The organism is Acidobacteriota bacterium (assembly GCA_040752915.1).
Lineage (GTDB): Bacteria > Acidobacteriota > UBA4820 > UBA4820 > DSQY01 > JBFLVU01.
The window spans coordinates 1-51,268 of record JBFMHB010000014.1; the positions used below are offsets into that span (position 1 = coordinate 1).

40 protein-coding genes and 1 tRNA gene are annotated in these 51,268 nt (G+C 67.1%); 13 read left to right on the plus strand and 28 right to left on the minus strand.

Annotated elements, in window-relative coordinates:
- Positions 1-122: 122 nt before the first annotated feature.
- Together AB1824_04280 and AB1824_04285 are read right to left on the minus strand one after the other, a co-directional pair.
- Positions 123-1,976 (minus strand): DUF6600 domain-containing protein, encoded by a 1,854-nt coding sequence (locus AB1824_04280; GenBank protein MEW5764173.1) that lies wholly within the window; start codon positions 1,974-1,976, stop codon positions 123-125.
- 198 nt (positions 1,977-2,174) lie between these two features.
- A complete protein-coding gene (locus AB1824_04285) occupies positions 2,175-2,918 on the minus strand; it encodes a hypothetical protein (GenBank protein ID MEW5764174.1) in 744 nt (247 codons plus the stop codon).
- Positions 2,919-3,143: 225 nt separating this feature from the next.
- Here AB1824_04285 and AB1824_04290 point away from each other — a divergent pair, with 225 nt between their 5' ends.
- Genes AB1824_04290 through AB1824_04315 form a run of 6 tightly spaced genes read left to right on the plus strand, consistent with a single transcriptional unit; the run spans position 3,144 to position 12,744 of the window.
- Positions 3,144-6,053 (plus strand): protein kinase, encoded by a 2,910-nt coding sequence (locus AB1824_04290; protein MEW5764175.1) that lies wholly within the window; start codon positions 3,144-3,146, stop codon positions 6,051-6,053.
- Positions 6,050-7,351: a PhoH family protein gene (locus tag AB1824_04295; protein MEW5764176.1), complete on the plus strand. Its 1,302-nt coding sequence runs from the start codon at positions 6,050-6,052 to the stop codon at positions 7,349-7,351. The genes AB1824_04290 and AB1824_04295 overlap by 4 nt, the downstream gene beginning before the upstream one ends.
- 41 nt (positions 7,352-7,392) lie before the next feature.
- Positions 7,393-7,992, plus strand: coding sequence for a DUF4390 domain-containing protein (locus AB1824_04300; protein ID MEW5764177.1), 600 nt, complete (start codon positions 7,393-7,395; stop codon positions 7,990-7,992).
- The gene (locus AB1824_04305) at positions 7,989-10,094 is read left to right on the plus strand and encodes an ATP-binding protein (GenBank protein ID MEW5764178.1); all 2,106 of its coding nucleotides are present in this window, start codon (positions 7,989-7,991) and stop codon (positions 10,092-10,094) included. Before AB1824_04300 ends, AB1824_04305 begins: the two co-directional genes overlap by 4 nt.
- Before the next feature lie 54 nt (positions 10,095-10,148).
- Complete coding sequence (locus AB1824_04310) at positions 10,149-11,525, plus strand: sigma-54 dependent transcriptional regulator (GenBank protein MEW5764179.1); 1,377 nt, start codon at positions 10,149-10,151, stop codon at positions 11,523-11,525.
- The gene (locus AB1824_04315) at positions 11,509-12,744 is read left to right on the plus strand and encodes an ADP-ribosylation factor-like protein (protein MEW5764180.1); all 1,236 of its coding nucleotides are present in this window, start codon (positions 11,509-11,511) and stop codon (positions 12,742-12,744) included. Before AB1824_04310 ends, AB1824_04315 begins: the two co-directional genes overlap by 17 nt.
- Before the next feature lie 96 nt (positions 12,745-12,840).
- On the opposite strand, the gene AB1824_04320 is transcribed toward AB1824_04315, so the two are convergent.
- Positions 12,841-12,928: transfer RNA gene (locus AB1824_04320), tRNA-Ser, on the minus strand.
- 74 nt (positions 12,929-13,002) lie between these two features.
- Entirely contained in the window at positions 13,003-13,446 is a 444-nt protein-coding gene (locus AB1824_04325; GenBank protein ID MEW5764181.1) for a cyclic nucleotide-binding domain-containing protein, read from the minus strand.
- A 223-nt stretch (positions 13,447-13,669) separates the two neighbouring features.
- Here AB1824_04325 and AB1824_04330 point away from each other — a divergent pair, with 223 nt between their 5' ends.
- Positions 13,670-14,323 (plus strand): OmpW family outer membrane protein, encoded by a 654-nt coding sequence (locus AB1824_04330; GenBank protein MEW5764182.1) that lies wholly within the window; start codon positions 13,670-13,672, stop codon positions 14,321-14,323.
- A 104-nt stretch (positions 14,324-14,427) separates the two neighbouring features.
- Here AB1824_04330 and lepA read toward each other — a convergent pair whose 3' ends face one another.
- The 5 genes from lepA to AB1824_04355 form a co-directional block, all read right to left on the minus strand.
- Complete coding sequence (gene lepA, locus AB1824_04335; GenBank protein ID MEW5764183.1) at positions 14,428-16,236, minus strand: translation elongation factor 4; 1,809 nt, start codon at positions 16,234-16,236, stop codon at positions 14,428-14,430.
- A 96-nt stretch (positions 16,237-16,332) separates the two neighbouring features.
- The gene (locus AB1824_04340) at positions 16,333-16,716 is read right to left on the minus strand and encodes a RidA family protein (GenBank protein ID MEW5764184.1); all 384 of its coding nucleotides are present in this window, start codon (positions 16,714-16,716) and stop codon (positions 16,333-16,335) included.
- Between the two features lie 44 nt (positions 16,717-16,760).
- Complete coding sequence (locus AB1824_04345; GenBank protein ID MEW5764185.1) at positions 16,761-17,471, minus strand: hypothetical protein; 711 nt, start codon at positions 17,469-17,471, stop codon at positions 16,761-16,763.
- Positions 17,472-17,476: 5 nt separating this feature from the next.
- A complete protein-coding gene (locus AB1824_04350; protein MEW5764186.1) occupies positions 17,477-18,838 on the minus strand; it encodes a PFL family protein in 1,362 nt (453 codons plus the stop codon).
- A gap of 28 nt (positions 18,839-18,866) precedes the next feature.
- A complete protein-coding gene (locus tag AB1824_04355; protein ID MEW5764187.1) occupies positions 18,867-19,289 on the minus strand; it encodes an ACT domain-containing protein in 423 nt (140 codons plus the stop codon).
- Between the two features lie 115 nt (positions 19,290-19,404).
- On the opposite strand from AB1824_04355, the gene AB1824_04360 reads away from it, so the two are divergent.
- Positions 19,405-19,788 (plus strand): hypothetical protein, encoded by a 384-nt coding sequence (locus tag AB1824_04360; GenBank protein ID MEW5764188.1) that lies wholly within the window; start codon positions 19,405-19,407, stop codon positions 19,786-19,788.
- Here AB1824_04360 and AB1824_04365 read toward each other — a convergent pair.
- Positions 19,766-22,948, minus strand: coding sequence for an ABC transporter substrate-binding protein (locus tag AB1824_04365; protein ID MEW5764189.1), 3,183 nt, complete (start codon positions 22,946-22,948; stop codon positions 19,766-19,768). The genes AB1824_04360 and AB1824_04365 overlap by 23 nt on opposite strands.
- 210 nt (positions 22,949-23,158) lie before the next feature.
- Here AB1824_04365 and AB1824_04370 point away from each other — a divergent pair, with 210 nt between their 5' ends.
- The 3 genes from AB1824_04370 (at position 23,159) to AB1824_04380 (ending at position 26,981) form a co-directional block, all read left to right on the plus strand.
- Positions 23,159-25,309, plus strand: coding sequence for a bifunctional (p)ppGpp synthetase/guanosine-3',5'-bis(diphosphate) 3'-pyrophosphohydrolase (locus tag AB1824_04370; GenBank protein MEW5764190.1), 2,151 nt, complete (start codon positions 23,159-23,161; stop codon positions 25,307-25,309).
- Between the two features lie 6 nt (positions 25,310-25,315).
- Complete coding sequence (locus AB1824_04375; protein ID MEW5764191.1) at positions 25,316-26,254, plus strand: diacylglycerol kinase family protein; 939 nt, start codon at positions 25,316-25,318, stop codon at positions 26,252-26,254.
- A gap of 88 nt (positions 26,255-26,342) precedes the next feature.
- The gene (locus AB1824_04380; GenBank protein MEW5764192.1) at positions 26,343-26,981 is read left to right on the plus strand and encodes a hypothetical protein; all 639 of its coding nucleotides are present in this window, start codon (positions 26,343-26,345) and stop codon (positions 26,979-26,981) included.
- On the opposite strand, the gene AB1824_04385 is transcribed toward AB1824_04380, so the two are convergent.
- Positions 26,961-29,018 (minus strand): thioredoxin domain-containing protein, encoded by a 2,058-nt coding sequence (locus AB1824_04385; protein MEW5764193.1) that lies wholly within the window; start codon positions 29,016-29,018, stop codon positions 26,961-26,963. The two genes, AB1824_04380 and AB1824_04385, sit on opposite strands and share 21 nt — an antisense overlap.
- Before the next feature lie 85 nt (positions 29,019-29,103).
- A complete protein-coding gene (locus AB1824_04390; protein ID MEW5764194.1) occupies positions 29,104-30,135 on the minus strand; it encodes a hypothetical protein in 1,032 nt (343 codons plus the stop codon).
- Between the two features lie 581 nt (positions 30,136-30,716).
- On the opposite strand from AB1824_04390, the gene AB1824_04395 reads away from it, so the two are divergent.
- Together AB1824_04395 and AB1824_04400 are read left to right on the plus strand one after the other, a co-directional pair.
- On the plus strand, positions 30,717-31,250 hold the full coding sequence (locus tag AB1824_04395) for a hypothetical protein (protein ID MEW5764195.1): 534 nt from the start codon (positions 30,717-30,719) through the stop codon (positions 31,248-31,250).
- Positions 31,250-32,287, plus strand: coding sequence for an ankyrin repeat domain-containing protein (locus AB1824_04400; GenBank protein ID MEW5764196.1), 1,038 nt, complete (start codon positions 31,250-31,252; stop codon positions 32,285-32,287). The genes AB1824_04395 and AB1824_04400 overlap by 1 nt, the downstream gene beginning before the upstream one ends.
- A gap of 19 nt (positions 32,288-32,306) precedes the next feature.
- On the opposite strand, the gene AB1824_04405 is transcribed toward AB1824_04400, so the two are convergent.
- The 16 genes from AB1824_04405 to AB1824_04480 all read right to left on the minus strand — a co-directional run bounded on the left by AB1824_04405 (position 32,307) and on the right by AB1824_04480 (position 51,179).
- Complete coding sequence (locus AB1824_04405) at positions 32,307-32,933, minus strand: hypothetical protein (protein MEW5764197.1); 627 nt, start codon at positions 32,931-32,933, stop codon at positions 32,307-32,309.
- A 100-nt stretch (positions 32,934-33,033) separates the two neighbouring features.
- A complete protein-coding gene (locus AB1824_04410) occupies positions 33,034-34,611 on the minus strand; it encodes an FAD-dependent oxidoreductase (GenBank protein ID MEW5764198.1) in 1,578 nt (525 codons plus the stop codon).
- Between the two features lie 75 nt (positions 34,612-34,686).
- Positions 34,687-36,108, minus strand: coding sequence for a phosphoglucomutase/phosphomannomutase family protein (locus tag AB1824_04415; protein ID MEW5764199.1), 1,422 nt, complete (start codon positions 36,106-36,108; stop codon positions 34,687-34,689).
- A 95-nt stretch (positions 36,109-36,203) separates the two neighbouring features.
- Positions 36,204-37,397 (minus strand): hypothetical protein, encoded by a 1,194-nt coding sequence (locus AB1824_04420; GenBank protein ID MEW5764200.1) that lies wholly within the window; start codon positions 37,395-37,397, stop codon positions 36,204-36,206.
- A gap of 67 nt (positions 37,398-37,464) precedes the next feature.
- Entirely contained in the window at positions 37,465-38,313 is an 849-nt protein-coding gene (locus AB1824_04425; GenBank protein ID MEW5764201.1) for a 3-hydroxybutyryl-CoA dehydrogenase, read from the minus strand.
- Positions 38,314-38,372: 59 nt separating this feature from the next.
- Positions 38,373-39,917, minus strand: a complete 1,545-nt coding sequence (gene hutH, locus AB1824_04430; protein ID MEW5764202.1) for a histidine ammonia-lyase — start codon at positions 39,915-39,917, stop codon at positions 38,373-38,375.
- Positions 39,914-40,285, minus strand: coding sequence for a type II secretion system protein GspG (locus AB1824_04435; GenBank protein ID MEW5764203.1), 372 nt, complete (start codon positions 40,283-40,285; stop codon positions 39,914-39,916). Before AB1824_04435 ends, hutH begins: the two co-directional genes overlap by 4 nt.
- Positions 40,286-40,306: 21 nt before the next feature.
- On the minus strand, positions 40,307-41,503 hold the full coding sequence (locus AB1824_04440) for an acyl-CoA dehydrogenase family protein (protein ID MEW5764204.1): 1,197 nt from the start codon (positions 41,501-41,503) through the stop codon (positions 40,307-40,309).
- Positions 41,504-41,603: 100 nt separating this feature from the next.
- Positions 41,604-42,305 (minus strand): hypothetical protein, encoded by a 702-nt coding sequence (locus AB1824_04445; protein MEW5764205.1) that lies wholly within the window; start codon positions 42,303-42,305, stop codon positions 41,604-41,606.
- Between the two features lie 143 nt (positions 42,306-42,448).
- Entirely contained in the window at positions 42,449-43,003 is a 555-nt protein-coding gene (locus AB1824_04450; protein ID MEW5764206.1) for a biotin transporter BioY, read from the minus strand.
- A 99-nt stretch (positions 43,004-43,102) separates the two neighbouring features.
- Positions 43,103-45,142 (minus strand): ABC transporter ATP-binding protein, encoded by a 2,040-nt coding sequence (locus tag AB1824_04455; GenBank protein ID MEW5764207.1) that lies wholly within the window; start codon positions 45,140-45,142, stop codon positions 43,103-43,105.
- A gap of 28 nt (positions 45,143-45,170) precedes the next feature.
- Positions 45,171-46,907: an ABC transporter ATP-binding protein gene (locus AB1824_04460; GenBank protein MEW5764208.1), complete on the minus strand. Its 1,737-nt coding sequence runs from the start codon at positions 46,905-46,907 to the stop codon at positions 45,171-45,173.
- An 84-nt stretch (positions 46,908-46,991) separates the two neighbouring features.
- Entirely contained in the window at positions 46,992-47,711 is a 720-nt protein-coding gene (locus AB1824_04465) for a hypothetical protein (protein MEW5764209.1), read from the minus strand.
- Positions 47,712-47,737: 26 nt separating this feature from the next.
- A complete protein-coding gene (locus AB1824_04470; protein ID MEW5764210.1) occupies positions 47,738-48,217 on the minus strand; it encodes a type II secretion system protein in 480 nt (159 codons plus the stop codon).
- 42 nt (positions 48,218-48,259) lie between these two features.
- Complete coding sequence (locus AB1824_04475; protein ID MEW5764211.1) at positions 48,260-48,814, minus strand: type II secretion system protein; 555 nt, start codon at positions 48,812-48,814, stop codon at positions 48,260-48,262.
- 40 nt (positions 48,815-48,854) lie between these two features.
- Positions 48,855-51,179 (minus strand): hypothetical protein, encoded by a 2,325-nt coding sequence (locus tag AB1824_04480; protein MEW5764212.1) that lies wholly within the window; start codon positions 51,177-51,179, stop codon positions 48,855-48,857.
- Positions 51,180-51,268: the final 89 nt, after the last annotated feature.

Genomic DNA, 51,268 nt, shown 5'->3' on the forward strand with positions numbered 1-51,268 from the left:
CCGCCCTCCCCCTCCCGGCCTCCCCCGCCGAGCCCTGCCGGTGCCGGCGGTCGGGCTGGACCCAAAAAAAATGGCGGGACCTGGGTCCCGCCGAAAAGGAAGAAGGAGAGGGAGGTATGGCTTCAACGCCGCCGCCGCCCCCCGCCCGAGGACTTGGGCGGTGGGGAGGGCTGGTCCATTCCGCTGGAAGGCCGGCTCGGAATGTAACGGGGCTGGCCGGAGGAGCGCCCCGTGTTCGGAGACGCGGACTCGCGCGAAGATTCGGGCCGCCCGGAGGATCGCGAGGTTCCCACCCTCCCGGAAGAGCCCCGGGGGGGCGAAACGGGAGCGCGGACCCTCTCCCGGGACGACGGCGCAGCATCCCCTTCGCGGTCCGGAACACCGGAGGGCTCGGTCCACCGGGACGAACGGGATCCGCTGGGTGTTTCCCGCCCTCCACCCGTGGAGGGACCCCCCACGGGCTCCCTCGATCTGGGCGGCCCCGTGACGGCACCGCCGGTCCCGGGGTTGCCCACGGGCTGTCGGGTGCGTGGGGACACGGCCCCACCCGCTCCGTCACGCGGCGTCCGGCCCGGGTCCGAGACGCGGGATCGGCCCCCGCCGGTGGGGTCCGAGACGGGGTCGGGAGGCGAGGACGTCCAACGGGATCGGCCGTCCACCGTCCCGGGATCGGGGTCGCGCCGAGAATCCCGAGCGCGCAGAGGCTCCTCCGCGTCCCGCTTGAGGTCGCTCCAGGAGGTTCGGCCCCGGTCGAAGTCCCGCACGCGGTCCGGCGGGAGGTGGAGAGGGGAGATCACGGCGCCGCTCCCGCGGGGACCGGACCCCCGCAGCGAGACGCCTCCCACGCCCTGAGCCCTGGGATAAATGGGCCTCGGCGGGGGGGCGGTCCGGTGGTGGACGATGACCCGATGGACGTGCGGGTCGTACAGATGTCCCACGTGAACGCTGTACCAACCGCAGTGGGACCAATAGGGGTAGCCGTCCCAGCCGAGGGGACACCAGCCCAGCCATCCGTCATCCCCCCAGTACCACGCTACCCAGGCCGGAGAGAAAATGGACAGGGGGATCCATCCCCATCCGATCCCGGCCACGAAGGTCCAACGGCCGTAATGGAAGGGGACCCACCCCCACGTTTCGACCGGGATCCACGTCATCCCCCAGGGCCCCCACCACCATCGCCCGGTCATGTAGGGGCTCCACTCGGCCTCCAGGACGGAAGGTCTCCAGACGTACCCGTAGTCCTGGGTGTGGACCCAGGTCCCGTACGTGTCGAAGTCGCCCGCGTAGGTCCTCAGGTTGTCGGGCAGATACCGCTGGGAAACGCCGCGCGTGCGGCGCGGAAGGGCGTCGTTGCTGAAGGCCAGCAGGGGCTCGTAGGAGGCCCTCTGGGCCGCCAGCGGGCGCAGAGGCGGGTAACCGTAGTCCGCATAGGTCATCTGGCCCGCCTCCAGCGTGATCCCCCCCCCTGCCGTCGTAACGGTGCAGGCCCCTTCGAGGCAGGTGACCCGGGTCCTGTCCACGGTTTCCACCTCGATGATGACGGCGCAGGCCCGGAGGGGAGAGACCGCCGCGGACGGCGTGGAGAGGACGGAGGAGGCCAGGGGGGGACTCCAGTTCCTCATTTCCACGAGCGCCGTTCCCTTCCACAGCCGGAGACCGATCGAACCGCCGACGTCCTCGATCCCCGAGGGGAGCCGGTCGATTTCCACGCGGGTCCCCCCGTCCAGCCAGAGGGAATTGCCGTCCGGAAGGACCGCTCCCAGGCGTCCCGCCGCTTCGGTCCAAGCCGTGTCTCCTTCGAACAGCGGGAGATTCACGGTAAGGCTCTGGGGGTCCCGATCGGCTGAAGGGTTCTGGGCAAAGGCGCCTCCCTGGACGGCCCGCACGACGCCGTAGCGTTCGGCGGGAGCCTGGGCCCAGAGCGGAATACCGCACAGGATGACGACCGTGGCTGCGAGACATGTCCTGGCGTTCATCGTTCGCCTCCTGAGGGAGCTTCGAGCAAGGAGAATGCCAGAGCGCCGGAGGGGCGGCATCGAAGGAAGCGCTTCACCGTCAATGCCTTAGGAGGGTCCCCCTTCCGATCCGAGCGTCCGCTCCGCCGGACGGTGGCCTTGAAAAGCGTCCGGCCTCCCCAGGGGGAGGCCGGAAAGGGGTGCGCGTGCCGGGAGGATTCAGGTTCCGGGACCCTCCTCCGGGGCGGCGGTCTGCTGGATGACGACGGGGGTGGCGTTGATCTCCCTCTGAACCGAGTCGATCTGCCCCCCCAGGTCCGCGATCTGCGACTGCACCTGGCCCAGGCGGTCCTGGACCGTGTCCATGGACCGCTGGAGGGACTCCTGCTCGCCCTGCAGGACGCTGAAATTGTACTTGTCCCGAAGGCTGGAGAGTTGCGACTGAAGGTCGCTCTGCTGCTGGTAGAGGAGAGTGCGTTGATCGATGAGCCCGCCCAGCCGATTCTGGAGATCGCCCAAATTCTGGCCCGACGGGGCCTGCGGGGGCGGCATGGCGCCGGGCGCGGGGGCTTCGGCGGACCCTCCGCCCACCAGCTCGCCCTCGTTCGCCAGGCGCGCCCTCCGGCGGATGATCTCCAATTGCTCCTCGTTGATGAAGACCGCCGGCGCCTTCGCCGGAGACGCTTCCGTTGAGGGAACCGCCTCGCTGTCGATTTCGAGCTTCATGCCCGTCACGGGCGCCGCGGCCAAGGCATTGACGCGCTCGGACTTCTCGAAATCGATATCCGTCGCCGGAAGAAACAAGTACAGACCGTTCTTGAAGAAATAGGCCAGGCCTTCCTGCACGACGGGCTTGTCGTCGGCCTTGATGATCCGGCCGTCCTGAAGCTGGATGGTGTAAGACGCCGCGGAGGCCACGGTCGTCAACAGAAGAATCGCGATCACCGGAAGAGCGCGCCTCATGGATCGACCCCCTTTCTTCACTGAATAGTTTAAGTTTTTCAAGACTTGTCGTCAAGAAGAAACGAAATCCGCGTCGGAAACGGCGCCCTGCAGGCCAAAGGTCTGGCCTGCGGCGAAGTCCCTGAGACCCGTTTGACACACCTTCGGCGGGATTGTTAGCCTAGAGGCAGGTCACCGGGCGCGTGTCCCCCCACTTCCGGCCCGCCCGGGGCCCCTGGAGGCATCGTGTCCGAGCTCACACGGCGGGCCTGGAAGGCGTACTTCCGCGGCAACTACCTGCAGGCCGGCGATCTGTACAAATCCGCCGGGGAGCTGGAAAAGGCCTCCAAGATGTACTGCAAGGGGGGGGACCTCCGCGCCGCCGCCGAAGTGGAAGAGGCATTGGGCCGCGTCACGCGAGCCGTGGATTACCTCTTGCGGGCGGGCGACCCGAACTCGGCGGCCTTGATGCTCGGCCGGCACGGCCACTTCACCCGCGCGGCGCAGATTTACGCCGAGGCCGGCAACAAGGTCCAGGCCGCCGCCATGGCCCTCAAGGGAGGGAACACGGCCCTGGCCTCCCAGCTGTACGAGCAGGCGGGGCGGTACATGGAGGCGGGGCGGCTGGCCTTCAAGTCCGACAACGTGGGCCGGGCCCTGCTCCTCTTCGAGCGCGTTCTCAAGCAGCTCCCCGCGGCCGAAGCATTGACGCCGTCCGAACAGCTCCAGCAGCGGGAGCAACTGACGGAGGTGGCCCGCTACTTGGAGGAGGGCGAGGCCTACGACCGCGCCGCGGAGCTTCACGAGAGGATGAACAACCTCCCACAGGCCGCCCAGTGTTACGAAGCTGCCAAGCAGTTCGAAAAGGCGGCGGAGCTCTATCGCCGGGTGGGTGCCCTGGACCGGCTGAGCGCCCTCACGGACCGGGCCGCCAAGACACCTCTCGTGGTCCAGGCGGAGGGGCTCGCCGCCAAAGGAGACCTGGAAGAGGCCGCGCGGCTCTTCGCCGAAGCCGGCCTGAAGGACAGGGCCGCGGGCCTTTACGAAGAATCCGGGCACCTCGAGGCGGCCGCCGAACTGAGGAGGGAGCTGGGCGACCACGAAATGGCGGGGAACCTCTTCTACAGGGTTCAGGCCTACCTTCCCGCGGCCCAGTCCTACGAGGAAGCCCACCTCTTCGCCATGGCCGAGCAGTGCTACCTCAAGGCGGGGGACAACCTCCGCGCCGCTCGGTCGGCCTTCGAGGCGGGCCATTGGGAGCGCGCGGTGGATCTGGCCCCCGACGCGGAGGAACGCCGGGCCTTTCTCGCCCGGATTCAGGCTTTTCCCGACAACCCCGCCGAGCGCGGACGCCTGGCCATTCTCAAGGCGCGACTCCTCCTGGACCTCGGCCAGCACTCCGTGGCCGGGGCGTGTCTGGAGGGGCTGAGCCCCGCCAGCGCGGAGGAGGAGACCTGGGCCCATTACCTTCAAGCGAGGGTTCTGGAGGCGCAGGGCGACGCCGAATCCGCCACCGAGTTTTACCGAAAGGCCCTCGCCGCCAACATGGGCTTCCAGGACGCGCGCCAGCGCCTCGAGGCTCTCCAGCACTGGGCGGCGGCTCCGCATTCGCAGAAGGGCCGCTACGCGGAGGCGGAAGTCCTGTGGAGCGACGACGCCGGACCCTGGATCCGGGGTGAGGACTCCCTCCTTCACACGCCCGTCCTGATCCACCGCCTGGAGCCCCCGCTCCACACCGCCGCGGGTCTCATCGAACCGGAGCACCTGCAGCGGCTCCTCGCGCTTCGCCACCCCGGCCTTCTGGGGCTGAGGGACGCCGTACCTCGCCGGGGGGGAGCCGACCTGGTCTACGAGATGTTTCCGGGTCGTCCCCTGTCCCGCTGGCTCGAAGAGGGATATTGCCCCTCCCAGTACGCCGCCTTGGAGAAAATGCAGCCCATCCTCGAGGCCCTGGCCGAGGGCCACCGCCGGGGCCTACCCCACAACCGCCTGGGTCCCGACTGGGTCCTGATGGACAACGACGGTCGCGTCAAGATCCATGGCATGGGCCTTTTCGAGCCCCAGCCTCGGCCCCAGCCCTCGGACACGGGGGGACTGGCGGGGTCGGACCCGGAGTTTCGGACCGACCCTTCGCCGGACCTCAGGGCTTCAGGGGAACTCTTCTTGAGGCTTCTGGCCGGGCGCGGAGAAGGGGCGGGCACCCCTCCTCTCCTGAACGAACTCGACGTCCCCGAGTCCATGAGGGACCTGCTGGCGCGAATGCTGGGAGAGGTCCCCGCGCGCCCGTACACCTCCTTCGAGGAGGTCCTGACGGACCTCTCGGCCCTTGAACTCCACGTCGGCTCCATCATCGCGGGCCGGTACGAAATCCTGGAGGAACTGGGCCGGGGCGGCATGGGTCAGGTCTTCCGCGTTCGCGACCGGGAACTCAACGAGGAGGTGGCCCTCAAGACCCTGCGCCGCCGGCCCGAAATGACCGAAGAGGCCAAATCGAGGTTCATGAGGGAGATCAAGCTCAGCCGGCGCATCACGCATCCGAACGTGGTGCGCGTGTACGATTTCGGAATCTGGCGCGAGACCCTCTTCCTCACGATGGAGTACATCCCCGGGAAGACCCTGAGCCAGTGGGTGAAGGAAGGGGCCCACGGGAGGGCCAACCTCCGTCAGAAGGTGGAGATTCTGAGAGGCGTGGCGGCTGGCCTCTCGGAGGCGCACAAGATGGGCGTCATCCACCGGGATCTGAAACCGCAGAACGTGATTCTCACGCCGGCGGGCATCCCGAAAGTCCTGGACTTCGGCATCGCTTACGCCGACGTGGAGGAGAGCGGGGACCTGACCCAGGAGGGCCACTTCGTGGGCTCGCCCAAGTACGTGTCGCCGGAGCAGATCCAGGGACTTCCCCTGGATCCGAGGTCCGACGTGTATTCGCTCGGGCTTCTCGCCTACTTCTTGCTAACGGGCCAGGACGCGTTTTCGGGCGACAAATCCGGGCTCATCCTCCTCAAGCAGCTGAAGGAGATGCCTCCGCCGCCGTCCCGGTTCGCGCGCCTGCCTCCCACTCTGGACCGACTCGTCATGAACTGCCTCAACAAGAAGCCCGAAGAGCGACCGGCGAGCCTCGATGAGGTCTCGCGGCACCTGAAGGAGATCGTATGAGCCGCACTTACGTGCTGGACACCAACGTGCTCCTCCACGACCCGCACAGCATCTACCGCTTTCAGGAAAACACGGTGGTCATTCCGATCTGGGTCATCGAGGAGGTGGACCGGTTCAAGCGGGACGTCACGGAAATCGGCCGCAGCGCGCGGGAGGTCTCCAGGGAACTGGACAACCTGAGGCAGCTGGGCCCCCTCTCCGGGGGGGTTCCCCTCCCCGAAGGGGGCACTCTTCACGTGGCCATCGAGCGGGTGGAGAAGGAGAACCTACCGCCCACCATTCGGGAAGGAAGCGCCGACAACCTGATCCTCGGCGTGGCCCTGGCCCTGCAGAGGAAGTCCGGCGACGTGGTGCTCGTCACGAAGGACACCAACCTGCGCATCAAGGCGGACGCGTTCGGTCTGCCCGCTGAGGATTACGAGACCGACAAGGTGCAAATCGACGAACTCTACGCGGGGTGGAGGACCCTCACGGTCCCCAAGCGAACCCTGGACTCCCTCTTCCAGAAGCGGTCCGTCCCCTGCGAAGCGAACCTCCATCCCAACGAGATGGCGCTCCTCCTCGACGAGGAGAACCCGAACCACACGGCCCTCGCGCGCCAGAATCCTCAAGACCGGACGCTCCATCCCCTGGACGACATCAAGCCCCTGTGGGGCATCAGCCCAAGGAACAAGGAGCAACGATTCGCCCTGGACCTCCTGTTGAACGACGGGATCCCTCTGGTGACCCTCGTGGGCAAGGCGGGAACGGGCAAGACCCTCCTCGCCCTGGCCGCCGGCCTCCACAAGGTGGCCGACCAGCAGCAGTACCAGAGGCTCCTCGTGACCCGCCCCATCTTTCCCATGGGGCGGGACATCGGCTATCTGCCCGGCGAACTCGAGGAGAAGCTGAAGCCCTGGATGCAGCCCATCTTCGACAACCTGGAACTCCTCCTGAACCTGTCCTACAGCAACCGCGGCCACGACGCCTACCGGGAGCTCGTGGACCAGAGGATCCTGCAGATCGAGGCCCTCACGTACATCCGGGGCCGCTCCATCCCGAACCAGTTCCTCATCGTGGACGAGGCCCAGAACCTCACTCCCCACGAGGTGAAGACCATCGTCACCCGGGCCGGGGAACACACCAAGATCGTCCTGACCGGAGATCCGTACCAGATCGACAACCCCTATATCGACTCCTCGTCGAACGGTCTCACGTACGTGGTGGAGCGCTTCAAGGCGCAGAAGGAAGCGGGCCACATCACGCTCAGCCGGGGCGAGCGCTCGGACCTGGCGGAAATCGCGGCCAACGTTCTCTGAACGCACGATGGACGGACCGGACGATCGGGGGAGGAGGAAGGATGGGGATCGGACCAGGGGGCGCGTCGGGACGGAATGGCAGGCGCCGGACGGGAGCCCGGTGCCTCCTCTTCGCCGCCGCCCTCGCCGCGCTGGTCTCCGCCCCACCGACCCGAGCCGAAGGCCCCCTCGTCAAGGACCTCCGCTGGGCCTTCGAGAACAACGCCGTGGTGGTTTCCTTCGGCGTGGCCGATGCTTTGGAACGAAAGGATCTTCGGGAGGCCATCCTCTCCACGGCGCCCGTGACCTTGACCTTCACGGCCGAGGTGGTGAAGAGCCGTAGCCTCTGGAAAAACAAGACCGTCGGGCGCAAGGTCGTCCGGCACACGGTCCGTTACGACAACCTCACCCGCCAGTTTTCCGTGGAGACGGGCGTGGACGGCCTCCTCACTGATCAGAGGGTCCTCGCCACGTGGGAGGAGATGGCCGCGTACATGGGTCGCGTGGAGGGGCTGGCGGTCACGTCGGTGGCGAACCTCGAACCGTCCGAGGGCGGATATCTCCTGAGAGTCAACGTGCACGTCCTGTCCGATTTCGTCCTCTGGATCATCCCCTGGAGCGTGGAGACGCCCTGGGTCTCCACGGCCCTTCCCACGCCATGAGACTCCGCCTGACTCCCCGCTCCTTCACCGTGGTGGTGGCCTTCCTGGGGCTTTCCCTGGTGGGCGGGTTCCTGTACTCCCTGCTGAAGCAGCAGGATGCCGCCGACCTCACCTCCGCCGGCGGGTTCCTCCTGACGGGGCTCGCTCTTTTGAACCTCCTCCTCATGACGGTGCTCCTCTTCGTTCTCTTTCGGGAGCTCGTCAAGGGATTCCTGGCATGGAGAAGGCAGCGCGAGGGCGCGCGCTTCCGGACGCGGCTCCTGGGCGCCTTCGTGCTCCTCGGCCTCCTCCCATCGCTTTTCCTGTTCATCAGCGGGATCCTGCTCATCCAATCCTCCGTGGACCGGTGGTTCCGGTCGCCGGTGCACGGGCTGACCACCGCGAGCCAGGAACTGGTGGACCGCGCCCTGGACCTGGCCCGGGAAGAGAGCCACCGGAAGGCCAAGGCGCTCGCCTGGCAGTTGAAGCAGGTTCCAGCAGGGCTGCGGCCGGCCCTCGCTGCCCACCTATTCTCCGCGGGCGACGTGGACGCCTACTGCCTCGTGGCCCGCGACGGCAGGATCCTGGCCAAGGCCCCCGCCAACTTCCCCGCTCCGGACGCCTACAAGATTTCCAAGGTCTTTCAGAAGGAGGGCCTCGTGGGGTGGATGGACCTCGCCCCCTCGCCCACCGTGACGAGCGGGGTGGCCCTGGACGAGGAGACCGGGATTCTGGTCGGGCGTCGTCTTCCCTCCCAGCTGTACGCCCAGGCCAAGTACATCTCCGAGAACAACCGGGCCTACCTCCAGATCCGGAGCCGGCAGGAGACCTTGCGGACCTCCATGATCTCCTCCTTCCTGGCCCTCACGCTCCTCGTGATCTTCGCGGCGGTGTGGATCGGGACCCATCTCTCCAAGGAGATCAGCGTTCCGCTCCAGCTCCTGATGGAGGGCACCCAGGCCCTGTCCCAGGGCAACCTGGCCCACCGCATCGATTATGAGGCGAAGGACGAGATCGGGATGGTGGTGGAGTCCTTTAATCGGATGGCCCGCGAAGTGGAGGCGGGCAAGGTGGAACTCGAGAGGAGCAATGTCGAGCTGCGTGCCGCCACCCAGGCATCCGAGGGCCGCCGCAGGTACATCGAGACCCTCCTGGAAACCCTCAACATCGGCGTCATCTCCACGGATCCGGAAGGGCAGATCCGGACCCTCAACACCAAGGCCCGGGAAATCCTGGGCATGGACCCCGGCGAACCCGGAAGAAACGCGCTCACCCGGCCCGAGTGGCCCCCCATCCAAGCTCTCCTGTCCCCTCTTCCCCGCCGGCCCGTGCTCAACCGTGAGATCGCCCTCTCGGGCAAGCGCGGGCAATTCATCCTGTCCGTTTCCGCGAGCCCCCTGCAGGATCCATCCGGGACCACCACGGGCGTCCTTCTGATTCTGGAGGACATCACCGACCTCATGCGCGCCCAGCGCATCGCCGCCTGGCAGGAGGCGGCCCAGCGAATGGCGCACGAGATCAAGAACCCGCTCACTCCCATCCGGCTCTCGGCCCAACGCATCCGAAAGAAGGCCCAGGAAAGGAGCGCGGACCTGCTGGACGTGGTTCTTGAGGGCTGCACGGCCATCGAACGCGAGGTCCACACCATGATGACCATGGTGAACGAGTTCTCGCGCTTCGCCCGACTGCCGGAAATCCGGCCCAAGCCCGCCTCCCTCCTGGCGCTCATCCAGGGGACCCTGACGCCGTACCGATCCGCCGCCGATTTCGTCCTGGACCTTCCCGCATCCTTTCCCCCCGTGCGTCTGGACGTGGAGCAGATGGGAAGGGTGCTCAAGAACCTCCTCGAGAACGCCATCCAGGCCATGGACGGGCCGGGAACCATCACGCTGACCTTGAAGGAGGAATCGGGGCAGGCCGTCCTCACGCTTCGAGACACGGGTCCGGGCATTCCGCCCGAGGCCAGATCGAAGCTCTTCGCCCCGTACTTTTCCACCAAGAGGAAGGGCACGGGCCTGGGCCTCGCCATCGTGGCGAGGATCCTGGAGGAACACGGAGGAACGATCCGCGTGGACGAAACGTATTCGCAGGGGGCCGGTTTCATCCTGACCCTTCCCCTGTAAGGGCCGGCGCGGCGGGGCGCGGGGCGCGCCCGGGGAGCCCGGCGGGAGCGAGGCATGGCGAGAGGGCGCATTCTGATCGTGGACGACGAGCAGGGCATTCGGAACACCCTGCGGCAGATCCTCGAGGACGAAGGCTACTCCGTCGAGGAGGCGGAGACGGGGGAGGCCGGCCTGGCCCTCGGCCAGTCGCGGGATTTCGATCTGATCCTCCTGGACGTCTGGCTACCGGGCATGGACGGCGTGCAGGTCCTTGAGGCCCTGAAGGCATCGGGGCGCGAGGCGGAGGTCCTCATCATCTCCGGCCACGGGAACATCGAGACGGCGGTGAGGGCCCTCAAACTGGGCGCCTTCGACTTCATCGAGAAACCCCTCTCCATGGACCGCATCCTGATCACCGTGGCCAACGCCCTGAAGAAGCGCCGGCTCGAGGAGCGGAACGTCCTTCTCCTGGACCAGATCAAGAGGGAGGTGACCCTCATCGGAGAGAGTCCGGCCATCCGCGCCCTCAAGGAGCAGATCCGCCGCGCGGCGCCGACGACCGGTCGGGTCCTGATCTTCGGAGAGAACGGAACGGGGAAGGAGCTTGTGGCGCGCCTGATCCACCTCAACAGCGACCGAAGGGACGAGGCTTTCGTGGAAGTGAACTGCGCGGCCATCCCCACCGAACTCATCGAGAGCGAGTTGTTCGGCCACCGGAAGGGGTCCTTCACGGGCGCCATCGAGCACAAGAAAGGTAAGTTCCTCATGGCCGACGGGGGAACGATCTTTCTGGACGAGGTGGGGGACATGAGCCTGGCCACCCAGGCCAAGGTCCTCCGCGTCCTCCAGGAGCAGGTGTTCGAGCCCGTGGGCGGAACGGAGGCCCTGCAGGTGGACGTGAGGGTCATCGCGGCCACGAACAAGGACCTCAGCGCGGAGATCGGCCGTGGGACCTTTCGGGAAGACCTGTACTACCGCCTGGCCGTGATCCCGGTTCAGGTCCCCCCTCTCCGCAGCCGGAGGGAGGACATCCCCCTCCTCTGCGCCCACTACCTGGATCTTTTCTGCAGGCAGTACGGCCGTCCCCCGAAAACCCTGGGGCGGGACGCGCTCCAGTCCCTCGCCCAGTACTCCTGGCCCGGGAACGTGCGAGAACTCCGAAACCTCATGGAGCGGGTGGCCATCATGGTATCCTCGAACGAGGTGGCGGCTTCGGACCTTCCGCTCTTCGCGGACCGCCCCGCTCCAAGGCGGGACGAACTCCCCTGGACGGGACCCCTGAAGGAGGCGCGGGAGGCTTTCGAGCGGGAGTTCATCCGGAAGGCGCTGGTCCGGCACGGCGGGAACATCTCCCGAACGGCCGAGGAACTGGAAATCGAGCGCCGCCACCTGTACCGCCGCATGGCGAGCGTGGGTCTGCAGAAGGAGAGCGACCATGGTCATGATCAATAGGGCGACCAAGGAGATCACGCTCAAGATCGTCTACTACGGTCCAGGCCTCTGCGGCAAGACGACGAACCTCGAGCGGATCTTTTCCGCGGCCAACCCGGAGCGGAGGGGCAAACTGCTCACCGTCGCCACCGAGACCGACCGCACGCTCTTCTTTGATTTCCTCCCCATGGAGCTCGGAACCATCCGGGGAATGAAGGTGCGGGTCCAGCTTTATACCGTTCCCGGCCAGGTCTTCTACGACGCGACGCGGAGGATCGTCCTCCGCGGGAGCGACGGAGTCGTCTTCGTCGCGGACAGCCAGGCCGCCATGATGGACGCAAACCACGAGAGCGTGGAGAACCTGAAGCAGAATCTCCGGTTGAACAACCTCGACCCGGAGACCATCCCTCTCGTCTTCCAGTACAACAAGCAGGACCTGCAGGATCTCTCTCCCGCGGAGGACCTGGAGGAAAACCTGAACTGGCGGAGGGTTCCCAGCTTCCTGTCCGTGGCCACCACGGGACAGGGGGTGAACGAGACCCTCAAGAAGATCATCGAGGAGGTCATTCGGGATCTGCACCGGAAGGAGGAGGCTCTCCGCATCGCGGGCGGATCGCAGATGCCCGCCAGGCCCGCACCGGAGATCTTCGTCGCGCCCAAACCCGAAGCCAAACATTCCTCCTCGGAGCCTTCGGCCCCGGTGGAACCGGAGGAGGACCTCGCGCCTCCCGCCGAGCGCACCGCAGTGGCCGATCCCCGAGCGGAGGAACCCGTCGCGGCGGACTCGGCCGGAGATTCCGACTCGGGATCGGGGGAGATCGTCACCGTTCCCGTGGAGCACGAGGACGAGATCTCCGGGGAGGATCTGGAGATCCTCGACCTGGAAGCCGTGGACGGCGATCTGGAGGCCTCCGGGCCGGTTTCGGCGCCCGTTCTCGATGCTTCGCCCGCTCCCCAGGCTTCTGCGGCGGAGACCCTGCTGCCGCCCGTCGAGAGGGAGGCCATCGCGATGGAGCCCATCGAACCCGCGGTGAGCCCCCTCTCTGGCGTGCCCCGGCCCGAACCCACCCAGGCAACGGTCGCCGAGCCTCCCATCGGCTCTCGGGGCGGCGCGTCCGAAGAGGACCTTGGGGCGATCCGCGCCGAACTGCAATCCCTGGCCCTGGCCCTCGCCTCCTTGACCCGCCGCGCGGAAGCCCTCGCCGAGCAGATCGACGACCTCCTCGGCCGGCAAGCCTGAAGGCAAGGGGAACGAGGGACTAGCCTCCCTCCATTCCCCAACGGCGGAGATCCGAGAAACCTCGGCCGGCGCTTCACATTGCGGCCCGAGCCAACATGGCGGTGGGGGAGGGATTCGAACCCCCGGGCGGTTTCCCGCCGTCCGCTTTCAAGGCGGATGCCTTCGACCTCTCGGCCACCCCACCCCGCACCCACCCTAGCGAGGGAGAGGGCGTTCGTCAACCTCGAACCGCCCCGTGCCGAGCCGCCAGGATCGTGCTTACAGTAGTTTCGCGAGCTGGTCGTTGGTCCGCCGGAGCTTCTGGGCCAGGTCCCTGACCAGGTTCTTCAGGAGCTTCATTTGAAGCGCCTCGCTATGGGCCATCAGGGTTTCGTAGGCCTCGCGGTCGAATTCCAGCAGTTCTCCCTCGGAAAGGGCTTCCACGGTGGCGGACCTCGGTCCCTGGTCGATGAGGGCCAGTTCCCCGAAGCCGTCGGCCTCCTCGAAGCGTCCCAATTCGAGCTCGCCTCCTCCGTGGTACGTGAAGGCCCGGAACCGGCCCGCCTTGACGATGTACAGGGAATGTCCGGGCTCCCCTTCCGAAAGCACCCTCTCCCCCGCCTTCACTTTTCGGTGCTTCACGAGCTTTGACACCTGGATGAGTTCGAGGCTGTCCAGGTCCCGGAAGAGCTCCATCCGCTTCAGGATCGCCGCGTGTTCCATCTCCAACTCCCTCCGGTTCCAGCCCAGGCTACCCCAGGGGAAGCGAAAAGGTCAAAGGGGCGGCCCCCCGCCGGACGCCATCAGCCCGGAGACGGGTGCGAGCCAACCAGTTGACTTGAAAGGGCTTGCTCGCGAAGGGACCGATTCCGCTTGACCGGGCTTGAAGTTGGGCCTAAGTTACTTGGCATAGAGCGGGATTGTCAGAAGTCAGAAGGAGGGACACATGCGGAAGAACGGTGTAGTGTGGATCGTGGCGACGCTGTTGCTCCTGGCCCTTCCCCTCGCGGCGGCGGCCCAGGACACGGGATGGATGGTTCGGGTGAGGGCCATCAACATCGCCCCCAACGACAGCAGCGACAAGATCATCGGGACGGGCACGGAAGTGGCGGTGGACTCCAAGACCGTGCCGGAACTGGACATCGTGTACAAATGGCACGAGAACTGGGGGCTCGAGCTCGTGCTGGCGGACGCCAAACATGACCTGTCCACCACCGGCGGCCTGATCGGAGGGGCCAACGTGGGGAGCGTGAAGGTGCTCCCGCCCACGCTGGTCTGCAACTACTTCTTCACCACCCAGAGTCAGTTTGACCCCTATCTGGGCCTCGGCCTCAACTACACCCGCTTTCACGGCTTCAGCCTGGCGAGCGACCTGAGGGCCCTCGGCGTGACGGGCGTGGACTTCGACAATTCCCTCGGGCTCGCCGCCCAGATGGGTTTCGACGTGGACTTTGGAAACCACTGGGTCTTCAACATGGACGTCAAGTACGCCTGGATCGACACGGAAGCCTCCATCAAGGCGGGTGCGGTCACGCTGGACACCATCGGCGTGGACGTCAATCCCTGGATCTTCGGGATCGGCTTCGGCTACAAGTGGTAAGGACCGGGTCCGTTGAGAACGCCGGGGGGGCGGCTTCGGCCGCCCCCCTTTGCGTGCATCCCTCAGGCGAGATCCGCCGCGGCCCCCCGCCGGACGGCCCGAGATCACTCCTGTTCGCCCTGGATCCTCAGCACCGACAGGAAGGCCTCCTGAGGAAGCTGGACGTCTCCCACGGACTTCATCCGGCGCTTGCCTTCCTTCTGCTTTTCCAATAGCTTCCGCTTCCGCGTGATGTCCCCCCCGTAGCACTTGGCCAGCACGTCCTTTCGGAGGGCTTTCACGACCGTCCGGCAGATGATCCGGCTTCCCAGGGCCGCCTGGATGACGACTTCGAAGAGCTGCCTCGGGATGGCCTCCTTCAGCCGTTGGGCCATGGCCCGGCCGCGCGCCTCGGCCTGGGAGCGGTGGACGATGAAGGAGAGCGCGTCCACAGCCTTCCCGTTCACGAGGATGTCCAGCTTCACGAGGTCTCCCGGGCGGTACTCCTCGATCTGGTAGTCCATGGAGGCGTACCCGCGCGAGAGCGACTTGAGGCGGTCGTGGAAGTCCACGATGATCTCGCTCAGGGGCAGTTCGTACTTCAGCACGATGGTGTCCTTCGAGGCGTACTGAAACCCCTTCTGGGTGCCCCGGCGCTCCTCCATGAGCTTCAGGAGGTTTCCCACGTATTCGCCACGGGTGAGCACGGTGACGAGGGCGTAGGGCTCTCGGATGGACTCCACGTCCTGGGGCGGCGGGAGGCTCGCGGGGTTTTCCACATCCACCGTCTCCCCCGTGACCTTGAGCACCTGATACCGCACGTTGGGCGCGGTGGTGATCAGGTCGAGGTCGAATTCCCGCTCCAGTCGTTCCTGGATGATCTCCATGTGGAGGAAGCCCAGGAAGCCGCACCGGAAGCCGAATCCGAGGGCGTCGCTTGTCTCCGGCTCGAAGAAGAAGGAGGAGTCGTTGAGACGCAGCTTGTCCAGGGCCTCGCGCAGGTCCGGGTAGGCCGCCGGATCCACCGGGTAGAGCCCGGCGAAGACCATGGGCTTCACCTGTCGGAATCCGCCGAAGGGCGCCTCGGCGGGCCGCAGGGGATTGGTGAGAGTGTCCCCGATGGACACTTCGCGCACGTCCTTGATGCCCGCGATGACGAACCCCACTTCCCCCGCCTCCAGGACCGTCACCGGAACGGGCTTCGGCGTGAACACGCCCAGGGCCTCCACCGCGAACACCCGTCCCGTGGCCATGAATTTCACCGGCTCCTTGACCGCGAGCCGCCCGTCCATGATCCGGACGAGCATGACGACCCCCCGGTAGCTGTCGTACCAGGAGTCGAAGACCATGGCCTTGAGCGGGGCCTCCCGGTCTCCCCGAGGCGGAGGGAGCTTTTCCACGACGGCTTCGAGAATATCAACGATGCCCAGCCTCTCCTTGGCGGACGCGAGGATGGCTCCGGAGGCGTCCAATCCGATCACTTCCTCGATCTCCTCCATGGCTTTCTCGGGCTGGGCCGAGGGGAGGTCGATCTTGTTGATGACGGGCACGATCTCCAGCCCCCCGTCCACCGCCAGATAGGCGTTGGCCAGGGTCTGGGCCTCCACCCCCTGGCTCGCGTCCACCACGAGCAGGGCGCCCTCGCAGGCCGCCAGGGCCCGGCTCACCTCGTAGTTGAAGTCCACGTGGCCCGGAGTGTCGATGAGGTTGAGGCAGTATTCCCGCCCGTCCCTCGCCGAGTAGACCAGGCGCACGGCGTGGGCCTTGATGGTGATTCCCCGCTCCCGCTCCAGGTCCATTCCGTCCAGGAACTGCTCGACCATCTCTCTCTCCGACACGGCGTGGGTCGCCTCCAGGAGGCGGTCCGAGAGGGTGGTCTTCCCGTGGTCGATGTGGGCGATGATGCAGAAGTTCCGGATGCGGGAAAGTTCCATGGGTCCATTTAACCACAGAGGTCGCGGGGAGCCCAGCCGCCCCGAGGCGAGCGGCCCCGGGGCTCCCTCTCCCGCGTTCCCTCGGGTCGGGGGCCGCTAGGCGACCGCCGCGACGGCCTCGATTTCCACCAGTACGTCCTTGGGCAGCCGCGCCACCTCCACGGTGGCCCGGGCCGGGGCGCCTTCGGCGAAGAACTCCGCATACATGGCGTTCATGGCGGCGAAGTCCTCCATCCGCTTCAGGTACACCGTGGTCTTCACGACTCCGCCCAGGGAGGACCCGCCCGCCTCGAGAACGGCCCGGAGGTTTTCGAGGACCCGACGCGTCTGGGCCGCGACGTCCGCCCCCTCCACCTGTCCCGTGGCGGGGTTCAGGGCGATCTGTCCCGAGCAGAAGAGAAACCCACCGGCACGGATCGCCTGGGAGTACGGGCCCAGGGCGGCGGGGGCACGGTCCGTGGAGACGATTTCCTTCTTCATTTCGATTCTCCCTGGCGCGCGGACGGCACGGAACGCCTCCACCGTCACGGCACCTCAAACCGGAGGAAGGGGCCCGCGAGCGAGGGCTTTGCGCCCTTGCCGAAGTCCGTGAGCGTGACCTCCTCCTCCCCGCTCGAGAGGCGGACCAGCCCGAAGGGCGACACCTCGTCCGAGAGCCAGACCTCCGCGGACCTCCCCTCCTCCGCCACGATGCGCAAACGGCGGCACAGGAGGGTCTTGCGGCCCACCTTCACCTTTTCTTCGGGAAGAGCCTCCAGACGCCCGAAGGTCGGTCCGATGGCCGCCGCCTCCCGACCGAACCGGTCTCCGCCCTGCTGCCTCAGACGCTCCAGGGCGGCGCGGTCGATTTCAACGGCCGGCCCATCTCCGTCCTTCGCGCGCACCGAGACGATGTTGGCGTCCTCCGTCGGATCCCCCTTGAGGAGGTAAGCCGCCACCGAGGGCACTCCGCCGGAGGAGGTCCGGATCTCCATCCAGAGACCTTCGGGGACTTCCTCGACCACGGCGAAAGTCAGGTCGGCTTCCTCTCCTCGGGCGTCCCTTACGTGGTAGGAGCTCCACGCCCCCGGCCTGGGCGACCACTGGTGGTAAAACTCCGGAAAGTAGGAAGAGGCCTCCGGGGCCCGTCCAGCGAGCCACAGCGCGGCCGGAAGGAGGAGGACCGCCGCGGCCCTCAAGGCCCGAAGGGCCGGGGGGCGGGTCGGCCGGGGTATTGCGTCGGGGCGCAGGTTCATATGGATCAGTTCCTCAGGGACGTGATGGGTGCCGGGATCACGCCGCCCCGGCCCACGAATCCGGAGCAGGAGAGCGTTCGGATCTCCTGGATGGGGGCGTCGCCGAGGAGGCCTCCGAAGGAGACCGTCTCCCCCACCCGCTTCCCGTGGGCGGGAATGACGCGGACGGCCGTCGTCTTGTGGTTGACGATTCCGATGGCGAGTTCGTCGGCGATGAATCCGGCCAGGACGTCTTCCTCCACGTCCCCCGGCACGGCCACCATGTCGAGGCCCACGGAGCACACGCTCGTCATGGCCTCGAGCTTCTCCAGGGAGAGGTGCCCCTCGCGGGCCGCGGAGATCATGGTGGCATCCTCGCTGACGGGGATGAAGGCCCCCGAAAGCCCGCCCACGGCGGATGTGGCCATGGCCCCGCCCTTCTTCACCGCGTCCGTGAGAAGCGCCAGCGCCGCCGTCGTCCCGCACGCCCCCACGCGCTCCAGGCCCATGGCCTCCAGGACCTCGCCCACCGAGTCGCCGAGTTCGGGCGTCGGGGCCAGGGAGAGGTCCACGATCCCGAAGGGGACGCCCAGGCGGCCCGCCACCTGGCGGCCGATCAGTTCGCCCACGCGGGTGATCTTGAAGGCCGCGCGCTTGATGACCTCCTCGAGGGTCCGCAAGTCGCAGGGGCCCGCCCGCTTGATGGCCTCGCACACGACCCCCGGGCCGCTCACGCCCGTGTGGACAACGATCTCCGGAAGCCCCACCCCGTGGAAGGCCCCCGCCATGAAGGGGTTGTCCTCCACGGCGTTGGCGAAGACGACGAACTTGGCGCAGCCGATACTCCCCGACTCCCTCGTCCGGTAGGCCGTTTCCTTGAGGAGCCGGGCCACGATCCGAACGGCGTCCACGTTGAGCCCCGTCCGGCTGGAACCGGCGTTGACGGAGGAGCACAGTCGCGAAGTGGAGGAGAGGGCCTCGGGGATCGAGGCCAGGAGGGCCCGGTCGGCGTCCGTGAAACCCGCATGGACGAGAGCCGAGTACCCGCCCACGAAGTCGAACCCCATCTCCGAGGCGGCCCGGTCGATGGCCCGGGCGATTTCCAGGTAGGCCGACGGCTCGCACCGGGTGCTGATCAGGGACACGGGCGAGATGGACAACCGCCGGTTCGCTACCCGGATCCCCAGGTCGTCAGCCGTGGCGTTGACCGCGGCGGGAAGGGGGGAGGCGATCCGCCTCAGCTTTTCGTACACCCGCCGGGCGGCCTCGCTCGGATCGGGATGGGCGCAGTCCAGCAGGCTGATTCCAAGCGTAACGGTCCGGACATCGAAGTGCTCCAGCTCGGTCATCCGGAGAGTCTCGAGGATCTCGCGCTTCGTGTAGGTCATCGCAGTCCCTCTCCGTGCCCGGCCCGATTCACACCCGGTTCACGGCGCGCATCATGTCCTCGTATTGCACGAAGACCAGGACGCCCACCTCTTCCCCTCGCCGCTTCAGGGAGGCCCTCAACTCTTCAAAGGAGACCGAGGCGCCCGAGGGATCCAGGATCATCATCATGGCGAAGTTCCCGTGGACCAAGGTCTGGTTGATGTCCACGATGTCCACCGAAAGCTCCGCCAGGACCTCCGAGAACGCGTGGACGATGCCCGTGCGGTTCCGCCCGAGGGCCGTAAAGACCACGTGGCGGGTGCCCGGACCCTCTCGTTCCTGAAGGGGCTGGGATTCGAGAAGGCGGACCAGGTCCGCGACGACCCCTTCCAGGGCTCCCCGGGGTGCTTCCCGGGGGAGGTGCCTGAGGACGATTTCCGATACGGCCACGGCCAGGGCTTCGCGGTCCATTGGACCCTCCCGCCTGAGAATACCCGAAGGGGCGCTTCGAAAGATAGGCCCCCGTGGCCCCTTGCACCCGACGGGGCCAACGCGTTACGCTTCTCGTGAGATGTTCGAAAACAAAATGGTGGTTCGGTTCAAGGACGGCAGCACCCTCTCCGGGTTCGGGGACAATTTCATGCCCGGCGAATCGGAAATTCTGATGCAGGACCTGGAAGAGAATCTGCACCGGCTCCCGCTTTCGAGCGTGAAAATGGTCTGCTTCGTGAGGACTTTCACTTCGGACTCCGGGGAAACGCACCGACTTCCAGGGAAAGTCCTCTATCAGCCCGTCCCCGGGTCCCGTGTCCGCATCGCCTTCCGGGACGGGGAGGTGCTGGAGGGCGTCTCGGCCATTCGATCCCGCCCCAGGACCGGCTTCTTCCTGACCCCCTTGAATCCGAACAGCAACAACCTTCACGTCTATGTGAACATGGACGAGGTCGTCAATTTCCGCTTTCTTGATTGAGCCAGATTCTCTCCGGCCGGACCATGGGCGGGGTGAGGAACAGCTTCATGCCCATGACGTCCGGCTGATGGGGCACGATGCCCCGCGTGTGGTACAGGAAGATGCAGGGCGCGTCCTCGATGAGCATGTCCTCCGCCCTCCTGTACAGGTCCACCCGCTCCTCCGGGTTCAATGAGCGTCGGGCCCGGTCCACGACCTCGTCGAACTGAGGGTTCCGATAGTGGACCTCGAGCACGTCGCCTCCCTTCGAGTGGAAGAGGAAGTGCATGAAGGAATCGGGATCCGGGTAGTCCGCGTACCAACCCGTCGCGTACAAGGCGGGCTTTCCGCGGGTCTTCCTCAGGGCCTCGAAGGCCTCGTGGCTCATCGGCTCCGCATCCACCCTCACGTTGACGGCCCTCAGCATCTCGACGAGGACGGAGAACTCCTTGGACTGCCTTACGCGGCTCGTGTCCACGGGGACTTTCAGATCCAACCCCGCTCCGAATCCGGCCTTCTGGAGAAGCCATTTGGCGCGCTCCGGATCGTAGTGGAAGCCCCTCAGGTCCTGGCGGTATCCAAGGATGCCGGGGGGCAGGATCCCGCGGGCCGGCGTCGAGCGGGCGTGAACGTACTGGCCCACCAGGGAATCCCGGTCCACCGCGTAGTTCATGGCCTGCCGGACCTCCTTGATATCCAAGGGGGGAAGGTCGTTGCGGATGCTGACGAAGATCGTGTTGAGGAGGACCGTGCTCTGGGTGTGGTTCTGCCAGAAGGGATCCTGGAGGAGCTTCTCGACGGCGTCGTTGGAGAAGTTGGAGACGAGGTGGACCTGCCCCCGTTTGAGCGCCGCCTCCAGGCAGTCCTCGTCGCGGCACGAGAAGTCGAAGACCACCCGGTCCAGGTAGGGAACTCCGCTCTCCCAGTACCCTGCGAAGCGCTCCATCCTCACCCGGTCCGGTGAAGCCTCGACGATCGAGAAGGGCCCGCATCCCAGGGGTCTGACCAGGCGGAGGGTCTGCTCGTCAAAGGCCTCCCGGGGCATGATGGAGGCCTCCGGGTACGCCAGGAAGTACAGGAAGAAGGCCAGGGGTTCCTTGAGGCACACCTCCACCGTCCGGTCGTCCGGCGCCCTCAGGCCCGACACCGTCTTGGCCTTCCCCTCCACGTAGGCCTCGATTCCCTCCACCGGCCCCAGGAAGGACTTTCCCTCGGACAGGAGTTTGGGCGAGGCCGCCCGGTGCCAGGAGTACAGTACGTCGGCGGAAGTCACGGGGCGCCCGTTGTGGAAGACCACGCCGTGGCGCAGGCGGAAGGTGTAGATCTTTCCGTCCGTGCTCAGACGCCACGATTCCGCGACGCCCGGGAGGACCTGGGTGCCCTGCCCGAGACGCACGAGGCCCTCGCAGTAGGGGTGGACCACCTCGTGGTCCCGGATGTTGTTGGCGAAGGCCGGGTCCAGGTGGTATTCGTAGGCCACCCCGCCCAGGCGGAGCTCGCCTCCCCGGCGGGCCTTCGGCAATTGAAAGGCCGTGAGTTCCTCCACGAGGATGAGGGACTCCTGTTTGAGGGCGGCCGACGTGGCCGACATCTCCCTGGCTCCGTGGAGGTTCTGCTCGGCCGATCCCGAGATGGCGTCCATGGCGCCCACGATCTGCTGGCCCGCCTGAGACATGCGGATCAGGGCCTTTTGGATGGCCTCCACGGAACTGCGGACCTGGTCCATGCCCTCGGCGATGGTGTTGCTCCCGGCGGCTTCCTCCTCCATGGCCCGGTCCACGCTGCGGGTCAGGTCCTTCATGACCTCGGAGCGCTTGCTGATGTGGCGAGAGGTCTGCGCCTGCTCGCGGGTGGCCGTGGAGATGCGCTCGATGCGCTTGGTCATCTCCTCGATGGCCGCCGTCACCTGCCGGCTGCCCTTGGCCTGCTCCGAGGCAGCTCGGGCGATGTGGCTGATGCTCGTGCCGGCGCCTTCGATGGCCTTTCCGATCTTCTGCAGGGTGGCCTCGGCGCTCTGTCCCAGCCGGAGCCCCTCGTCCACCTTGACCATCCCCTCTCGGGCCACCCGGCTGGCCTCCTCCACCTCTCGCTGGATGGTCTGGATGATGGTGGCCACCTCGCCCGTGGAGGCCGTCGTCCGCTCGCTGAGGTCCCGGATCTCCTCCGCCACCACTCCGAAGGAGCGCCCGTGCTCTCCCGCCTGCGCGGCGATGATGGCGGCGTTGAGGGCAAGCAGATTCGTCTGGTCGGCGATGTCCCGGATCACCTTCAGGATTTTTCCGATGTCACGGGACCTGTCCACCAGGGAGTTCATGGCCTCCTGGTTCGTGGTCATGACGTTGTGGATGGTCGAGAGGGCCACCACCGTGTGCTTGACGGCCTCCTCCCCGGAGCGGGCCGTATCGAGAACCTGCCGGGAAATCCCCTCCGTATCCCGGATGTTCTCTTCGATCTGGCTGATGGTGGCGTCCATTTCGACCATGGCCGAGGAGTTCTCGATGGCGAAGGAGGAAAGGCTCTCCCCGTGGCCGGCCACTTCGTCGATGGAACGGGACATCTCCTCGATGGAGGCGCTGATTTCGTCCACGAGCGACGAGAGGCTGTGGGTGGCCCCGAGGACCTCCTCGATGGAGGCCCGCATCTCCAAGATCGCGCTGGACGTTTTCTCCGTGAACCCGGAGAGGCTGTCCACGCTCTCCACGACCTTTTCGATCTCCCCTTCGAGGGAGGAGAGGGAGTGCCGGACGCCGGACACGGATCTCGCCTGGTCCTCCGCTTCCGAGAAGAGCTGCTGGGCCTTCTCCGAGATGCGGCCCGAGGCTTCCGACACCCCGGCCCCCGTGTCCTGGAGGTGCCCGATGATTCCCTGGAGGGAGGAGAGGACCCGTTTCAGTCCCGGGAACGCCTCCAGGACCCCCCGCGTGGTCGAGTCCTGACCGACGTCCAGGCTCCCCGACGCGATCCTTCGGAGGAGGTCGTCCAGGTGCTCCTTGGAGTAGGACTTCTGCTGGAAAAGGAGGACGGCCGTCCCGAGGGCTCCCATGGCGCCCGAGACGAGGATGAAGGCCCAGAACCGGCCGCCGAAGGTGCCGGCTGGCAGGATGAGGCGGGCCAGAACGGCCAGCAGGGCCGTGGAGGCCACACCCCCCAGGATCACACTGCTCCAAGCGCGCCTCGCCACGAGCCCCTCCTACGACATCCTTCCCCATCCTAGGCAAGAGCCCCGGGGGTGTCAAATGAGCAGGGGCGTCTCCAACCCGGGTGGGACCGCGGGCCGGCCCACGGAATCCTAGCGGGCAATCGTCGGGAACTGACCCGGCGCTCGTCCCATGGGGGACGGGCGACCGCCGATCCGGGGGCGGGAGCGCGGTTTTTGCTACAATGGTCTGCCATGTTGCCGCGAATAGACCGCGTCCTCGAGAAGGTGAAGACTTACAACCCCTCGTCGGACGAACGCCTGCTCCAGAAAGCCTACCTCTTCTCGGCCCTGGCCCACGAGGGCCAGTTGCGATACACGGGGGAGCCTTACCTCGTCCATCCGGTGGCCGTCACCGACATCCTGGCGGACTTGAAAGCCGACGACACGGCCCTCGTGGCGGGGCTCCTGCACGACGTGGTGGAGGACAACCACTCGGTCAGCCTGGAGGACATCCAGAAGCGCTTCGGGCGCGACGTGGCCCACATCGTGGACGGGGTGACGAAAATCGAGGACCAGGTCCCCCTCGCAAGCCGCCAGGAAAGGGAGTGGGCCTCCCTCCGCAAGGTCATCCTCGCCATGGTGGACGACATCCGCGTGATCCTCGTGAAGCTCGCGGACCGCCTCCACAATTTGAGGACCCTCGACGGCCTTCCGCCCGACCGGCGACCGGTCAAGGCCCTGGAGACTTTGCAGATCTACGCGCCCATCGCCTATCGCCTGGGCCTCGGGCGGATGAAGACCGAACTGGAGGACCTCTCCTTCCGGCACGCCTACCCCGAGGAGTACGCTGCCCTCTCGGAGGCCCTCCAGAACCGGCGGTCCTACAGCCAGGACTTCATTCAGGAGACCTCCGCCGAGATCCAGGCCATCCTGGACGCGAACAAGGTTCGCGGCGAGGTCTTCGGCCGGGTCAAGCACCTCTACAGCATCTTCCTCAAGCTGAGGCGGCAGGAGATCTCCCTGGAGCAGGTTTACGACTACATGGCCTTCCGGGTCCTCGTCCCGTCGGTGAAGGACTGCTACGCGGTTCTTGGAGGCATCCACGGCAAGTGGATCCCGGTGCCGGGTCGGTTCAAGGACTTCGTGGCCCTGCCGAAGGAGAACCACTACAGGTCTCTCCACACGTCCGTCGTGGGACCCCACGGCCAGCCGTTCGAGATTCAGATCCGGACCTTCCAGATGCACGAGGAGGCCGAGAACGGCATCGCCGCGCACTGGCAGTACAAGGAGGGAAAGCTTTCCCAGGAGGACGAGGCCGCCACGACCCACTGGCTGAGGCAGCTCCTCGAATGGCGACAGGACGGCGGCACCGACAAGGACTTCCTCCAGGATCTGAGGGTGGACCTCTTCCCCAAGGAAGTGTACGTGTTCACCCCCCGCGGGGAGGTGCTGTCCTTCCCGAGGGGAGCGACGCCCATCGACTTCGCCTTCGCCATCCATTCGGAGGTGGGACACCGGTGCGTGGGGGCCAAGATCAACGGAAAGCTCGTTCCCCTCAAGACCCCCATGAAGAGCGGCGACCGCGTGGAAATCGTGACGAGCCCTCAGGGAAGACCCTCTCGTGACTGGCTCAAGGCGGCCGTCACCGGCCGCGCCCTCTCCAAGATCAAGGCCTGGCTCAACGCCCAGGAAAAGGCCCGCGCCCTCGAAATCGGAAAGGCCGCCCTGGACCGGGAGCTGAAGCGGCTGAAGGTGGGAATCAAGGAGTCCCAGGAGTCGGGGCTCCTCCAGGAGGCCCTGAAGAAGGTCTCCGTATCGGACCTGGACGCCCTGTACGCGGAGATCGGCTACGGGAAGATCTCCGCCCGGGTGTTCGCCCGCCGCCTGGTTCCCCCCTCTCCGGAGCCGGCGGCTCCATCGGCCCCGGCCGCACAGCCCGAGACCCCGCGAGAGCCCACCCTGATGGTCCGCGGCGCCGCGGACCTCCTCACGACCCTGGCCCGGTGCTGCAAGCCCATCCGCGGGGACGACGTGGTCGGCTTCATCTCGCGGGGCCGCGGACTCGTCATCCACCGGGCGGATTGCCCGAACGTCTCGCGGCTCAAGTACAATCCCGACCGCTTCATGGAAGTCCGTTGGAGCGAGAAGGAGACCGGGGCCGCGGGCCACGAGGTCCACCTGGCCATCCAGACCGAGGACAAGACCGGCATGGTGGCCGCCATCACCCAGATCGTGGCCGACGCGAAGGCGCCCCTGAGGCACCTCGAGGCTTCGGTCAATGACAAGGGGGAGGGCGTGATCCGCCTCGCCGTCCTCATCCGTGACAAGTCGCACCTGTCGGCCATCCAGACGCGAATCGCCCGCATCCCCGGCGTTCTCGGGCTCCGCCGGGTCAATCGGTAGCCCGCCGTGACCGAGGCTCCCGCCCGCCTCTCCAAGGCGAAGAACCGGCCGACCGCATGGCTCCTGCACAATCCGGCGGCCCGGGGCGCGCCCGACCCGACCCAGCTCTCCCGCATCGCCCGCGAATTGGCCCTGGCCGGGTTCCGCGTGGAAACCGCCGCATCGGATCGCCCGGGGGCGGTGACGGGGCTGGCGAGGCATGCGGCCTCCGAAGGCGCGGAGCGGGTCGTGGTCTGCGGCGGAGACGGAACGGTGCGGGAGGCGGCCCAGGGCTTGACCCACACCGGCGTCCCCCTCGGGATTGTTCCCCTGGGAACGGCCAATGTTCTCGCACGGGAGTTGGGCCTCCCGCTGGCCCCCGGCCCGGCGGCGGTGGTGGCCTCCAGGGGCGCCGCGAGGAGGGTGGGCGTGGGCCTCCTGAATTCGGGTCCCGTCTTCACCTTCTGCGCCTCCGCGGGGCTGGACGCCCTCGCCGTGGATCGGATCGACCTCCGGATGAAGACCCAGACGGGGGGGTGGGCCTACGTCCACGCCGCCCTTCTCGCCCTCCTGGAGGAGGCCGTCCCCAGCCTCCTGCTGGAATCGGAGGAGGGGGTAAGGGCGGAGGCCTCGCAGGTTTTCGTCCTGCGGGCGAGCCGCTACGGGGGCGACTTCCGCCTTTGCCCTGAGGCTTCCGTCTTTTCGGACACGATGCGGGTGCTGGCCGTGGCCCCGCCTCTTGGTGCGCGCCTGATCCCTCTTCTGATCCAGGCCATGCTGGGGGGGATCGGGACGTCTCCCGGCGTGCGGTCCATCGAGACCCGGGCCCTGCGGATCACGACCCCGCATGGATTCCCCATCCAGGCCGATGGGGACGTGGTGGGACGTATTCCGGCTGAAATCCGCACCGATCCCGGTTCCCTCGCCCTCGTCGTCCCGGACCCGAACGGGGGCTCGTTCCCATGAGCCCCGCCGTTCTCCCCTCCCGACCCGGCTCCAGTGCCCGTTTCCCACCCCCCTCCAGGTCGTTCATACTGGTCCTCGGGGAGGCGCCGTGTTCCGCCCGCCGCTGAAGGAGCCCTGGAAGTATCCCGCCCGTCTGACCTGGTGGCTGGGGTGGCTGGCCCTGGTGCCCCTTGCGGCCCCCGTCGCCGCATCGGTGGCCGCCTGCACGGCCCTGGTCAGTCACTTCCTATGCACCCGGTGGCCCGAGCGCTATACGGGAAAGAACTGGATCTGGGCCGGTCTGGGGCTGTGCATTCTGGCGCTGGCCCTCTTCTTCGCCGAGGGCTTCCTGTTCCTCTCGTGGAAGCAAGACCAGCTGTACGCCCAGAACCTGGCCGTCAGCCGGTTCCGCCTGACCCGGATAGCCGAGGCCCTGGAGAGGCATCGGGAAGAGGTGGGCCACTATCCTGAGGTTTCGGGTATTCACAGGCTCAAGGCGCTGCTCGAACCGAAGTATGTGGCCGACTGCCCGACCCGCGACGGTTTCGAGGGATCGATCTCGGCATGGAGCCGTTTCGACGGGTATCGCCTGGAAGCCCACCCGTCTCCTCGAAGGGACGGGACCCGGCCGGCCCCTTTGGTGGCCGAGGGCCACTTCCAACCCGGCCCTTCGCCTCCGCCGCCTCCCCCGCCTCCGCTCGAAGAAGCTCCGGCGGAACCCTCGACCTCACCGGCCCCCCGAGAGTAAACGGGCCACCTCCTCCGGCGACTCCACGGGCAAGTGGCAGGTCCCTCCCCGGCAGACAAAGGCCCTGGCGCTCTGAGAGGGTTGCCTGCCGGTGAAGAGGGCCAGGGAGGCCGCTTCCTCGGGCGAAAACTCCCCCCCCACGATGGGGACGACGAGGGCCCCCGGAGGGGAGGCGCCCCAGGCCGCAGCCAGGAGCGCCCTCGCTTCCCCATCCAGCGACGGTGCGGAAACGACCACCTCGACGGGCTCCGACGCCAGGTCGGAGGCAAGGCCGGCCAGAAGGGGCGCGGCCCCGGCCCGGGCGGCAAGGGTCCCGCCTTCGGATGCGACCAAGGCATCCAGAAGCGTGCGGGCTTCCCGGCTCCCGGTGAGCCGTTGCCAGAGCCAGAGCACCCTTCCGTATACGGAGACGGCGGAGGGAAGCACCCCGTCGTCCGGATCGCGGACCGGCATCAGGAGGGCGGGGTCGCCGCCTTTCAGAGGCACGTCGTAGACTCGGCCGGTCTCGGGATGGTGAAAGTCTCGCTCCACCCGAGACAACAGGGCCTCTACCCTACGGAACCGGCGGGAGGTTCCCGTGAGCGCGAAGGCCTTCCATTCGGCGGCGGCCAGGTAGGCGTGATCGGCGAGAAGTCCCGGGACCCTGGCCCGCTCTCCATCCCACACGTGATGGAGCCGCTCACCGTCCCAAGCCCGGGCCCAGATCGAATCCAGGAGGCGAAGACCCCGGGCCAGGAGATCGGGGCCCCCGGTGGCCGCGTAGCCGTCCAGAAAGGCCTCCGCGGCCAGGGCGTTCCAGTCCGTGAGTACCTTGGTGTCGGCGCCCGGAGGAACCCGGCCCTCCCTGGCCCTTCGGAGGGCCTCCAGCGAAGCGCCGATCCGGCGCCGGAACGCCGCGGGCGCCTCCCCCGTCCAGCCGCACGCCTGATCCCAGGCCAATCGGCGGTGGAGGGTTCTCTCCTCCAAGGCGGGTCCCTCGCCCAGACCGAACAGGTCCGCCACCAGGCGCCCCTCCTCCGGACCGACCACACGAATCACCTCGTCCCGGGTCCAGAGGTAGTAGCGCCCCTCTTCCCCATCCGAATCCGCGTCCAGGGCCGCGATGAAGCCCCCGCCGGGCTCCGAGAAGGTCCTCTCCAGGTCCGCCAGCACCTCTTGCGCCACCGCGGCGAAGCCCGTTTCCCCCGTGAGGGCGAAGGCCTTGAAATACAAGGACGCGAGCTGGGCGTTGTCGTAGAGCATCTTCTCGTAGTGCGGCACGTGCCAGTCGCCGTCCACGCTGTACCGGTGGAAGCCCCCGCCCACCTGGTCCCGGATCCCCCCCGCCTCCATCCGGCGGAGGGTGGTCATCACGCGCTCGATGGGCAGGGCCTCCCGCCTTCTCGCCGCGGCGTCCAACAGAAAGGAAAGGAGGGGCGGCTGGGGAAACTTGGGACCCTCCCCGAATCCGCCCCGTTCGGGGTCCATGCGGGACAGGATCGCGTCCAGGGCCATTTCCTCGGCCCGAGACCCAGGCGGGACCGGTTCTTCCGAAGGATTGAAGGAACTCTCCACCGCCTCCGCCACAGAGCCGGCGGAGGCATCCACTTCGCTCCTCCGGGTCTTGAAGGCCTCCAGCACTCCCCGGAGCACCTGCCCGAACGAGGGGCGGCCCCATCCGGGCTCCGGCGGGAAGTACGTCCCCCCGTAGAAGGGTCGAAGGCCTGGCGTCAGGAAGGCCGTCAGCGGCCACCCACCCTGTCCGGAGAGGATCTGAACCGCCCGCATGTAGAGGGCGTCCAGGTCGGGTCTCTCCTCCCGGTCCACCTTGATGGAAACGAAGTGGTCGTTGAGGTATCGGGCGACGCGGGGGTTTTCGAAGGACTCGTGGGCCATCACGTGGCACCAGTGGCAGGCGGAGTATCCGATGGACAGGAAGATGGGCTTGTCCTCCGCCCGGGCCTTCCGGAGCGCCTCCTCACCCCATGGGTACCAGTCCACGGGGTTCTCCGCGTGTTGTCGAAGATAGGGGCTGGATTCGAGGCCCAATCTGTTCACGACCGCCTCCAGAATCCCTATCCAAGGCGAGGGGCCCCTCGAAAATTCCTGAACCGGTGGATTCGTGCGGCTCTTCCGATACCCTTCAGCGGGACAGCCCGTGCGCCACGATTTCCTCCATTCGCCGGATGGAGCGCTGCCCTTCCCCGTAGTAGTACCGGTTCATGGCGTTTTGAAGAAAGACCTCGCGGCTGACGAACTTCTCGGCCTCCGCAGCCCTTTCAACGAATTGGGCCTCCAGGAAGGGATTGCTGAACTTCAATCTGACCGATACAAGGAGGTCTATGGCCGGCACGCCGTAAGCCCTGGGCACCCGGGACTGAGGCTGGAACTGGGGATCCAGCACGTAGGCCTCCGGGTTGTACTGAAGAAGGCTCATGGTGTCGTCGATGTGCGCGGCCGCTGCGATGTGGTTCTCGAAGTACGACTCGGTCAGATCCTGCACCGTCTCCCGGAAGGTCTCGAATTCCCGGACGAGGGGCCCCTGGACCTCCGGTGGATACGGAAGGGACTCCAATCGGGCGCTGTACAGCTCGAGGCGGGACAGGATGTACGCCCTATGCCGGACCGAACAATCCCGGAGGTCCCCCACCGCCTTTCGAATGTCCACGATGTACCCCTGCCGGAGTTTACCTTCCAGGCCGGCGGGCTCGGGGGGACGGATGGAGGCCTCCTCCGCGTGAAAGTCCGCCACCTCCTTTTCGTAATCGAAGGCCATTGTGTGAAGGAAGTTCAGAAATGGGGCATAGTCCCCGTAGCGCCACCGGGCGTAGGAAGGGGGGGCCACCTTTCCCTCCCCGACCGATTTCTCCAGGCGTTTCAAGGCCATCTGATAGGATCGTGCCCTGCCTGAGCGGAGCAGCGAAGGCGCCCCCAAGAGGAAGAAGAAACCCTGGAGCAGGGCGAAGATGAGCGCGGCCTGGGCGAGGGACCTTTTTCTCCGGGCCGAGTCGTACCGGCTCGACCTTCCCAAGAAAAGCCCCAAGAGACCGTAGGCGGCCAACGTGGCGAAGGATCCCGCTCCCCAGGACAGGAGCCTGCGCCAGCCCGGATTCCAGGCGACGTGAGCCGCCGCGGCGGTTCCCAACACGAAGAGAAACAGCAGGAGGGAGGGCACCAGAGCACGGCTCCACGGGTCCCCCGGTGGGGATGCCCTGTCCGGAACGAAAGGCCGTCCCCCCTTTAAAGGAAAGCGGTCTTTGAGCTGGGGGTGACTCCCCGCAGGAGTCCATGCCTCTCCGTCCCCGGCTCGGACGGGCGTGTCCCTGCGTATGCTGCCTTCCGAAATGAGCCGCGGCACTTCTTCCGCGCCAACCTCCCTCGGCCCGGGATCTTCCTCCCGCCAGATCCACATTCCGCCCCCCTGTCCGACAGCTTTCTTCCGCCTCCCGCGGCTCCTGCCCGCGAGCCTTCCGGAGAAGGGGAAGGCAACAGGAGTTAGTATCCACCGCATCCCCGGTCCGGGGCAATCGCGTCCCCTGCGCGCACCCGGCTTGCCGCGAGAGACGTCCGAGGCTAGAATGGCTTCAACATCCGTCGGGCCTTATCCGGCGGGGAGGGATCTCCTTGGAGGCGGGGCCGCTTTCCATCACGGAAAAGGACGCATCGCTTTCGGTCCGGAACGAGGCCCGAAGCCAAGCCCCCGCCTCCCGCGGCCGAGGCGCAGGCTTTCGCTGGTTCCATGCGGGAGCGCTCCTGATGGCTCTCCTCCCGGGCATCTCCTGCGGACCGCCCCCCCCGCCGGAACCGGCCCCCCTCGCCTCCGTGAGCCTCCGGGCCCCCTTCGAGAATTTCCAGGCGGCCTATCCCAACGAGCCCCTCGGCTTCCGCGGATTCCGGTGGGAAACACCCCAAGACGAAATGGGGGCCTTGGCGGTCTTCCACGTGGATCCACAAGAGGGAATCGCATGGTACGCAAAGCCAGGGGAGCCTCTCCGGTTAGGGGCCATCGAAGCGGACCGCTTGTTTTACGGCGTTGCCCGGGGCGGACGGCTCGTGGCGGGGCTCATCGGATTCTCCGAGGATCGGTACGATGAGGTCTCCTCGTACTTGAGAGAGACCCTTGGACCGCCGCTTTGCCAGTTGAGGGGATCCCGGATCGCTACCTGGGACGGTGACGTGGCCCTTGTCAAGTTGTTTCCGGACAAGGTGGTCGTGGTCTACACGCCGTACTTGGAGGAACTGCGTCAAAGGGGAATCCACAATCCAAGTTACCTGCAGGAGATTTACTGATGCGAGGCGGTTCGGCTTCCCGTTCCGGTTTCCGACCCTGGCCAAGGCCAGGGGCCTCCCTCCTCCTGGCCCTGTCCCTATTGTGCTGGGCTTTGCGGCCGTCGGCCCAGACCTCAGACGCTGCCGGACCTTCCGACCTCTTTGCGGCGGTGCGGGCGGGAGATGTCCCCACGATCCGGGCCTTCCTCACGAAGCCGGGTGCCGCGCAGGCAAGGGACAAGGAGGGCATGACGCCGCTCCATTATGCAGCCTTTCAGGGAAAGCCCGCCGTGATCGAGGTTCTGCTCGCGGGGGGTTGTGACCCGCAGGCATCCGACTCCATCGGAATGACCCCCTTGCACGCCTCATCGTTCAACGGGCACGCTGCCGCGGCCGCACTCCTCCTTAACGCCCAGGCTCCTCGAGACGCCCAGGACGTGTTCGGCATGACACCACTCCACTACGCTACGGCAAACGGGCACCCCGATGTGGTCGTCCTTCTGCTTTCCAAGGGCGCAGACCGAAGCCTGAAAGACCGGAAAGGGCGGACGGCGGAGGACTTTGCCCGTTCCTCGGGGAAAGCCGAACTCCTCGCGGCGTTCCAGACGCGACCCCCATCTTCCGAAAAGGCCGCGCCAAAGCCGGCCCTCGTCGTCACGGACGAAAATCTCGCGCGCGCCCCCGCGCCCGGCTACGCCCAGCCAACGGCGCCGGACCCGTGTTGCCCTCCCTACGCCTCCAACCCTTATTCCAACTCCAGCGTGGCATACCTGGAACGGGAACTGGCCCGCGTGGCGGCCCAATGGAGGGACATCCAAAGCCGCCTGGACGAGGCGGAAATCCAATGTAATCAGGCGAGGTCTGAGGCCAACTCCCAGGCAGGCTTCGGTCAGGACGGATCCTACTCGCGAGAAGCCGAACTGAGGAATCGTCAGAACGCGGAGAGGATTTGCAGCGAGTACTATCAGCTCCAGAGCCAGGCAGAATACCTGAGCCGATCGCTGGATTCCATCCAGGATTCGCTGGAAGAGGCGCGCGCCAGGGCGGCAATCCCCTGAACACGGCCGGGGAAGAGGATCAATCGAAAGGTCCCCTTTTCCCCTTCCCCCCACACTCCGGACAGGGCTCGACCTGAGTCAAGCGCATGGCCCCCTTGCACCGGGGACAGGTTTGAAGGACTTCACCCGACCCGGCGCAATCCGCGCAGACCACTTCGCCCGACAGTTTGCCGGAGCCCTCGCAAAACGTGCAGGCGTGTTCCGCCGTCCCTAGGCACTGGGGGCACAGGCGGCTCTTTTTCGTCCGCCCAAAGGCCTCGTCGACGGCGGCGTCCCGACCCTGAAGTCTCCCGTTGACGCATGTCACCAGCTCACGCGGCGCGTACTTGGAGAGGCCGTCCGCGGGAACGCTGCACACCCCGTAGGGGACGAAGGGGAAGGTTTCCTGGTATGTGCACTTGACCCTCCCCTTTCCCTGACAGTAGGGGCATCTCCGGTCCCCTTTGGTCCGGTCCCTTCCTGCGCAGGAGGGACAGGGTCTTCGCACGGATCCCGTCCCCACGCATTCAGGACAAGGGACGGTCTGAAGGACCTTCCCGGATGCCGCACACCGCTTGCAGGGTTTGGAACAGGCCAGGAGGGGGAACAGGAGGGCGCACAGGAACATCGCCGCCACCAGGGCGCCCGCACCGCGCTTTTCGCCCATGACCGCCCTCCTCGGAGTCGGGGGGAACCCGATCCGCGCGCCATTCTTTCACCCGGAGCCCGCGACGGTCAACCCAACGGGGAGGAGCCGAAGCATCGGCTCAGCGGGACCGGGCCCACGCCTCCACGACCCTGAGGGCGTCCACGGCGGAGGAGACGATCCCGCCGGACCAGCCCGCCCCCTCGCCCACGAGGAGGAGGCCAGGGAATCCCGGAGGCTCCCCCGATTCGCTGCGAAGGACCTGCATGGGGCTGGAGGTGCGGGTTTCGGGCGCAAGCAGGACGCCCCGTTCCACGAAGCCCGGCATCGTCCTGTCGAAGCGCGCCAAGGCGCGCACCAGAGGCCCCTCCACCCAATCGGGAAAGAAGCCGCGCAGGTTGACGTTCCGCGTTCCGGGACGAAAGGAAGTCCGCAAGGGATGCGGATCCGTCCGGTTTTCAAGGAAAGCGGCCGCCGACTGGGCGGGTGCCTTATACCCACCGCCCCCCAGGGCGTACCCGCGAGCCTCCATGTCCTCCTGGAACGAGAGGCCATTGAGGGGATCGGCTCCAAAGTCCTCCGGTCGCACGGTCACCACGATTCCCGCGTTGGCGAAGCCGGATGCCCGATGGGACATGCTCATCCCGTTGGTGACCAGGTGCCCCTCCTCGGAGGCCGAATTGACGACGAGCCCTCCGGGGCACATGCAGAAGGAGTAGACCCCCCGCCCCGTCTCCTCGTCGCTAAATGTGAGAAAGTACTCCGCTGGCGCGAGGTCCGGATGGCCCGCGAACTTGCCGTACTGGCGACCATCCACCCAGTTCTGGGGGTGCTCCGCCCGGACCCCCACGGCGAATCCCTTGGCCCGGAAGGGCACTCCCAGGGCCACAAGGCGGCGGGCGAGGTCCCGGGAGGAATGACCCACGGCGAGAACCACGACGTCCGCGTCCAACGGCCCATCGGGGGTCGAGAGCCTCCATCCCCGCCCCTGTGGGGAGAGGTCCAGGAGCGGGCGGCGAAAGTGGAAGCACGCGCCGAGTCCTTCGATTTGGCCTCGCATGGACCGGACCACCCGCCTCACCCCATCGGTTCCCAGGTGCGGATGGGCCTCCTCCAGAATGGACTCCGGTGCTCCGGCCCGAGCGAACCGCCGCAGGACCTCCCGGGAAAGCGGGTCCTTGATGCGGGTCGTGAGCTTGCCGTCGGAAAACGTCCCCGCCCCCCCCTCTCCGAACTGGACGTTCGCATCCGGATGGAGCTCCCCCGCCCGCCACAATCCGGCCACCGCGGAGACCCTGCCCTCCAGGGGCGGACCCTGTTCCAGGACCGTCACCGAAGCCCCGCGCAGAGCGAAGGCTTCGGCGGCAAAGAGCCCCGAAGGGCCCGTTCCCACAACGACGGCCCGGACCCCTCCCAGGGTCCGGGAAGGCGCCGCGGAGGCGGTCGGAGGATCGGGGATGGGCCCCAGCCGGAGACCACCGGCGATTCGGGTGGGGCGGTCACGCATCTCCAGGTCGACGGTGAACACCCACGCCGGTACCCGGCGCCCCCTCCGTGCGTCCAGGGATTTGCGCACGACCCGAAGGACCGAGAGGGCCTCGATGCGGATTCCGAGACCCCTGGCCGCGAGGCGCCGAAGGGCCTCTTCGTCGGAGGAACCCCCGAGAGGGATCTCCAGTCCCCACAGCCGGTTCTTCATGGGCTCCTCATCCTCTCTTCCCCGGGGCGCGGAGAAGGAACGGAGGGCCACGTCGCCGATCCGAGGGTTTCGAGGTCAGGACCGGTCGGCCTCTCCCAAGGCCTTCATCCCAGCCTCGATGAAGGCGTCGAGCTCGCTCTGGCTCGTCACCTCGCAGTACACCCGGAGCGTGGGCTCCGTTCCCGACTGGCGGAAGAGGATCCAGGAACCGTCCGAAAGCTTCAGCTTGAGCCCGTCCAGGGTGTCTGTCTCGAGAACCTTGCGGCCCGCGAAGGACTTCGGCGGCCTCTGGGACAACCGCGTCACCTGGCGCAGGCCCTTTTCGGGGGAAACGGGGAAGTCCCGCCTTCGGAAGTGAAATTCGCCGAACCTCTCGTGGAGATCCTTGAGGAGCTCGAGGCTGGTCTTCCCGCGCTTGACCATCATCTCCAGGACCAGGAGATTGATCATCACGCCGTCCCGCTCGGGCAGGAATCCCTGGATGGTGATGCCGCCGCTCTCCTCGCCCCCGATGAGGAGGTCCTGCTGCTGCATGAGTTCGGCGATGTGTTTGAAGCCCACGGGCCGGTTCGCATAGGGAAGTCCGAAGGCTTCGGCGATCCGCTGTAGGTAGAGCGTGTTGGCGTTCGTGGCGGCTACGAGCCCCCTTTGTTTCCGGTGCTCCGCGAGGTACAGCGTCAGGAGGGCGATCACCTCGAGGGGAGTGAAAATCGAGCCGTCCCCGTGGACGGCTCCGGAGCGGTCCGCGTCGCCGTCCGTGGCCAGCCCCACGGCGGCGCCCCGGGCGAGGACGGCCTCCTGGAGGAGGTCAAGGTATTCCTCCTTTGGCTCGGGAGCGCGCAACCCGAAAAGTGGATCCCGCTCCCACCGCAGGGTCGAGACCCGGCACGTGGGGCTTGCGGCCCATCGCTCCAGGCGCCGCTCCCCCACTCCGTTCATGGAATCCACGACCACCTGGAGATCGGCTCCGCGGATGGCCTCGATGTCCACGAGCGATTCGATGAGGGAGTCGTACCCTTCGTCGAGGGGCGTCTCCACGATGCGCCCCAGGTTCTTCGCTTCCCGGTAGGCCATGCGCTTGGGGGGCGTCTTCCCGAGCAGAGACTCGATCCGCGCCGTGGTCTGAGGCAGGGCGCTGCCGCCGAAGCGCTCCTTGAGTTTGAAGCCGTTGTACGTGTACGGGTTGTGGCTCGCGGTGATGACGATTCCCAGGGGAAGGCCCTGGCGCTGAACGAAATAGGAAACGTGGGGCGTGGGGCAGGCCCTCGGGCTCAGGTAGACGGTTACGCCGTTTCCGGCCAGGACCTCCGCGGCGGCTCGGGCGAACTCCTCCGAGAGGAAACGGAAGTCGTACCCGATGGCCACCCGCCGGTCCTCGGCGGCATCGGACAGGTGGTCCGCCACGGCCTGTGCGCATAGCCTGACGTTGGCGAAGGTGAAGTCCTCTGCGATGACGGCGCGCCAGCCGTCGGTACCAAAGCGGATCTTCGCGCTCACGGCACACCTCTCATCGGTTGGCCCTCATTTCTCCGGCGAGGCCGGCCCGCCCGGATTCCATCCGGAGGTCCGCGCCGGCTCTCCGCCCTTCGGCTTCACAAGTCCACCTGCCGGAGGAAGACGTCGGCCTCCTCCGTGACCGGATCCCACATGTCCAGGACCTCGCCCGCATCCAGCGTGGACAGGGCCCGGTCCCTGCGTCCCGCGGCGGGAAGGCCCCGGAAAACGGCCACCTCCGACTCGGCGTCCGCCGAAGGGTCCATCATCTTCAACCGCTCCAGGGCCTCTCGCCCCTTCGTCCACCAGCCTCGGGCCAGTAGGATGCGCGCCCGGAGGCGAAGGGCTGGGACGGACTCGGGCGAACTGGCCAGGAGCTGGTCCAGCCGCCCCTCCGCCGCGGCGATTCGGCCCTCGCGAAGGTGGACCAGGGCGAGAAGGAAGAGGGCGGCGGCGCTTTCCTCCAGGGACAGGGACTGCTCGGCCCGCCTCCGGCAGGCCTTCCAATCGCCGCAGAGGGCCTCGGCGAGGGCCAGGAGACTGAGGGTCGACGCATCCTCCCGGCTTTTCTTTTGCAGGCCGCCCAGGACCTTTCTCGCCTCCGCGTTACGGCCCTCCATGAGGGCCAGGAGCCCCCACGCCTTCAGAGCGCCGACGGTGGGTTCCCGGCCCGCCAGGGCCAGGTCCAGGTGCCGCCGGGCCCGCTGGAGATCCTTGAGGCCCAGGTACATCTCCCCCAGAAAGGCGTGGAGCGGGGCGTTGGACGGATCCAGGGCGGCCGCCTCCTCCAGGGCCGCCGCGCCCGGCGCGGCCTCCAGGTTGAACAGATGATCCTCCGCGGCGAGCACCCGCTCTTCGAACTTGCGGCGGTTCTTGCCTCCGAAGGCCGAGAGGATCTGGGCCTTGGCCTCCAGGAACCGCTCCTTGCGGGTGATCCCGCCGAGGTGGTCGAGGGTCCTCTGGCGCCAGCGGACGTGGAATTCCGAGGCCGCCAGGAGCCCCCGCTCCCGGAGCATCCTCACCAGCACGTGGATCCCCGCCCGCGTCACCATGACGTTTCGTTCCAGGAAATCGAGGGCCTGCACGAGAAGGTCCACGTCCTCGGACGACCGGTGCGCCTGCTTCTCCACCGTGGAGATCTTGTCGATGACGTATTCTTCGATGCCGAGGAGGGACTGCAGATCCCCGCCCTCGCCCGAACGCTCCTGCCGCACCACGAGAAGGGGCGCCTTGCAGTACCGGCACCGCTCCGCCTCCGGCTTGTTGCGCTTCCCGCAGCGTTGACAGTACATCGGTCCGCCCCGGCTCCTTCCCGTTCCTCTTGGATGCCCGCTTCCTGTCCTTCCAGCCGCCCTTGCCCTAGTACTTGTAGAAGCCGCGGCCCGTCTTTCGACCCAGGAACCCCGCGTCCACCATCTTGATCAATAGGGGGCAGGGGCGATACTTGGGGTCGCCCAGGCCCTCGTGGAGCACGTTCAGGATGAACAGGCACGTGTCCAGGCCGATGAGGTCGGCCAGGGTGAGGGGGCCCATGGGGTGGTTCATGCCGAGTTTCATGACCGTGTCGATGGCCTCGGGAGTGCCCACGCCCTCCATGAGGCAGTACACGGCCTCGTTGATCATGGGCATGAGGACCCGGTTGCTGACGAACCCGGGGTAGTCGTTGACTTCCACGGGCACCTTTCCCATCTTCCTCGCCAGGTCCATCACGCCGGCAAGGACCGAATCCTCCGTGGCGATGCCCCGGATCACCTCCACGAGCTGCATCACCGGAACGGGGTTCATGAAGTGCATCCCGATGACCCGGCCCGGCCTTCCCGTGACGGCCGCCAGCTTCGTGATGGAGATGGACGACGTGTTGCTGGCCAGAACGGCCTCGGGACCCAGCGCCTTGTCGAGCGCCTGGAAAACGGTGCGCTTCACCTCGAAGTTCTCGACCACCGCCTCCACCACGATCTGGCAGGGGGCGAGGTCCGCCAGGTTCGTCGTGGTGCGAATCCGGGCGAGGACCGCCGCCTTCTCGTCGGCGCTCATTTTCCCCTTGTCCACCCCCCGCTGGAGGTTCTTGTCGATGCTCCTTACCGCCTTCTGGCAGAGCGCTTCGTCCACCTCGCACAGGAGCACGTCGAAGCCCGTTTGGGCCGCCACGTGCGCGATCCCGTTGCCCATGGTCCCGCCGCCCACCACGCCGAACGTGTTCACTTCCATATGACCTCTCCTTCCGCGTCCCGGTCCTCCGGGCCGTCCTTCTTCGGCCTGCGCCGTCCCTATTCCAACACCACGCCGCCCATTGCCGCCAGCCCGCAAAGGCGCCCCTCCTCGAGCCAGCCGGCGAGCGCCTCCAGCTCCGGCTGGATGAAGCGGTCCTGCTCCACGGGAGGGAATGCGCCCCGAATCGACGCCAAGACCGGCAGGAGGGGCCGGGCCGGCTCCAGGGGGGCCAGGAACTCGAGCCCCTGGGCGGCGGCGCGGACCTCCGCGGCCAGAACCCTCGCCGCGTTGCGGGCCACGAGGAGGACCTTCCGGGCCGCCCAGAATCCCATGGAGACGTGGTCCTCCTGCCCCGCGGACGTGGGGATCGAATCCACGCTGGCCGGGTGGCTCAGCGTCTTGCATTCGGAGACCAGGGCGGCGGCGGTGACCTGGACCATCATGAACCCCGAGTTCAGGCCCCCCTCGCGGACGAGGAAGTCGGGGAGTCCCGAAAACCTCCCGTCCACGAGCCGCGCGCACCGCCTCTCGCTGATGCTGGCGAGGTCCGTCAGGGCGGCGGAGAGCAGGTCGGCGGCCAGGGCCGCGGGGGCTCCGTGGAAGTTCCCCCCGGAGAGGATCTCCCCGTCCTCCGCGAAGATCATCGGGTTGTCCGTGGCGGCGTTCATCTCGACGGCAAGAACGCGCTCCACGTACCCTACGGCGTCCCTGACGGCCCCGTGGACCTGCGGCATGCAGCGCAGGGAGTAGGCGTCCTGCACTTTTCCGCACTCCGCGTGGCTCCGTTGCATGGGGCTGTCCTCGAGGAGACGCCACAGGTTCCGAGCGCTCGCCACCTGCCCGGGGTGGGGCCGCTCCGCGTGGACCCTCGGGTCGAAGGCCCTCCGCGTGCCCCGCAGCGTCTCGAGGCTCAGAGCGCCCGCCACATCGGCTTCCTTGACCAGCCTGCGCGCCTGGGCGGCTGCCAGCGCGAGCAGGGCGGTCATCCCCTGGGTTCCGTTGATGAGGGCCAGGCCTTCCTTCGCCTGGAGGACGACCGGGGCGAGGCCCGCGCGAGGCAGGATCTCGCACGCGGGGCCCGTTCCGAGGCCCCCGCGGACCGTGCCTTCTCCCATGAGGGCCAGGGCCACGTGCGCTAGCGGAGCAAGGTCCCCCGAGGCTCCCACGCTCCCCTGGCACGGGACCAGCGGTACGATGCCCGCGTTCAGCATGGACGCGAGCGCCCGAAGCGTCTCGGCCCGGACCCCCGATCGGCCCCGGAGCAGGCAGTTGATGCGCAGGGCCATGATGGCCCGCACGACGTCGTCCGGAAGCGGGTCGCCCACTCCCACCGCGTGGGACCGGATGAGGTTCTTCTGGAGGTCCTCCACTCGGTCCCGGGGGATGGTGACGGTGGCGAAGTGGCCGAAACCGGTGGTGATTCCGTACGCGACCCGCCCCTCGTCCACGGCCTTCCGGACAAAGGCCTCGCTCCCGTCGACCTCGGCGAGGGCTCGGGGCGACAGAGACACCGGCGCCCCCCGGGCGACGGCCTCCAGGGCATCCAGGGTCAACGAGCGTCCGTCGAGAAGAACCGGGGGGCGTTCCGCCTCGTTCATCATTCTCCGTCCGTCACCGAGAGGTCGTCCTTCGTGTCCCACTGCTGGTCCGGGCCGGCGGACGCGAGGGTGAAGCGCATCCCTTCCCCGCTGTATCGGACGGGGTTCCCCCACGGGTCCGTGACCGGCGCCGACCGGATGCCCGCCGCCAGGAGAGCCTGCCCGCCCTCCCCTTGGGGAACGTGGCCGTTCTCTCTCGCGTAGGCCCGGATCTCCTGTGCCGTGGCGTCCAGCGTGAGCCGGAAGGCGCCCCGGATCGGGGGGCCTGGATTGAGGCCGGCGGGCATTTCCGTGCCCGAGTCTCCACAGGACAGCAGGACGGCGGACGCGATCGCGCAGGCGGAGGCGAAAAGGAGAGAGTTCACTTTCATGGAAGTCCCCTGTCTTGGAACTCAGTCCTTCCGCTCGGCGGCGGCGGTGCGGAATGCCTCGAATCCCGTGATCTCCGCTCCGACAGCCAGCTTGTGGATGTCGTGCGTGCCCTCGTAAGTATAGACGCTTTCCAGGTTCTGCATGTGCCGCATGGCGCAGTACTCGTCCAGGATTCCGCTGGCGCCCTCGATATCCCTCGCCATCCGCGCGCACTCCCTGGCCATGGCGACGCAGTTCATCTTCGCCAGACTGACCTGGGTGTGGCGCATCTTTCCGTCGTCCTTGATGCGCCCTAGACGCCAGACGAGAAGCTGGGCCTTGGTGATTTCGTTCAACATCCAGACGAGCTTGTCCTGAACGAGCTGGAAGCGGGCGATGGGGCCGTCGAACATGATCCGGGACCCGGCGTACTCCAGGGCCTCCTCATAACAGGCCATGGCGGCGCCCACGGCCCCCCAGGAGATGCCGTAGCGCGCTTGGGTGAGGCAGGACAGGGGTCCCTTGAGGCCCTTCACCCCGGGGAGTCGGTTCGCCTCGGGAACGGCCGCGTTTTCCAGGATCAACTCGGCCGTCACGGAGGCGCGGAGGGAAAGCTTCCCCTTGATCTCCCGCGCCGAGAACCCAGGCGTTCCACGGTCCACCAGGAACCCCTGGATGCCGTCCTCGGTCTTGGCCCACACGACGGCCACGTCGGCGATGGTCCCATTGGTGATCCACATCTTGGTGCCGTTGAGGACCCACTCCTCGCCCCGGCGGAGGGCGCGCGTTCTCATGGATCCCGGATCGCTCCCCGCGTCGGGCTCCGTCAGACCGTAGCAGCCCACCCGCTCTCCACGCGCCAGCGCGGGAAGGTAGCGGCGCTTCTGCTCCTCGGTCCCGTACGCGTAAATGGGAAACATGACAAGCGAACTCTGGACGGAGGCAAAGGAGCGCAGCGCCGAGTCTCCCCGCTCCAGTTCCTGCATGATCAGACCGCCGGCCACGCTGTTCAGGCCCGCCCCGCCGTACGCCTCCGGAAGGGTGGCGCCGAAGAGCCCGAGGGAGGCCATCTCCGGGACCAGGTCCATCGGAAAGGTCCCTTCCTGGTAATGCCGGGCGATGACGGGCAAGACCCGCTCCTCCACCCAAGAACGGACCGTGTCTCGGACCATCCGCTCTTCCTGGGTCATCAGCTCCGATACGCCGTAGTAATCCACGCCCTGGAATCGAGAGGCCATGCATCCTCCGAAACGCAAACAGGAGCGGCCCCCGAGAGGACCGCCCCTTATCTTACCAAACAACAGGCCTTCGGCCTCTCTTCCGCCCCGCCCGGAGCGCCTATTCGGCCTCTTGGACTTCGGCGGGCTTCGCGGGCGGCTTCCCGCCCTTGCGCCGGACGGGGGCCTTCGCCGGCTTGCCCGGCGAACCCGACGGCTTGGACCGCCGGGCCTTGCGCCGCGCGGGCTTTGGGCTTTTCGCCTTCGCCGATTTGCCGGCGGGACGATTCGGCCTTCGACCGGTCCGGACCCGGCCCGTCGGAACGGACGCCCGTTCCCCCTCCTCCGTCAAGGCCCACAGCCCCCGACGGGAACCGGGGGCCACCAGCCCCTCCTCCTGCAGCGAGCGAAAATGCTGGCGGCCCGTGGGCGGGACCGGCAAGCCCTGGGCCAGAAAACAGGCATGGATGTGGGCGTCGGCGACCTCGTTCAGACCCTGGCCCTTCCAGAATTGGAGGTAGGCGAGGTAGCGGGCCTTGTTGCTGTTGGGCTTTGTTCTTCCCATGAACGTGGAAAGGGCCTTCTTGTCAATCTCCGGAACCTCGTACTTGCCCTTCCTGGGCCCGTCCTTCTTCGGCGAACGGCGCGTCTTCGCTCCGGAGAGACTCCGCCCAGCGGACCGGGCTTTCGGGGGAGGCGGGGGCTCGATGTCACCCTCCGACAGAAACGCCTCCAGGTAGGATTCGACGAAGGCCTGATCCCCTTCGATGTCCAGCTCGAACTCGCCGTGCCGGATGTGGATGCGATACGACTTTTCCGTCATGGTCCGGTCTCCATTCGGCTCGTGGACCGCCGTTCGAATTCTAATCAGAAGGTACGACTTGCCCGTCGGTTTGTCAATTGAAGCGATGAGGGAGCCGGCGGGCGCGGGGAACGCCGCGCCCAAGGCTCGAAGGGATGGCGGAGTCAGATCCTCCGGCGGTATGTCCCCACGGCGAAGACCGCCGCCACTTTGAGGGCTTCCCCGGGAAGGAAGGGCGCCACTCCCATCCAGAATGCTTTCCACGGCGACAAGCCCAAGAACAGCCCCAGCCAGAGGGCGCCCGCCCCGAGGATCACCGCGTCGGCCAGCGCCAGGGAGAGCCATCGGGCCGCGGCCCCCTCCGAGCGCCTCCAGAGGGTTCCCGCCAAGGCCGCGGCGAGCGGAAAGGCCCAAAGGTATCCCGCCGTGGGCCCGAAGAGGTGCGCGGAGCCGGCCGCGGCGCCCGCGAAGGCCGCCATCCCGGCGCCCCCCAGCCCCAAATAGGCGCCCTGGGTTCCGACGGACCAACCCCGGCCGAGCAGGACGCCGGAGAGGAGCACGAAGAAGGTCTGGAGGGTCAGCGGGACCGGCGTGAACGGCAGGGGGACAGCCACGTAGGCACCGAGGAACGTGGCCAAGAGGAAGAAGAGGGAGAGGGCCCAACGCTCGAAGAGGGGGCCCGCCACGGGGACGGTCAAGGTTCGAATCACGCGCTCCACGGTCTCCTCCTGCGGCGCCCCACGGGGGGCCGTCGCAACTTATTGTACACCATTTTTCGCGGGTGGGGTCCAAGGCCCGCTGGGCGCCGGCCCGCAGGGTCATCCCGCCGCGCCCTCCCCGAGCGGGGAGGCGAACTGGGTATGGTAGAGATGGGCGTAGAGTCCTCCGCGCGCGAGCAGTTCCGCGTGGGTTCCCCGCTCCACGATCCGGCCCTTGTGGAGAACCAGGATCTGATCCGCGTCCTGGATCGTGGAAAGACGATGGGCGACGACGAGAGCCGTCCGGCCCTTCAGGAGTTCTTTGAGGGCCTCCTGAATGAGGGACTCCGTTTTCGAGTCCACGCTGGCCGTGGCCTCGTCCAGGACCAGGATGCGGGGCTCGGCCACGAGGGCCCGGCAGAAGGAGACGAGCTGGCGCTCTCCCTGGGACAGGACCGTCCCCCGTTCATTGACCGGGAAGTCCAATCCCCCCGCGAGTCGCTCGATGACGGCGCTCATCCGGCTCGCGCCCAGGGCCGCCTTGAGGCGATCCTCCGTCACTTCCTCCCTCAGGGTCACGTTTTCCCTCAGACTGCCGGCGAAGAGGAAAAGATCCTGCTGGACGAATGCGAACCGCCGGCGGAGGGCGTGGACGTCCCACGACTCCACGGGATGGCCGTCCACCAGGATCCTGCCGTCTCCCTTGGCCAGAGGGTAGAAGCGCAGGAGTAGGGAGGTGAGGGTCGTCTTTCCCGATCCCGTCGGCCCCACCAGCGCCACGGTGGTACCTCCCGGCACTTCAAAGGACACGTTTTTCAGAACCGTCTGCCCCTCTTCGTAGGCGAAGGAGACGTTTTCGAAGGCGATCGCTCCTCCGCCCTCTTCGGGAGCCAGTCCCCCGCCCGGATCTTCCTCGGGCGTGTCCAGGATCCGGAAGAGCCGCTCGCTGGCCACCACGCTGCTCTGCACGATGTTGAACTTCTCCGCCAGATCCTGCAGGGGCATGAAGAGCATCTTCAGGTAGATCAGGAAGGCCACGAGGGTCCCGATGCTCGCCCCTCCTCCGAGCGCCTGAAGCCCCCCGTACCCGACGACGAGGGCCACCGCCGCCGTGGCGAAGGCGTCGATGAGCGGGCGGAAGACCGCGAAGACGTAAATGAGGCGCATCTGGGTTCTGAAGTTCTCCGCGCCGAGGTCGTGAAAACGCTTCGAGGCTCGCGCCTCGGCCGTGAACGCCTTGAGCACGGATACGCCCTGGACCGCCTCCTGGAGGAAGGTGTTCAGGCGCGCCAGCTGAACCCTCAGCTCGCGGTAGATCCTCTGCGACCTCGACTTGAACCACAGCGCCAGGAGGAAGAGGGGGGGCGCCAGGAGAAGGAGGCGGGCCGCCAGGCCGGCGTCCAGGGAGAAGAGGACGACGAGAATGCCCGCGAAGAGGGCCACGTCGCTCACCGCCGTCGCCACCACGGAAGTGAACAACTCCGAAAGAGCCGCCGTATCGTTCGTGAGCCGGGTGACCAGGCGTCCCACGGGGTTCTCGTCGAAGAACCTGATGGGAAGGCGGTGCAGGTGGGAGAAGAGCTCCCGCCGCATTCTCGCCACGGCCCTCTGTCCCAAGTCGTTCAGGCCATACGTCACCCCGTAGCCGAGCAGGAAGTTGGCGACCAGGAGCCCCACGTACAGCGCCGCGAGGACCAGGAGTCCTCCACGCTGTTCTTGAAGGACCGCCCGCCTGGATTGGGGGTCCAGGCCGCCGAGTTCGGCCTCCGAGACGAATTCCCCCGAGGGAAGCCGGTGATACCGCTCGGAGGTGAGGAGGCCTCGGGCCTTGAGCTCCTCCGAGAGGGCGCGCGGAAGGTCCGCCGACCGGACGAATGCCCCGTCCCGGGTCACCACCGCGGCCCCTTCGGACTCGCTCTCCAGGCGGCCGAGGAGGACCTCATCGGCGTTGCGCACAGCCGAATAGGGCGGGAGGATGTATGCATCCAAGCCCTTCCGGACGAGCAGCGGCAGCGACAGCTCGACGCCGGCCTGGACCACCGAGACGGCCATGCAGACCCAGAGAAGCCAGGCCCGGCCCCGCACGTACCCCATGATCCGGGCCCCGTGACGGAGGAGGGTGAAGGTTCCGAGCTTCTCCTCCTCGCGCCTCACCGCCATGGATCTTCCTCCGAACCTCCGGGCCGCCTCATTCCCGCTCCAGTTCCTGAAGTGCCACCATGTCCCGGTAATACCCCTCCCGGGCCATGAGGTCCACGTGCCGACCCTCCTGGACGACCCGGCCCTCCCGCAGAACGAGGATTCGATCCAGGTCGCGCACGGCGCTCATGCGGTGGCTCACCACGACGAGCGTTCGGTCGCGGACCGCCTCCGCCATGTTGGCCAGGATGCGCCGCTCCGTTTCGGCGTCCACCGCCGAGAGGGTGTCGTCCAGGACCAGGACGCTCGAGGGTTTCAGAAGGGCTCTCGCGAGGCAGAGCCTCTGTTTCTGGCCCCCCGAGAGGGTGATGCCCCGCTCTCCCAGCAGCGTGTCGTACCCGTCGGGAAAGGCCGCCACCTCCTCGTGGAGCCCGGAGAGGCGGCAGGCCTCCTCCATTTCTTCGCGGGTCGCGTCCTCCTTGGCCAGGCGGAGGTTCTCGGCGATGGTGTCGCTGAACAGAAAGGGCTCCTGGGGAACGTAGGCGATCGTTCGGCGGAGGCTCCCTGGATCGAGGCCCGTCACGTCCTCGCCGTCCAGGAACAGGGTCCCTGAAGGGGGCTCGTGAAGCCTGAGGAGAAGCTGGGTGAGGGTGCTCTTTCCCGAGCCCACCTCTCCGACCAGGCCAAGGGAGCCGCCCGGAGGGACGTCGAAGCGCACATCGCGGAGGGCGGGGGCTCCCGCTCGGGGGTAGGTGAAGGTGAGGCCCCTCGCCTCGAGGCCGCCCCGGGGGCCGCTTCGGGCAGGAACGGGGCGGCCTTCCCCCTCCGCGTCCCGTTCGGCGAAGAGGCCGTTGATCCGGTCCATGGACGCGGCGGCCCGCTGGGTGAGGCTCAGCATCCATCCCGCCGCGATCATGGGCCAGGTGAGCATGCCGAGGTAGGAGGCGAAGGCCACGAAGGAGCCCACGGAGGTGCGCCCCGAAAGGACGCGGCCCCCGCCCACGGCGAGGAGGATGGCCACGCTGAAACCGGCCAGAAGGAGGACGGCGGGGTGAAAGACGGCGTCCACCTTCACGTACTTCAGGGTCTTGGCGAACACGTCCGCGTTGTACCGTTCGAAGTCGGCCAGGTCGGAACGCCCTCGGTCGTAGGCCCTGAGCACCCTCATTCCCGCCACCGATTCCCGCGTTTTCTCCGTCAGGGCCTCGAAGGAGGCCTGGACCGCGTCCCACCGGTCGTAGATCGCCTTGAGGGAGACCGCCATGAGCGCCGCGAGGAAGGGAAGGGGCAGGATGGTCCACAGGGCCAGAACGGGGTCGAGGAAGAGCATGGCCCCGATGGCGACGAGGGCGTACACGGAGGCGTCAAAGCCCGCGACGAACCCCATGGCGAGGGCCTGCCGCACGGACTCCACGTCGTTGCTGGCGAGGGCCAGGAACTCCCCCGTTCGGGTCCGCTGGAAGAACCGGGTGGACAGCGTCAGCGCATGGTCCAGGATCCGATTCCTGAGGTCCAGCTCCGCCCGGCGAGCCAAGGAGAAGAAAAAGTGCCTCCAGAGGAACCGGAATAGGGCGATGAACAAAGCGAGGAGGAGGAGGAGGAAGGCGCCCCGAAAAATGGTCCCGCGCGTGGCGGCGCCACGGGCGAGGCCGTCCACCACGTCTCTGACGACCAGCGGGATCGCGAGCTGGGCCCCGTCCACCACGAGGAGGCAGAGGACCCCCAGGGCGGCGCGGGCGCGGTGGCGCCACAGGATGGCCAGGATGTCCCGGACTCCCTTCTTCACGGCGATCTCCGGCGCTCCATCATAGTCCATTGGGAACGCCGCGGGGGGAGCGGATTGTTCCTGGCAAGGGTCGGCCGGAGGGCCCTACTTGGCCATCTTGTCGGGATTGCCCTGCTTCAGGGGCCCCTGCGGCGGAGGGATGACGAGGGGCGAGAAGAACCACTCGCTGTACTTCGACGCGCCCCGGTACTCGACGAAGGATCGGTCTTCGAGCCGGCAGTACACGCCCAAGATGGGCTGGCCCTCCTTTCCGTCAATCCGGAAGGGGAGAACCTTGTTCTTTCCGCCGGGAGAACCCTGCCCCCCTCGCCCCATTCCCGCCGCGCCGCCCGTTCCCGTGGAGGTCCCAGAGCCCTGGGGCGGGGTCGTCGTGGTGCCGGAGCGGGTGGCGGTGCCCCCCTGGGGCGTGTACACGGTCTTCCCGTTCTCGTCCACGGAGACCACCGTCGTGCCGGGGGCCAGGAGCGACCACTTGCCTTCGGGGTCGAAGGGATTGCGGTAGAGCCGGCGGATGTACCGCCTGCGCTTGGGGCCCTCTTTGAGGAGATCCTCCAGCCGGGTCGGGAAGGTCCCCGCGTGTTCGGTCTGATACTGGCGGATGGCTTCCGTGTATTCCTCGCCCCGAAAGATGAGCTCCTGCTCGTTTTCCCGCTTGGCCACGATGGAGGCAGGCTGGACGGCGGCCATGAGCATGACCGCCAGAATGAAGAGGGACACGAGCACCCAAATGAAGACCACGCCGCGCTCGCCCGCCGCCGGGCAGGCCCCGGGCTCCGGTCTCCCGTCGTTCCCGAAGGAACTCATGGCGCTCTCCCCATTCATCCGGTCCCCTACCACTCGGAAAACTTGGAGCCGTCCCGGGCCGTGCCCTCGGAGGCCGAGTGGACGTCCCAGATGCCCCCGCCCCCCTCCTCCCCTTCGGTGGGCTCGAGCTGGCCCTCCTCGGCACCCGTGTAGGGGACCGTGACCCAGTCGGATTTCTCCGTGATCGGGTCCACGGGGAGGTGGCGCAGGTACCCCTCGGACACGAGCGCCTCGATGCTGTCCGGGTAGCGGCCCTTGTCCGCGTAGTACTGGTCGATGCAGTCCCGGATCACGGACAGATTCTGCCTCAGGACCGTTTCCTTCGTCCGCTCCACGGCGGTCCGGTAGGTCGGGACGGCCATGCTGACCAGAATTCCGATGATGGCGACGACCACCATCAGCTCCATGAGCGTGAAGCCCGACTCCCTGCGGGTCCGGCGGGAGCGCGCGGAAGGGGCGGGCCCCGCTGCCACTCGGGGGGTGTCGTCTCGGCGGTGTTCCTTCATCGCATCTTCACCTCGTCACCTGGTTCCGTCCCCACGGCCCGCTCACCACTCGTTGTAGTGGGTCTTTCCGTCCAGAGCGGCGGCCGTGCTGAGAGAGTAGACGTCGTAGACGTTTTCTCCGCCCCACATCGTGGAGTCGGGTTCGTCCCGGGTGGACCTTAGCCCCCACTCGTCCGTTCCCGTCATGGGATCCACGGGGATCCTCCGAAGGAACCGCACCTTCTTGCCCGTGGGGTCTCCCACGATCGGCACGCCCTCCACCAAGGTCTCCAGCTCCTCAGGGTAGAAATCTTGGGAGACGTCGGTTTGCATGATCAGCCCCTGAACGGCGTAGCGGTGGTACTCGTCGATGGCCCGGCGCATCTCCCTCAAGGAGCGCCGCAGTTCCACCTCCTTGGCCCGCCGCGAAACGATGTGCTGGGCCGGAATGGCCACGAGGGCCAGGATGGCGAGCAGCCCGACGGCCAGCCCGACCTCAAAGAGGGAGATCCCCCGCTCGCCCCGGCGGCCGCGCGGGGTCGGGGCGGCTTCTCCCTTGGGATTGCCGCCGGAGGCCCTGAGTTGCCGTGGCGCCGAAGCGGTTCCGGTCCTGTCCAACCTCGACTCCTGAAACGCGGCCGCTGGCGGCGGCCTACCTCTATTCCCCGGCTCCGCCCGGCTGCGGCGGACGGACCGCCACGGTGGCGAAGGCCGGGGTGAGCGGACTCGTCTGTCCCGACACGGAAGTGCTCACCAGGGTTCCCAGCTGGATCCGGCCTTCCCCGGCCGCGGCCGCTGAAAAGCGCACCCGCGCCACGAGGCCCGAGCCGGACGCGCCGGAGGCGTCTTGCCTCATGGCATCCAAGACGATGGCTCCCGGCCGGGTCTCCTGCCCGGTGAAGGAGGTCACGCCGCCTCCCATCTTCAGAAAGGTCCCCTCCTCCACGCCCTGGAATTGGAGGACGCCCGAGGGGTATTCCATTTCGGCGTGAAAGCCCTTCATTTCCTGGGCACCGATGAGGACCAGGTTCAGCACCACGGTCTCTCCGGCGCTGGCATGGATGCTCGTGGGGCTCACGAGGAGGCGGGCCTGCTGCTGGGGTTGCTTGTCCGAGGGCTTCTCTTCCTCCGCCTCCCCCGACGGGGCCTCCTCCTCGGGCACCTTGGCCTCCTCCGGCGCCTTGGGTGAGGGCTGTTGCGAGGGGGAGGGGGCGCCAGCCCCCGCCGGGGCGCCGAAGGGCGACGCGGCGCTCCCGCCCACCTTGGGGCCCTGGTCGGTGCCGACCCACAGCGGATCCAGATTCTCTTGCGTGATGTTGGGCAGGCGGATGATGTGAGGCGTGATGAGCATGACGACGTCGGTGGAGTTCTTCTCGTCCTTCGTGCTGGAGAAGAGCCGCCTCAGGACCGGGATTTCGCTCACTCCAGGAAGGCCTGAGAGGTTCTTCTTGTCCTCCTGCCGGATGAGACCCGCCAGAAGGCTCGTCTCCCCGTCTTCCAGGCGCAAGGTGGTGGTAGCCTCGCGTGTGCCGATGATGGGCTGGTCTCCCGTGAGGGATCCCGAGGCGGCGGACACGTATCCCGTGACCGAGGAGACCTCGCTCTTGAGCTTGATGGTCACCTCACGGTTGTGGTGGACCTTGGGTTCGATCTCGATCTTCACGCCCACGTCCTGGTAGGTATACGAGGTGATGGGCGTGTAGTTGGTGTTCGTGCCCGCGGTGCCCAGGTACTGCTGGGCCGTGGCGATGGGAATGCGGTCGCCGATGTGGACCGAGGCCTTCTGGCCCTCCATGACGCGGAGCTGGGGCTTGGCGAGGATCTGGCTGTCCGTGTCCGTGAGGAGCAGGTTGGCCACCAGGTTGGGGATGGGCGAGATCCAGAGCTGGCCCCGCAGGATATTGTCGAAGCGGTCGATGCGCGCCGGTCGCCCGGTCCCGATTCCCGTGGGAAGACCCGTGGTCGCGTCGCGGGTGAGGTTCCTCTCGGGGCCGATGGTGAAGCTCTTGGCCGTGAGGTCGAGGCCGAGGTTCCGGACGAGGTTGGAGTTGACCTCCAGGAGCTCCACGTCCACCACGACCTCGCCCTTGGACTTGTCGTTGTTCTCGATGATCTGCTGGGCCACCGCAACCGTCTCGGGGGTGTCCTGGATGGTGATGGAGTTCAGGTCCTGGTTCATGGCCATCTTCCTGGCCTGCAGGATGGATCGAACCAGCTGGAAGACGTCCTTCACGTCCGCGTTGGACAGGTAGAAGGTCTTGATGACCTGGTCCTGGTACTCGTCCCGCTTCTGCTTCGTGTCCGGGACGATGACCAGGGTGTGGGGGTCGAGGACCTTGTAGAAGTGCTTGGTCTGCATCATGAGGTAGTTCAGGACCTGTTCCAGGCTCACCTTGGCGAAGTCCACGCTGACGCGCTTGGTGGTCTCGGCCTTGTCGTCGTACAGAAAGTTGATCCCGGAAGCCTTGGACACGGCGTCCAGAATCGTCCTCATGGGCGTGTCGGCGAATTTCAGGACGATGGGGATGTTGGAGGCGGGATCGAGCTTGGGGGCCCCCGAGTTCTTGGCGGCCTCCGCCTTCATGGCGTCCAGCGTGAGCGCCTTGGAGCGCGCCTCCCGCTCCTTCTCGTCCACCGCCGAAAGCACCTTCTGCAGGTCGTCCTGGGCGAGCTGGTTGCCGGGATCCACGCGGAGCGCGGCCTGCAGCTCCTGGATGGCGGTGGTGTAGTCCTCCCGGGCCATGGCCAGGCGCGCGTTCTCGGAGTGCTTCCTCGCCGAGGCCAACTTGGCCCGCACGAGTTCGGTTTCGTACTTCACGTTTCCGGGATTGGATTTCACGGCCTCTTCGAGGCTCGTGACGGCCTCGTCCAGGCGGCCCTGCTCCAGGTACATCCGGCCCTTCTGGTAGGAGACGGAACCGCACCCGAGGGCCAGAAGGAGCAGGCCGGAAGCGACGGCGGTGCGAAGGATTCGAATGCTCACGCTACTTTCCTCCGGTCAAGGGGATGCGCTGGGTTTCCTGGAATCCCGTGAAGCCGATTTCCGCGGATTCGTACCCGATGTCCACCACT

Coding starts and splice junctions, on each gene's coding strand:
- AB1824_04305 (MEW5764178.1), top strand. CDS start 7,989: ATGAGACTCCGCCTGACTCCCCGCTCCTTCACCGTGGTGGTGGCCTTC.
- AB1824_04340 (MEW5764184.1), bottom strand. CDS start 16,716: ATGAAGAAGGAAATCGTCTCCACGGACCGTGCCCCCGCCGCCCTGGGC.
- AB1824_04285 (MEW5764174.1), bottom strand. CDS start 2,918: ATGAGGCGCGCTCTTCCGGTGATCGCGATTCTTCTGTTGACGACCGTG.
- AB1824_04360 (MEW5764188.1), top strand. CDS start 19,405: ATGGTGGTTCGGTTCAAGGACGGCAGCACCCTCTCCGGGTTCGGGGAC.
- AB1824_04470 (MEW5764210.1), bottom strand. CDS start 48,217: ATGAAGGAACACCGCCGAGACGACACCCCCCGAGTGGCAGCGGGGCCC.
- AB1824_04425 (MEW5764201.1), bottom strand. CDS start 38,313: ATGGAAGTGAACACGTTCGGCGTGGTGGGCGGCGGGACCATGGGCAAC.
- AB1824_04440 (MEW5764204.1), bottom strand. CDS start 41,503: ATGGCCTCTCGATTCCAGGGCGTGGATTACTACGGCGTATCGGAGCTG.
- AB1824_04325 (MEW5764181.1), bottom strand. CDS start 13,446: ATGGAACACGCGGCGATCCTGAAGCGGATGGAGCTCTTCCGGGACCTG.
- AB1824_04370 (MEW5764190.1), top strand. CDS start 23,159: ATGTTGCCGCGAATAGACCGCGTCCTCGAGAAGGTGAAGACTTACAAC.
- AB1824_04280 (MEW5764173.1), bottom strand. CDS start 1,976: ATGAACGCCAGGACATGTCTCGCAGCCACGGTCGTCATCCTGTGCGGT.
- AB1824_04455 (MEW5764207.1), bottom strand. CDS start 45,142: ATGGCGGTGAGGCGCGAGGAGGAGAAGCTCGGAACCTTCACCCTCCTC.
- AB1824_04315 (MEW5764180.1), top strand. CDS start 11,509: ATGGTCATGATCAATAGGGCGACCAAGGAGATCACGCTCAAGATCGTC.
- AB1824_04400 (MEW5764196.1), top strand. CDS start 31,250: ATGCGAGGCGGTTCGGCTTCCCGTTCCGGTTTCCGACCCTGGCCAAGG.
- AB1824_04435 (MEW5764203.1), bottom strand. CDS start 40,285: ATGAAAGTGAACTCTCTCCTTTTCGCCTCCGCCTGCGCGATCGCGTCC.
- AB1824_04410 (MEW5764198.1), bottom strand. CDS start 34,611: ATGAAGAACCGGCTGTGGGGACTGGAGATCCCTCTCGGGGGTTCCTCC.
- AB1824_04465 (MEW5764209.1), bottom strand. CDS start 47,711: ATGAGTTCCTTCGGGAACGACGGGAGACCGGAGCCCGGGGCCTGCCCG.
- AB1824_04345 (MEW5764185.1), bottom strand. CDS start 17,471: ATGAACCTGCGCCCCGACGCAATACCCCGGCCGACCCGCCCCCCGGCC.
- hutH (MEW5764202.1), bottom strand. CDS start 39,917: ATGATGAACGAGGCGGAACGCCCCCCGGTTCTTCTCGACGGACGCTCG.
- AB1824_04405 (MEW5764197.1), bottom strand. CDS start 32,933: ATGGGCGAAAAGCGCGGTGCGGGCGCCCTGGTGGCGGCGATGTTCCTG.
- AB1824_04330 (MEW5764182.1), top strand. CDS start 13,670: ATGCGGAAGAACGGTGTAGTGTGGATCGTGGCGACGCTGTTGCTCCTG.
- AB1824_04420 (MEW5764200.1), bottom strand. CDS start 37,397: ATGTACTGTCAACGCTGCGGGAAGCGCAACAAGCCGGAGGCGGAGCGG.
- AB1824_04295 (MEW5764176.1), top strand. CDS start 6,050: ATGAGCCGCACTTACGTGCTGGACACCAACGTGCTCCTCCACGACCCG.
- AB1824_04355 (MEW5764187.1), bottom strand. CDS start 19,289: ATGGACCGCGAAGCCCTGGCCGTGGCCGTATCGGAAATCGTCCTCAGG.
- AB1824_04350 (MEW5764186.1), bottom strand. CDS start 18,838: ATGACCTACACGAAGCGCGAGATCCTCGAGACTCTCCGGATGACCGAG.
- AB1824_04395 (MEW5764195.1), top strand. CDS start 30,717: ATGGCTCTCCTCCCGGGCATCTCCTGCGGACCGCCCCCCCCGCCGGAA.
- lepA (MEW5764183.1), bottom strand. CDS start 16,236: ATGGAACTTTCCCGCATCCGGAACTTCTGCATCATCGCCCACATCGAC.
- AB1824_04445 (MEW5764205.1), bottom strand. CDS start 42,305: ATGACGGAAAAGTCGTATCGCATCCACATCCGGCACGGCGAGTTCGAG.
- AB1824_04310 (MEW5764179.1), top strand. CDS start 10,149: ATGGCGAGAGGGCGCATTCTGATCGTGGACGACGAGCAGGGCATTCGG.
- AB1824_04300 (MEW5764177.1), top strand. CDS start 7,393: ATGGGGATCGGACCAGGGGGCGCGTCGGGACGGAATGGCAGGCGCCGG.